At 67.4% G+C, this 55,248-nt stretch carries 52 protein-coding genes (2 of these 52 only partly in view); 23 read left to right on the forward strand and 29 right to left on the reverse strand.

Annotated elements, in window-relative coordinates; all coding sequences use genetic code 11:
* Both cysQ and nudE read right to left on the reverse strand, forming a co-directional pair.
* Positions 1-635 carry the 5' portion of a 3'(2'),5'-bisphosphate nucleotidase CysQ gene (cysQ, locus tag VQ067_RS28305; RefSeq protein WP_031686198.1) on the reverse strand. The gene continues 187 nt to the left of window position 1, outside the view, so 635 of the gene's 822 nt are visible here — the first part of the coding sequence; it begins with the start codon at positions 633-635; the stop codon falls past the left edge of the window.
* Positions 632-1,198 carry an ADP compounds hydrolase NudE gene (gene nudE / locus VQ067_RS28310; protein WP_031686199.1) on the reverse strand — a complete coding sequence of 189 codons (567 nt, stop codon included), beginning with the start codon at positions 1,196-1,198 and terminating at the stop codon, positions 632-634. Before nudE ends, cysQ begins: the two co-directional genes overlap by 4 nt.
* A gap of 125 nt (positions 1,199-1,323) precedes the next feature.
* Here nudE and yrfG point away from each other — a divergent pair, with 125 nt between their 5' ends.
* Positions 1,324-1,989, forward strand: a complete 666-nt coding sequence (yrfG, locus tag VQ067_RS28315) for a GMP/IMP nucleotidase (protein WP_003135990.1) — start codon at positions 1,324-1,326, stop codon at positions 1,987-1,989.
* Positions 1,990-2,040: 51 nt separating this feature from the next.
* Here the strand turns inward: yrfG and lysM are convergent, their stop codons facing one another.
* Positions 2,041-2,478 carry a peptidoglycan-binding protein LysM gene (gene lysM, locus VQ067_RS28320; protein WP_003096210.1) on the reverse strand — a complete coding sequence of 146 codons (438 nt, stop codon included), beginning with the start codon at positions 2,476-2,478 and terminating at the stop codon, positions 2,041-2,043.
* A 173-nt stretch (positions 2,479-2,651) separates the two neighbouring features.
* Here lysM and VQ067_RS28325 point away from each other — a divergent pair, with 173 nt between their 5' ends.
* The 5 genes from VQ067_RS28325 to VQ067_RS28345 all read left to right on the forward strand — a co-directional run bounded on the left by VQ067_RS28325 (position 2,652) and on the right by VQ067_RS28345 (position 8,129).
* Positions 2,652-3,572 (forward strand): LysR family transcriptional regulator, encoded by a 921-nt coding sequence (locus VQ067_RS28325; RefSeq protein ID WP_003096212.1) that lies wholly within the window; start codon positions 2,652-2,654, stop codon positions 3,570-3,572.
* 58 nt (positions 3,573-3,630) lie between these two features.
* Entirely contained in the window at positions 3,631-4,470 is an 840-nt protein-coding gene (fdhD, locus tag VQ067_RS28330) for a formate dehydrogenase accessory sulfurtransferase FdhD (RefSeq protein ID WP_033991286.1), read from the forward strand.
* Positions 4,471-4,477: 7 nt separating this feature from the next.
* Positions 4,478-6,799, forward strand: coding sequence for an FdhF/YdeP family oxidoreductase (locus tag VQ067_RS28335; protein WP_033937898.1), 2,322 nt, complete (start codon positions 4,478-4,480; stop codon positions 6,797-6,799).
* Between the two features lie 309 nt (positions 6,800-7,108).
* Positions 7,109-7,624, forward strand: a complete 516-nt coding sequence (locus VQ067_RS28340; RefSeq protein ID WP_340080950.1) for a hypothetical protein — start codon at positions 7,109-7,111, stop codon at positions 7,622-7,624.
* Positions 7,625-7,721: 97 nt separating this feature from the next.
* Positions 7,722-8,129 (forward strand): glycine zipper domain-containing protein, encoded by a 408-nt coding sequence (locus VQ067_RS28345; protein WP_003096219.1) that lies wholly within the window; start codon positions 7,722-7,724, stop codon positions 8,127-8,129.
* Between the two features lie 68 nt (positions 8,130-8,197).
* On the opposite strand, the gene VQ067_RS28350 is transcribed toward VQ067_RS28345, so the two are convergent.
* On the reverse strand, positions 8,198-8,413 hold the full coding sequence (locus tag VQ067_RS28350; protein WP_003096222.1) for a carbon storage regulator: 216 nt from the start codon (positions 8,411-8,413) through the stop codon (positions 8,198-8,200).
* 224 nt (positions 8,414-8,637) lie between these two features.
* Here VQ067_RS28350 and VQ067_RS28355 point away from each other — a divergent pair, with 224 nt between their 5' ends.
* Positions 8,638-9,195, forward strand: coding sequence for a chorismate mutase (locus tag VQ067_RS28355; protein ID WP_033991297.1), 558 nt, complete (start codon positions 8,638-8,640; stop codon positions 9,193-9,195).
* Here VQ067_RS28355 and VQ067_RS28360 read toward each other — a convergent pair.
* From VQ067_RS28360 to VQ067_RS28375, 4 genes are read right to left on the reverse strand one after another with little or no spacing between them, the layout of a single operon-like run.
* Positions 9,177-9,620, reverse strand: a complete 444-nt coding sequence (locus tag VQ067_RS28360; RefSeq protein WP_033991285.1) for an acyl-CoA thioesterase — start codon at positions 9,618-9,620, stop codon at positions 9,177-9,179. The genes VQ067_RS28355 and VQ067_RS28360 overlap by 19 nt on opposite strands.
* A 22-nt stretch (positions 9,621-9,642) precedes the next feature.
* Positions 9,643-10,806: an iron-containing alcohol dehydrogenase gene (locus VQ067_RS28365; RefSeq protein ID WP_033991284.1), complete on the reverse strand. Its 1,164-nt coding sequence runs from the start codon at positions 10,804-10,806 to the stop codon at positions 9,643-9,645.
* A gap of 26 nt (positions 10,807-10,832) precedes the next feature.
* The gene (locus VQ067_RS28370; protein WP_033991283.1) at positions 10,833-12,623 is read right to left on the reverse strand and encodes an acyl-CoA dehydrogenase C-terminal domain-containing protein; all 1,791 of its coding nucleotides are present in this window, start codon (positions 12,621-12,623) and stop codon (positions 10,833-10,835) included.
* Between the two features lies 1 nt (position 12,624).
* Positions 12,625-13,860, reverse strand: coding sequence for a 3-hydroxyacyl-CoA dehydrogenase (locus VQ067_RS28375; protein WP_033991282.1), 1,236 nt, complete (start codon positions 13,858-13,860; stop codon positions 12,625-12,627).
* 142 nt (positions 13,861-14,002) lie between these two features.
* On the opposite strand from VQ067_RS28375, the gene VQ067_RS28380 reads away from it, so the two are divergent.
* Positions 14,003-14,911 (forward strand): LysR family transcriptional regulator, encoded by a 909-nt coding sequence (locus VQ067_RS28380; RefSeq protein WP_003096239.1) that lies wholly within the window; start codon positions 14,003-14,005, stop codon positions 14,909-14,911.
* 14 nt (positions 14,912-14,925) lie between these two features.
* Here the strand turns inward: VQ067_RS28380 and VQ067_RS28385 are convergent, their stop codons facing one another.
* Positions 14,926-15,528, reverse strand: coding sequence for a nitroreductase family protein (locus VQ067_RS28385; protein WP_033991281.1), 603 nt, complete (start codon positions 15,526-15,528; stop codon positions 14,926-14,928).
* A gap of 253 nt (positions 15,529-15,781) precedes the next feature.
* Here VQ067_RS28385 and VQ067_RS28390 point away from each other — a divergent pair, with 253 nt between their 5' ends.
* A complete protein-coding gene (locus tag VQ067_RS28390) occupies positions 15,782-16,138 on the forward strand; it encodes a hypothetical protein (RefSeq protein ID WP_003109981.1) in 357 nt (118 codons plus the stop codon).
* Positions 16,139-16,195: 57 nt separating this feature from the next.
* Here the strand turns inward: VQ067_RS28390 and VQ067_RS28395 are convergent, their stop codons facing one another.
* Together VQ067_RS28395 and hslO are read right to left on the reverse strand one after the other, a co-directional pair.
* Positions 16,196-17,737, reverse strand: a complete 1,542-nt coding sequence (locus VQ067_RS28395) for a phosphoenolpyruvate carboxykinase (protein ID WP_003109982.1) — start codon at positions 17,735-17,737, stop codon at positions 16,196-16,198.
* 115 nt (positions 17,738-17,852) lie between these two features.
* On the reverse strand, positions 17,853-18,746 hold the full coding sequence (hslO, locus tag VQ067_RS28400; RefSeq protein ID WP_003109983.1) for an Hsp33 family molecular chaperone HslO: 894 nt from the start codon (positions 18,744-18,746) through the stop codon (positions 17,853-17,855).
* 112 nt (positions 18,747-18,858) lie between these two features.
* Between hslO and VQ067_RS28405 the strand changes: the two genes are divergently transcribed.
* On the forward strand, positions 18,859-19,662 hold the full coding sequence (locus VQ067_RS28405) for a phosphatase PAP2 family protein (RefSeq protein WP_003109984.1): 804 nt from the start codon (positions 18,859-18,861) through the stop codon (positions 19,660-19,662).
* A 37-nt stretch (positions 19,663-19,699) separates the two neighbouring features.
* Here the strand turns inward: VQ067_RS28405 and VQ067_RS28410 are convergent, their stop codons facing one another.
* Entirely contained in the window at positions 19,700-20,095 is a 396-nt protein-coding gene (locus VQ067_RS28410) for an RNA-binding S4 domain-containing protein (RefSeq protein WP_003136003.1), read from the reverse strand.
* Between the two features lie 143 nt (positions 20,096-20,238).
* On the opposite strand from VQ067_RS28410, the gene rimB reads away from it, so the two are divergent.
* The 3 genes from rimB to VQ067_RS28425 all read left to right on the forward strand — a co-directional run bounded on the left by rimB (position 20,239) and on the right by VQ067_RS28425 (position 22,890).
* On the forward strand, positions 20,239-20,739 hold the full coding sequence (gene rimB, locus VQ067_RS28415; RefSeq protein ID WP_033991280.1) for a retropepsin-like aspartic endopeptidase RimB: 501 nt from the start codon (positions 20,239-20,241) through the stop codon (positions 20,737-20,739).
* A gap of 131 nt (positions 20,740-20,870) precedes the next feature.
* Positions 20,871-21,776 (forward strand): 30S ribosomal protein S6--L-glutamate ligase, encoded by a 906-nt coding sequence (rimK, locus tag VQ067_RS28420; protein WP_003096254.1) that lies wholly within the window; start codon positions 20,871-20,873, stop codon positions 21,774-21,776.
* A 190-nt stretch (positions 21,777-21,966) separates the two neighbouring features.
* Complete coding sequence (locus tag VQ067_RS28425; protein WP_003109987.1) at positions 21,967-22,890, forward strand: LD-carboxypeptidase; 924 nt, start codon at positions 21,967-21,969, stop codon at positions 22,888-22,890.
* 76 nt (positions 22,891-22,966) lie between these two features.
* Here the strand turns inward: VQ067_RS28425 and amgS are convergent, their stop codons facing one another.
* Positions 22,967-24,286, reverse strand: coding sequence for a two-component system sensor histidine kinase AmgS (amgS, locus tag VQ067_RS28430; RefSeq protein WP_003109988.1), 1,320 nt, complete (start codon positions 24,284-24,286; stop codon positions 22,967-22,969).
* A 94-nt stretch (positions 24,287-24,380) separates the two neighbouring features.
* Positions 24,381-25,124: a two-component system response regulator AmgR gene (gene amgR, locus VQ067_RS28435; RefSeq protein ID WP_003096259.1), complete on the reverse strand. Its 744-nt coding sequence runs from the start codon at positions 25,122-25,124 to the stop codon at positions 24,381-24,383.
* A 188-nt stretch (positions 25,125-25,312) separates the two neighbouring features.
* On the opposite strand from amgR, the gene VQ067_RS28440 reads away from it, so the two are divergent.
* From VQ067_RS28440 to gshA, 3 genes are all read left to right on the forward strand, one after another.
* Entirely contained in the window at positions 25,313-27,652 is a 2,340-nt protein-coding gene (locus VQ067_RS28440; protein ID WP_033954786.1) for a Tex family protein, read from the forward strand.
* A 38-nt stretch (positions 27,653-27,690) separates the two neighbouring features.
* A complete protein-coding gene (locus tag VQ067_RS28445; RefSeq protein ID WP_042115369.1) occupies positions 27,691-28,053 on the forward strand; it encodes a PaaI family thioesterase in 363 nt (120 codons plus the stop codon).
* A gap of 206 nt (positions 28,054-28,259) precedes the next feature.
* Complete coding sequence (gshA, locus tag VQ067_RS28450; protein WP_023107372.1) at positions 28,260-29,843, forward strand: glutamate--cysteine ligase; 1,584 nt, start codon at positions 28,260-28,262, stop codon at positions 29,841-29,843.
* Positions 29,844-29,885: 42 nt separating this feature from the next.
* On the opposite strand, the gene argA is transcribed toward gshA, so the two are convergent.
* Positions 29,886-31,184, reverse strand: a complete 1,299-nt coding sequence (argA, locus tag VQ067_RS28455) for an amino-acid N-acetyltransferase (protein WP_003096265.1) — start codon at positions 31,182-31,184, stop codon at positions 29,886-29,888.
* A gap of 336 nt (positions 31,185-31,520) precedes the next feature.
* Here argA and VQ067_RS28460 point away from each other — a divergent pair, with 336 nt between their 5' ends.
* Positions 31,521-32,222 (forward strand): MarC family NAAT transporter, encoded by a 702-nt coding sequence (locus VQ067_RS28460; protein ID WP_003096266.1) that lies wholly within the window; start codon positions 31,521-31,523, stop codon positions 32,220-32,222.
* Here the strand turns inward: VQ067_RS28460 and argE are convergent.
* The 3 genes from argE to VQ067_RS28475 form a co-directional block, all read right to left on the reverse strand.
* The gene (gene argE / locus VQ067_RS28465; protein ID WP_021263152.1) at positions 32,195-33,349 is read right to left on the reverse strand and encodes an acetylornithine deacetylase; all 1,155 of its coding nucleotides are present in this window, start codon (positions 33,347-33,349) and stop codon (positions 32,195-32,197) included. The genes VQ067_RS28460 and argE overlap by 28 nt on opposite strands.
* A 99-nt stretch (positions 33,350-33,448) precedes the next feature.
* Positions 33,449-34,717: an inorganic phosphate transporter gene (locus VQ067_RS28470; protein ID WP_003100079.1), complete on the reverse strand. Its 1,269-nt coding sequence runs from the start codon at positions 34,715-34,717 to the stop codon at positions 33,449-33,451.
* A 46-nt stretch (positions 34,718-34,763) separates the two neighbouring features.
* Positions 34,764-35,441: a TIGR00153 family protein gene (locus tag VQ067_RS28475; RefSeq protein ID WP_003096272.1), complete on the reverse strand. Its 678-nt coding sequence runs from the start codon at positions 35,439-35,441 to the stop codon at positions 34,764-34,766.
* Between the two features lie 113 nt (positions 35,442-35,554).
* Between VQ067_RS28475 and VQ067_RS28480 the strand changes: the two genes are divergently transcribed.
* The 4 genes from VQ067_RS28480 (at position 35,555) to VQ067_RS28495 (ending at position 39,876) form a co-directional block, all read left to right on the forward strand.
* Positions 35,555-36,919, forward strand: coding sequence for a CYTH domain-containing protein (locus VQ067_RS28480; RefSeq protein ID WP_033954788.1), 1,365 nt, complete (start codon positions 35,555-35,557; stop codon positions 36,917-36,919).
* A 37-nt stretch (positions 36,920-36,956) separates the two neighbouring features.
* Positions 36,957-38,741 (forward strand): GspE/PulE family protein, encoded by a 1,785-nt coding sequence (locus tag VQ067_RS28485; protein ID WP_003096276.1) that lies wholly within the window; start codon positions 36,957-36,959, stop codon positions 38,739-38,741.
* 221 nt (positions 38,742-38,962) lie between these two features.
* The gene (locus VQ067_RS28490) at positions 38,963-39,415 is read left to right on the forward strand and encodes an NfeD family protein (protein ID WP_003109994.1); all 453 of its coding nucleotides are present in this window, start codon (positions 38,963-38,965) and stop codon (positions 39,413-39,415) included.
* A 131-nt stretch (positions 39,416-39,546) separates the two neighbouring features.
* Positions 39,547-39,876, forward strand: coding sequence for a DUF2388 domain-containing protein (locus VQ067_RS28495; protein ID WP_019485021.1), 330 nt, complete (start codon positions 39,547-39,549; stop codon positions 39,874-39,876).
* Positions 39,877-39,910: 34 nt separating this feature from the next.
* Here VQ067_RS28495 and gcvP read toward each other — a convergent pair whose 3' ends face one another.
* From gcvP to VQ067_RS28525, 6 genes are all read right to left on the reverse strand, one after another.
* Positions 39,911-42,787, reverse strand: coding sequence for an aminomethyl-transferring glycine dehydrogenase (gcvP, locus tag VQ067_RS28500; RefSeq protein WP_033991295.1), 2,877 nt, complete (start codon positions 42,785-42,787; stop codon positions 39,911-39,913).
* A 173-nt stretch (positions 42,788-42,960) separates the two neighbouring features.
* Positions 42,961-43,350 (reverse strand): glycine cleavage system protein GcvH, encoded by a 390-nt coding sequence (gene gcvH / locus VQ067_RS28505; RefSeq protein WP_003107397.1) that lies wholly within the window; start codon positions 43,348-43,350, stop codon positions 42,961-42,963.
* A gap of 46 nt (positions 43,351-43,396) precedes the next feature.
* The gene (gene gcvT / locus VQ067_RS28510; protein WP_009314477.1) at positions 43,397-44,479 is read right to left on the reverse strand and encodes a glycine cleavage system aminomethyltransferase GcvT; all 1,083 of its coding nucleotides are present in this window, start codon (positions 44,477-44,479) and stop codon (positions 43,397-43,399) included.
* Positions 44,480-44,629: 150 nt separating this feature from the next.
* The gene (locus VQ067_RS28515) at positions 44,630-46,249 is read right to left on the reverse strand and encodes an ABC transporter permease (RefSeq protein WP_022580394.1); all 1,620 of its coding nucleotides are present in this window, start codon (positions 46,247-46,249) and stop codon (positions 44,630-44,632) included.
* Positions 46,250-46,316: 67 nt separating this feature from the next.
* The gene (locus tag VQ067_RS28520) at positions 46,317-47,315 is read right to left on the reverse strand and encodes an extracellular solute-binding protein (protein WP_042852605.1); all 999 of its coding nucleotides are present in this window, start codon (positions 47,313-47,315) and stop codon (positions 46,317-46,319) included.
* Between the two features lie 67 nt (positions 47,316-47,382).
* The gene (locus VQ067_RS28525) at positions 47,383-48,297 is read right to left on the reverse strand and encodes a LysR family transcriptional regulator (RefSeq protein WP_015503819.1); all 915 of its coding nucleotides are present in this window, start codon (positions 48,295-48,297) and stop codon (positions 47,383-47,385) included.
* Positions 48,298-48,393: 96 nt separating this feature from the next.
* Here VQ067_RS28525 and VQ067_RS28530 point away from each other — a divergent pair, with 96 nt between their 5' ends.
* Both VQ067_RS28530 and VQ067_RS28535 read left to right on the forward strand, forming a co-directional pair.
* Positions 48,394-49,587, forward strand: coding sequence for an MFS transporter (locus tag VQ067_RS28530; protein WP_003141948.1), 1,194 nt, complete (start codon positions 48,394-48,396; stop codon positions 49,585-49,587).
* Between the two features lie 38 nt (positions 49,588-49,625).
* A complete protein-coding gene (locus tag VQ067_RS28535) occupies positions 49,626-50,447 on the forward strand; it encodes a hypothetical protein (protein ID WP_003118038.1) in 822 nt (273 codons plus the stop codon).
* A gap of 36 nt (positions 50,448-50,483) precedes the next feature.
* Here the strand turns inward: VQ067_RS28535 and VQ067_RS28540 are convergent, their stop codons facing one another.
* The 5 genes in view from VQ067_RS28540 to VQ067_RS28560 are tightly spaced (at most 28 nt apart) and all read right to left on the reverse strand, a layout consistent with a single transcriptional unit that may run on beyond the window.
* Positions 50,484-51,701, reverse strand: a complete 1,218-nt coding sequence (locus tag VQ067_RS28540; protein WP_031757042.1) for a 2-octaprenyl-3-methyl-6-methoxy-1,4-benzoquinol hydroxylase — start codon at positions 51,699-51,701, stop codon at positions 50,484-50,486.
* 28 nt (positions 51,702-51,729) lie between these two features.
* On the reverse strand, positions 51,730-52,218 hold the full coding sequence (locus VQ067_RS28545; RefSeq protein WP_033991279.1) for a DUF4442 domain-containing protein: 489 nt from the start codon (positions 52,216-52,218) through the stop codon (positions 51,730-51,732).
* 4 nt (positions 52,219-52,222) lie between these two features.
* Positions 52,223-53,407 (reverse strand): 2-octaprenyl-6-methoxyphenyl hydroxylase, encoded by a 1,185-nt coding sequence (gene ubiH / locus VQ067_RS28550; RefSeq protein ID WP_003096305.1) that lies wholly within the window; start codon positions 53,405-53,407, stop codon positions 52,223-52,225.
* Between the two features lie 7 nt (positions 53,408-53,414).
* Positions 53,415-54,749, reverse strand: coding sequence for a Xaa-Pro aminopeptidase (pepP, locus tag VQ067_RS28555; RefSeq protein ID WP_003096308.1), 1,335 nt, complete (start codon positions 54,747-54,749; stop codon positions 53,415-53,417).
* A 9-nt stretch (positions 54,750-54,758) separates the two neighbouring features.
* A protein-coding gene (locus VQ067_RS28560; protein ID WP_003099193.1) for a YecA/YgfB family protein crosses the window boundary here: on the reverse strand, positions 54,759-55,248 show its 3' portion. The gene runs 65 nt beyond the window's last position; the window shows 490 of its 555 coding nt (coding positions 66-555); its start codon lies off the right edge, out of view — the gene reads right to left on this strand; it ends in the stop codon at positions 54,759-54,761.

Below are 55,248 nucleotides of genomic sequence, written 5' to 3' on the forward strand. Positions count from 1 at the left end.
GTTGGCGTCAGGCGCGGATAGCAGTCGGCAGCGCCCTCGGCCAGCAGGCAGAACTTCAGCGAACTGCCGATGCTGGCTCGCCGCAGGTCGCCGAAGCGCTCGCTCAAGCCATCCAGCAGGCGCTCCTGGGCCGGGCTGCCGTGGCGCTTGCTGGCCACCACGGTGAAGGCCTCCTCGGGCTCCAGGCGCACACTGATCGGTTGCGCGCCGCCATCGGCCTCCTCGCGCCAGGCACCAAGACCGGCGCCACCGTAGTAGCAGCGGCCGCTCACCGGCACGCCGACCAGGCCGAACAGCACCCGGCCATCCTCGACCAGGGCCACGTTGACGGTGAACTCCTCGCTACCGGAGATGAACTCCTTGGTGCCGTCCAGCGGGTCCACCAGCCACCAGCGCCGCCAGTGGCCGCGCTCGCTCAGCGGTATCTCGCAATCCTCTTCGGAAAGCACCGGAATGTCCGGCGCCAGCGCCCGCAATCCCGCCTCCAATATATGGTGCGCGGCCAGGTCGGCGGCAGTCACCGGCGATTCGTCGGCCTTCGAGCGCACCGCCACGTTGGCGCGCCAGTGCGGCAGGATCGCCTCGCCGGCGCGCCGCACCAACGCCACCAATTCGCCCCAAGGCACCGGCCTCATGCCTGGTACTCGCCGCGCTGGCTGAGCAGGTCGCGCACCAGGTACAGCGCGGCCAGGGCGCGGCCTTCGCTGAACTGGGCGTGCTGGGCCAGGCTCGAGAGTTCGCGCAGGCTGATGCGATCGACGCCCATCGGCTCCGGCTCGTCGCCCGGCAGGCGCTCCTCGTAGAGATCGCGCGCCAGCACCACCTGGATGCGCTGGCTCATGTAGCCCGGCGACAGCGACAGTTCGGTGATGTGCTCCAGTTGCCGGGCCCCGTAGCCCGCTTCCTCCTTGAGTTCGCGGTTGGCCGCCGCGAGGATGTCCTCGCCCGGCTCGACCAGGCCCTTGGGCAGCGACAACTGGTATTCGTCGACCCCGGCGCAATATTCCTCCACCAGCACCGCGTGCTCGGCATCGAGCATGGCCACCACCATCACCGCACCGTAGCCCTGGCCCTTGCCGACCAGACGCTCGTAGGTGCGCTCGACGCCATTGCTGAAGCGCAGTTGCAACTCCTCGACAGCGAACAGTCGGCTCTTCGCGACGATCTCGCTGGCGAGTACGGTGGGTTTCTGACGCATGTGGATAACTCCTTGGCGAAGCCGGCGGGTTATCATACCCCGGCTTTTCCGATTATCCCTGTCGGAGATTGATGGGAAGCGACAGATTTCCGCATCGATCGCGACGAACCGCGACAAGAGCCGCCATGCCCACCCTGCCCTGGTCCGCCATCGACACCGTGCTGCTCGACATGGACGGCACCCTGCTCGACCTGCACTTCGACAACCACTTCTGGCTGGAACACCTGCCCCAGCGCTATGCCGAACGCAACGGCCTGAGTCGCGCCGAAGCCGATGCCGTGCTCGAGCCGCTGTTCCGCGAACACGCTGGCCAGCTCAACTGGTACTGCCTGGATTTCTGGAGCCGGGAGCTGGACCTGTCGATCCGCGAACTCAAGCACGAGGTGGCGCACCTGATCTCGCTGCGTCCGCACGCCGATACCTTCCTCGCCGCCCTGCGCCAGGCCGGCAAGCGCGTGGCGCTGATCACCAACGCGCACCGCGACTCGCTGTCGCTGAAGCTGGAACGGATCGAACTGGCGCCCTATTTCGACCGACTGATCAGCTCCCACGACTACGGCTACCCGAAGGAGGACGCGCGCTTCTGGAGCGCCCTGCAAGCCGATTTCGGCTTCGACCCGCAGCGCAGCCTGTTCATCGACGACAGCCTGCCGATCCTGCGCAGCGCCCGCGCCTATGGTGTCGCCCACCTGTTGGCGGTACGCCACCCGGACAGCCGTGGCCAGGTCCGGGACACCGAGGAGTTCGCTGCCCAGGAGGACTACCGGCGGCTGCTCGAAGGACTGCCGTAGCCGCGGAAACGAAAACCCCGCCACGCGGGCGGGGTTGGCGAAACGCCGGGATCACTCGGGAATGCGCAGGACCTGGCCGGGGTAGATCTTGTCCGGATGGCTGAGCATCGGCTTGTTGGCCTCGAAGATCTTCATGTAGGCGTTGGCATTGCCGTATTCGGCCTTGGCGATGGCGCTCAGGGTGTCGCCTTTCTTCACGGTGACGAAGCGCGCCTCCGGAGCGGCCTGGGCCACGGTGATCTTGTCTTCCACCGAGGAGACGCCGGCGACGTTGCCCAGCGCCAGCAGGATCTTCTCTTTCTCCTCCTGGCTGGCCACCTCGCCCGAGGCGATGACCTTGTCGCCTTCCACCGAAACCTGGATGTTCGGGTTGCCCAGGCCGACCTTGGCGACGTGCTCCTTCAGCGACTCGGCCGCCTGTGCCTCATGCCCCGTCAGCGTATCCCACAGCTTTTCACCGGCTTCCTTCACGAACGCGAAAATACCCATCTTTGGTTCTCCCTTTACGGTTACGGTTGCAAGCGGCCGGCGCAATCCCGATCCGCGACTAGCCAAGTCTAGACTGCAAAAACCGGCGAAATATCCCTAGCCTCCTTCGCCACCCCATAACACTGCGCCCATTCGCGTTAAGATTCGGCGACACCCCCGCCACGGAAGCGCCGATGGACATCAAGCAACTGAAATTCCTCTGCGCCCTCGACGAAACCCGCCACTTCGGCCAGGCCGCCGCACGCTGCCACGTCACCCAGCCGACCCTGTCCATGCGCCTGCGCAGCCTGGAGGAAGAACTCGGCCTGGAACTGGTGCGACGCAGCCAGCGCTTCGAAGGCTTCACCGAGGCCGGCGAGCGCGTACTGGCCTGGGCACGTAGCCTGCTGGCGGCCCAGGAAGGGCTGTACGCGGAAGCCGCCGCCTGCCGCGGGCAACTGGTCGGGACCCTGCGCCTGGGTGTGGTGCCGCTGGCCAGCTTCGACCCGATGCGCCTGGTCCAGCACATGGCCGGGCGCCACCCGGAGTTGCGTTTCCAGCTCTATTCCCTGAGTTCGGAACAGGTACTCGAAGGCCTGGCGCGCAACCAGTTCGATCTCGGCGTCTCTTATCTGGACCGTCTGGACCGCAGCCATTTCGAGGGCATCGAACTGGCGGAGACCCGCATGGGCCTGCTCCATCACCCCAGCCATTTCCCGCTCGACGCCGCGCTGCTGAACTGGGATGCGCTGGCTGGCCTGCCGCTGGGCCTGCTCTCGGCGGGCATGCACTTCCGCCAATCCATCGACCACAACTTCCGCAGCCGCGGGCTGAGCCCCATCGCGCGCCTGGAAACCGACTCGGTGCAGCAACTGCTGCAGGCGGTGCAGCGTGGCTTGTGCTGCGCGATCATGCCGTTGGGCAGCGAAGTCGACGACGAGTTGCGCCTGGTCCCCATCGAGGACGCCCATACCCTGGCAGCGCTCGGCCTGATCATTCGCAGCGGACAGCCGCGCTCGGCGCTGGCCGAAGCCTGCTTCGAGGAGGCCCGGACCTGGCTGGCGCCCGCCGGCTTGATAGACCCTGTCGATCAGGGTATCGGCACAACCGATTAGACGCCGCTCCGCGACAGGCCTAGGCTGGCTCCACACCTAGAACGATAGGGCCCAGCCCATGCCTTGCCAGCCTGCATGCCCGGTATCCGCCGATACCTGGGCGCCTTCCGCCGTTCCCGACGTTTACCGCTACGCCGACCTGCACCTGCCGCAGCAGATCGGCCAGGCCTCCCTTGCCGCCGAGTGTGCCCTGGCGATCAGTTACAACGGACTGAACCAGGCGGTGATGATGGCCTCGCCCGAGGACATCGAGGATTTCGTCCGCGGCTTCAGCCTCAGCAGTGGCTTCGTACAGGCCATCGACGAAATCTATGAAATCCGCGTCAGCGGCCAGGGCGAATCCCTCCACGCCGAGGTCGAGATCAGCAGCCGCGCATTCTGGAACCTCAAGCGCCAGCGCCGGCAACTGGCCGGCACGTCAGGCTGCGGCCTGTGCGGCGTCGAAGCCCTGGAGCAGGCGCTGCCGCAACTGCCGGAGCGGTCGTCGCAGGCGCTGCCTCCCGCCGTCCATCTCGGCGCCCTGCGCCAGCGTATCGAGCAGGCCCAGCGACTGGCGCGCCATAGCGGCGCCCTGCATGCCGCGCTGTATTTCGACGAGCATGGCGAGCTGCGCCTGTGTCGCGAGGACATCGGCCGCCACAACGCCCTCGACAAGCTGATCGGCGCCCTGCATGGACAGGGACTGGATGCTGCGCAGGGCTTCGCCGTGGTCACCAGCCGCTGCAGCCTGGAGCTTATCCACAAGGCCGTACGCGCCGGGATCGGCACCCTGGTCAGCCTCTCCGCGCCAACCGCCCTGACCGTGCAATGGGCGCGCCGCCACCAACTGAACCTGATCCACCAGCCCCATCACAGTGCCCCGCGGGTCTACAGCCCGGCGCCGGCCGCAACCGAGTGAGTCCGTCATGAGCCTGCAACCTCTCCAACCCCGCTACAAGCCCTACGCCGGTGCCGCCGCCGGCTGGGGCGCGCTGCGCAGCGTGGCGCACTTCTGGCTGGACAGCAAACAGCCGTTCAAGAACCTCCGCGCCCTGCTCAAGACCAACCAGAACGGCGGTTTCGACTGCCCCGGCTGCGCCTGGGGCGACTCGCCGGAAGACGGCCGGGTGAAGTTCTGCGAGAACGGTGCCAAGGCAGTCAACTGGGAAGCCACCAAGCGCCGCGTCGACACGGCGTTCTTCGCCCGTTACAGCGTCAGCGCCCTGCGCGAACAGAGCGACTACTGGCTGGAATACCAGGGCCGCCTCACCGGACCGATGCGCTACGACCCGCTCAGCGACCACTACCAGCCGATCACCTGGGACGCCGCCTTCGCCCTGGTCGCCGAGCACCTGCGACGCCTGGATAGCCCCGACCAGGCGGAGTTCTATACCTCTGGGCGGGCCAGCAACGAGGCGGCCTACCTCTACCAGTTGTTCGTCCGCGCGTTCGGCACCAACAACTTCCCCGACTGCTCGAACATGTGCCACGAGGCCAGCGGCGTGGCACTGGGCCGCAGCGTCGGGGTCGGCAAGGGCAGCGTGACCTTCGACGACTTCGAACACGCCGACGCGATCTTCATCCTTGGGCAGAACCCCGGCACCAACCACCCGCGCATGCTCGAGCCGCTGCGCGAAGCAGTGAAGCGCGGCGCCCAGGTGGTCTGCTTCAACCCTCTCAAGGAGCGCGGCCTGGAGCGCTTCCAGCATCCGCAGAATGCGCTGGAAATGCTGACCAACGGCTCCTCGCCGCTGAACACCGCGTTCTTCCGTCCGGCACTGGGCGGCGACATGGCGGCGATCCGCGGGATCGCCAAGTTCCTCCTCGCCTGGGAGCGCGACGCCCAGGCCGAGGGCGGCGAGCCGGTATTCGACCACGCCTTCATCGCCGAGCACACCGACGGCCTCGAGGCCTACCTGGCCGAACTGGATGCCACCCCCTGGGAACACCTGGAGCGCCAGTCCGGGCTGAGCCTGGCGGAAATCGAGCAGGCTGCGCGGATGTACCGGCGGGCGAACAGGGTCATCGTCTGCTGGGCGATGGGCATCACCCAGCACCATCATTCGGTGGCGATCATCCAGGAAATCGTCAACCTGCAACTCCTGCGCGGCAACCTGGGCCGCCCGGGCGCCGGTCTCTGCCCGGTCCGCGGCCACAGCAACGTGCAGGGCGACCGCACCATGGGCATCAACGAGCGGCCGCCGGCGGCGCTGCTCGACGCACTGGAACGGCGCTTCGGCTTCGAAGTGCCACGCCACAACGGGCACAACGCCGTCGAGGCGATCGCCGCGATGCTCGCCGGCAAGTCGAAGGTCTTCATCGGCCTGGGCGGCAATTTCGCCCAGGCCACCCCGGACAGTCTGCGCACCCACGCCGCCCTGGCGTCATGCGACCTGACCGTGCACATCAGCACCAAGCTCAACCGCAGCCACCTGACCACCGGCCGCGACGCACTGATCCTGCCCTGCCTGGGGCGCACCGACATCGACCGCCAGGCCGAAGGCCCGCAGGCGGTCACGGTGGAAGACTCGTTCAGCATGATCCACGCGTCCTACGGGCAACTGGAGCCGCTCTCGCAGCAGATGCGTTCGGAGCCGGCGATCATCGCCGGCATCGCCAAGGCAACCCTGGGCAACCATCCGGTGGACTGGGACGCGCTGATCGCCAACTACGAGCGCATCCGCGAGCTGATCGCCGACACCATCCCCGGTTTCGCCGACTTCAACCGCCGCGTCCGGCATCCCGGCGGCTTCTACCTCGGCAACGCCGCCGGCGAACGGCGCTGGAACACCGCCAGCGGCAAGGCCAACTTCGTCGCCAACCCGCTGCCCCGCGACCTGTTGCCGGCACAGGTACGCGACAGCGGCCTCGAACCCGACCTGATCCTGCAGACCCTGCGCTCCCATGACCAGTACAACACCACCATCTACGGCCTGGACGATCGCTATCGCGGAGTGAAGGGCCAGCGCGAAGTGGTATTCGCCAACGAGGCGGATATCCGCCGCCTGGGCTACCAGCCGGGCGACAAGGTCGACCTGGTCTCGCTGTGGAGCGATGGCATCGAACGCCGGGTACGCCGCTTCACCCTGCTCGCCTTCGACATCCCGGCCGGCCAGGCAGCCGCCTACTACCCGGAAACCAATCCCCTGGTGCCGCTGGAGAGCGTCGGCGTCGGCAGCCATACGCCGACTTCGAAGTTCATCGCGGTACGCCTGGAAAAGGCCACGGGCGACGGGCGCATTATCTGAAGCCCACGAAAAACGCCGCCTCCTGCAACAGGAGGCGGCGTCTTAAGGAAAAAGTCGATGAAAGGCCTTGAAGGCAGGCCGCTCGTCGGCGTTAGAATGGCCAGCATCCCGCCAGCAAAAATACCGATTTCGACCCTGAAATCGCGTTTCGCATTCGGTTTAAGACCGCCTCCGCCGAAGAAAGTTCCCCATAAAAAACAAGCACTTGGAATATTTCGAGTTTGTTCTACCAATCGTCGGCTGTCGCTTGTCAGCGGTTTGGGCCAACCCCAGCATCGCAGCCGTCATCCCCACAGAGAGAAACTCTCTATGAAGTATTCCTCGATATTCCTGTTGTCCCTGAGTCTGGTCGGTGGTACCGCCTTCGCAGGCGACAACACCCGCGCGGCCATCGGCGGCGCCTTGGGCGGGGTGTTGGGTTCGGTCGTCGGCGATGCGGTCGGCGGCAGCACTGGCGCCGCGATCGGTAGCGGCATCGGTGGCGCTGCGGGCGGTGCAGTCGGCGCCGGACGCGGTAACAAGACCGAAGCGGCGATCGGCGGCGGCCTCGGTGCCGCAGGCGGTAACGTCATCGGCCGGCAGATCGGTGGCAGCACCGGTGGCCTGATCGGCGCGGCCCTCGGCGGCGCCGGCGGCGGCGCGCTGGGCAACCATTATGGCGACGGCAACCGCCGCTACGACGACGATGACGACTACCGCGACCGTCGCTACTACCGCCGCGCCGGCTATCGCGATGGCTATTACCGGCATGACAACGGCCATCACTATGGCCGGTACAAGAAGTGGAAGCGCCATAAGCATCATCGTCGCTACTACGACGACTGATTCCTCCGCTCCCCACGATGCAAAGGCCGGGCCTGATGGTCCGGCCTTTGTGCGAACGACCGTATTTCCCTCCTGATTCAACGATGAGGCACGCACGATGCGTAAATCTCTCCTGGTAATCGCGTTCGGCCTGCTGGGCGCACAAGCCGCGTTCGCCGGCGACTCCACCAAGACCGCCGTGGGCGGCGGCGTGGGCGGCGCCCTGGGCAACGTCGTGGGCAACGCCATCGGCGGTAGCACCGGTGCGGCCATAGGTGCCGGCCTAGGTGGCGCGGCCGGCGGCGCGATGACCGCCAAGGACGGGCGCAAGACCGAAGCAGCCCTGGGTGGCGGGCTAGGCGCGGCCGGCGGTTCGGTGATCGGCAACAAGCTGGGCGGCAGCACCGGCGCGACCATAGGTGCAGGCCTCGGCGGCGCAGCGGGTGGCGCGGTCGGTAACAACCTGGGCAAGGACAACGACAGCGGTCACCGCGGCAAGAAACACCGCAAGCACAAGCATCGTTGATCGGCATGCTTGCCGAAGCCGATGTGGAAAAGCCCCGCGACCGCGGGGCTTTTACTTTCTACCGTTCGTCAGCCTTTCGGTGCCGTCTTCAACTCGTCGCGAACGATCAGGACGCCACGCGGCGCCTCGATCCCGACCCGGGCCTGGTTGCCGATGATATCGGTGACCAGGATCCGGATGCCGCCTTCGCGCAATTGCCGAATCAGTTCCTCCGCCGGGTAGTCGGCCTTGAGGGACAGGGTGATGCCTTCGCCTTCTCGGCGGGAGAGTATCAGGAAACCCATGTTCCGCGTCCTTGCCAGTCATAGCAGGGGCAAACCGGCCCCTTTGGTGAATGAAATGGTGTGGAGGGATGGTCACAGAACATTGCTCCAGCGTCGAGACTGCAAACGTTCAATCAGAAATGTCCCATCCAGCGCTTCCTGTTCGCCTCACGCCATGTCATGGATTGTCGCACCGGGCTCGCTTTGCTAGCGTGCCGGACATCAATTCCATCCGAGATTTCCAGATGCGCCCGTCGTTCGCCAGTTGGGGCCTGCTTGCCCTCCTGCTCCTGCAAGGCCCGTTGCTCCAGGCCCAGCCGCTGTCACCGGCTCTCCAGCAACTGTTGAGCCTGAGCAGCCAGCGTTTGCAACTAGCCGATCAGGTAGCCCAGAGCAAGGCCCAGTCGGGCAAGGCGGTACAGGACAGCCCGCGGGAAGAACAACAGTTGCAGATGCTCGCCGGACAAGCCGGGAGCCACGGGGTCGGCGCCGAGCAGGTGCGCCTGCTGTTCGCCGCGCAGATCGAGGCGAACAAGCTGGTCCAGTACCGCCTGCTCAGCCGGCCGCTACCGGACGCTGGCCAGGCGGTCGACCTGGAGCGCATCCGCAGCCGCCTCAATCAGCTCAACCTGGAGCTGCTGCGCGGCTACGCCCCGGCGCTCGCCGAACTGCGCGTCGACGACTGCCGGCCGAGGCTAAACCAGGCGCTGCAACGGCAGGTACGCGACGATCGCCTGAACGAACTGCACGCCATCGCCCTGTCACGGGCGGTGGGCGATCTCTGTCACTGGGCCGCGCTCTGAAGCGCGGCCAGCGCATCGCGTAGTCCCTGCGGAATGGCCACCGGGCGGCTGCTTCGGCGCTCCACGAAGACATGCACGAAACGCCCGGCCGCGCAGGCCTCCCGCTGCCCTTCGAGGAACAAGGCCAGTTCGTACTGCACCGAGCTGTTGCCCAGGCGCGCCACCCGCAAGCCCATCTCGATCCGCTGGGGGAAGGCCACCGGCGCGAAATAGTCGCAGCTGGAACTGACCACCAGGCCGATCACTTCGCCGCCCTGGATATCCAGGCCGCCGCGCTCGACCAGGTAGGTATTCACCGCCGTGTCGAAGAACGCATAGTAGGTCACGTTGTTCACGTGTCCGTAGATGTCGTTGTCGTGCCAGCGCGTGGTGATCGGCTGGAAATGAAGGTACTGCTCGCGCAGCGGTCGCGGGGCGGTCGCCATGCCCGGTCCTCGTAGAAGGGATTCAGTATGCCGCGCGATAGATCGCCAGGGCGTCCGCCTCGCCGACCTCACGTGGGTTGTTGACCAGCAGACGCTGCTGGAGCATCGCGTCGGCGGCCAGGCGCGGCAGCATCGCCTCGTCCACCCCGGCGTCGCGCAAGCGGCTCGGCAGGCCGTTGCGCGGACTGAGCTGGGCCAGTTCGTCGATCAGCTGCGCGGTAAGCGCGTCGCGATCGCCCGGACGCAAGCGGTCGCCCAGCAGCAGCGGCGCCAGCTCGGCATAGAGTCCAGCGGCAGCGGGAGCGTTGAAACGGATCACCTCCGGTAACACCAGCGCGTTGCTCAGGCCGTGGGGAATGTGGAAATGCCCTCCCAGCGGATAGGCCAGGGCATGTACCGCCGCCACCGGCGCATTGGCGAAGGCCTGCCCGGCCAGGCAGGCGCCCAGCAGCATGGCCTGGCGCGCCTCGCGGTCGCCGCCGTCGCCTACCGCGCGTTCCAGGTTGGCCGCCAGCAGGCGCAACGCCTCCCGCGCCAGCAGATCGGACAGCGGATTCTTCTTCAGCTTGCTGGTATAGCTCTCGATCGCATGCACCATCGCGTCGATACCGGTCGCCGCGGTGACCGCCGGCGGCAGCCCGAGGGTCAGGTCGGCATCGAGCAACGCCAGATCGGGCAGCAGGTAGGGCGAGACCACACCCATCTTGGTGGTCTCGCCAGTGGTGACGATGGCGATCGGCGTCACCTCGGAGCCGGTCCCGGCGGTGGTCGGCACCTGGATCAGCGGCAGGCGCGGCCCGCGTGCGTTGCCGACCCCGAAGACCTCGCCGAGCCCCTGCCCTGCCTCTGCATGGGCGAGCAGCGCGACCAGCTTGGCCACGTCCATGGAACTGCCACCGCCGAAACCGACCACCAGCTCGGCAGCCATGCCCCGCGCCCGCCCGAGCGCGGCCTCGACCACCGATTCAGGCGGATCGGCGAGCACCTGGTCGTACACCTCGACGGCCAGGCCCAGGCGCGGGAAGCCGGGCAGGATCGCATCCAGCAAGCCGAGCCGGGTGATCCCCGGGTCGGTCACGATCAACACGCGGCGCGCCCTTCGCTCGCGGCAGAGTTCAGCCAGGCGGATGGCGGAGCCGACCTCGCAGAGGATCTGCGCGGTAGTGGCGAAACTGAAAGCTTGCATATCGGTCTCCTTGGGCGAGACGCCCGTCAGAACGAGAAATGCTCTTCGGGCAGGGCCATCAGGCAGTCGGCGCCACCGAGCAAGGCTTCGCGGTGCATGCTCGCCCGCGGCAGGATGCGCCGCAGGTAGAAATCGGCGCTGCGCAGCTTGGCCCGATAGAAATCGCCCTCGCCGGAGCCGCCGTCCAGCGCTTCCTGGGCTCGTGCCGCGGCTTGCAACCAGAGGGCCGCGAGCAATACGTAGGCGCTGTACTGGAGGAAGTCCACGGAAGTGGCGCCGATCTCCTGGGGATCGCGGGCGCAGGCCTCGAGTACCTGGCCGGTGAGCTGCCGCCACTCTTCCAGGCGTTGCAGCACCGGCTCGACCAGCGGCGCCAGCGCAGCACGCCCTTGCAGCGCCTCGCTGGCCACCGCCAGTTCGCCTTGCAGCGCCAGCAGTTCGCCGCCCTGGTCGCCGAGCAGCTTGCGGCGGACCAGATCGAGCGCCTGGATGCCATTGGTGCCTTCGTAGATCTGGGTGATGCGACTGTCGCGCATCAATTGCTCCATGCCCCATTCGCGGATGAAGCCGTGACCGCCATAGACCTGTACGCCGAGGCTGGCGACTTCCTGGCCGACATCAGTAAGGAAGGCCTTGACGATGGGGATCAGCAGCGCTGCACGGCGCGTCGCCGCGCGCCGGCCGTCGGCATCCGGATGGCCGTGTTCCAGGTCGAGCTGGCGTGCACAGCAGGCCGCCAGCATGCGGCAGCCTTCGACCAGGGTCTTCTGGGTCAGCAGCATGCGCCGTACGTCGGGGTGCACGATGATCGGGTCGGCGGCCTTGTCCGGTGCCTGCGGGCCGACCAGGGCGCGCGACTGCAGGCGCTCGCGGGCGTAGCCGAGGGCGCCCTGGAAGGCCCGTTCGGCGATACCCAGGCCCTGCAGGCCGACCTGGAAGCGCGCGTCGTTCATCATCGTGAACATGCAGGCCAGGCCCTGGTTCGCCTGGCCCAGCAGCCAGCCCCTGGCGCCGTCGAAGTTCATCACGCAGGTGGAAGCGCCCTTGATCCCCATCTTGTGCTCGATGGCGCCGCACCCCAGGCTATTGCGCTCGCCCAGGGAGCCATCGGGATTGGCGACGAACTTCGGCACCAGGAACAGACTGATGCCCTTCACCCCGGCCGGCGCGTCCGCCAGGCGCGCCAGCACCAGGTGGACGATGTTCTCGGTGAGGTCCTGCTCGCCACCGCTGATGAAGATCTTGCTGCCGCTGATCGCGTAGCTGCCGTCGGCCTGCGCCTCGGCGCGGGTGCGCAGGAGAGCGAGGTCGGTGCCGGCCTGGGGTTCGGTCAGGCACATGGTGCCGGCCCATTCACCGCTCACCAGCTTGGCCAGGTAGTCGCGCCGCAACGCCTCGTCGCCATGCTTGTAAAGCGCCAGCACGGCGCCCTCGGTCAGCCCCGAATAGACGCGGAAGGACAGGCTGGCGGCCATCAGCATCTCGTGGAAGCACGCGGAGACCATCTGCGGGAAGCCCTGGCCGCCGTACTCGGTGGGTCCGGTCATGCTCGCCCAGCCGTTCTCGCTGTACTGCCGGTAGGCTTCGCGAAAGCCGGTGGGGGTGGTCACCACGCCGTCCTTCAGCTTCGCGCCTTCCTCGTCGCTGTTGCGATTGAGCGGCGCCACCACCTGGCCGGTGTAGCGCGCGCCTTCCTCGAGCACGCCGTCGATCAGTTCGCGATCGATGCCGTTGCCCAGCAGTTCGCAATGCGCGCCGACATCGAACAGTTCATGGAGAACGAAGCGCATGTCGCGCAAGGGGGCCTGGTAATCCATCTCAGCGCGCCTCCTGCAGGTCGGCGAAGGCTCCGCCCTCGGCGGCCAGGCGCTCGACCAGGGACGCCGGCTTCCAGCGCGCGCCGTGGCGCTGTTCGAGGAAACGCAGGCGTTGCAGCAGCTCGGCCACGCCGAGGCGATCGGCCCAGGCCATGGGACCGCCCTCCGCGGCGGGGAAGCCGTAGCCGTTCAGGTAGACAGTGTCGATGTCGGCGCTACGGGCGGCGATACCCTCGTCGAGGATCTTCGCGCCCTCGTTGACCAGCGCCAGCAGGCAACGCTCGAGGATTTCCTCGTCGGCGAAATCGCGCCGCGGGTAGCCCAGCGTCTCGGCGACCCGGAGCACCAGGGCATCCACCTCGGTATCGTGCTCCGCCTGGCGGCTGCCCGGCGCGTAGCGGTAGTAACCGGCACCGCTCTTCTGGCCGAAGCGGCCCAGCTCGCAAAGGCGGTTGTCTACCTGCACGGCCGGCTGGTCCTGGCCGACCCCGGCCAACTCGCGGGCGCGCCACTCCAGGTCGATACCGACCACGTCGTACATGCGGAACGGCCCCATGGCGAAACCGAACGCCTGGAGAGCCCGGTCCACCTGGTACGGCAGGGCGCCTTCCAGCAGCATCAGGCGGGCCTCGGTGGCGTAGGGTTCGAGCATGCGGTTGCCGATGAAGCCGTGGCAGTTGCCGGCCACCACGCTGACCTTGCCCATCCGCTCGCCCAGCGCCAGGGCCGCCTCCAGCACCGCCGGCGCGGTCTGCGCGCCGCGCACGATCTCCAGCAGCCGCATGATGTGCGCCGGGCTGAAGAAGTGCAGGCCGAGCACCTGACCCGGACGCGCGGTGACCGCGGCGATGGCGTCGATGTCCAGGTAGGAAGTATTGCTGGCCAGCACCGCGGAGGGCTTCAGCGCCGCGTCCAGCTCGCGGAAGATCGATTGCTTGAGTTCCAGGTTCTCGTAGACCGCCTCGATCACCAGGTCCGCCTCGCGTATCGCGGCGAGGTGCTGGACCGGCGTGATGCGGGCGCGGCGCGCGGCCGCTTCCTCTTCGCCGATACGCCCCTGACGCACGTTGTGCGCGTAGGTGTCGGCCACGGCGCCGAGCGCCTGGTTGAGCATCTGCGGGTTGCTGTCCAGCCACTGCACGTCGAGACCGGCGTTGGCCAGGCACATGACGATACCGCGACCCATGGTGCCGGCGCCGATCACCGCGGCCTGGCGGAAGGAAAAGTTCTGGCTCATGGTCTTGTCCTCGTTGTAGCGAGCGCAGGAGGAACGGTGGACGAAACCTGGGGCAGTCCGACCGCACAAAAAGCGACCACTACCTTAGGGGAAGGTCGTACTATTTTTGAAATTTAGTCTTGTGATAGATGGAATTCAGGCAGTGAATATCCAAACCTTCGACCTCAACCTGCTACGCGTCCTCGACGCCCTGCTGCGCGAACGCAACGTCTCGCGCGCGGCGGAGCGCCTGGCGCTGAGCCAGCCGGCAGTGAGCAATGCACTGAACCGCCTGCGCGAGCTGCTCGACGACCCGCTGCTGGTCCGCGCCGGTCGTGCGATGCAGCCGACGCCCCGGGCGCTGGCGCTGGAAGCGCCGATCCGCGCGGCGCTGCGGCAGATCGAACAAAGCCTGGGCGACGGCGAGGGCTTCGATCCCGGGCGCAGCCGGCAGCGCTTCACCGTAGCGGTGACCGACTACGTCGAACTGATCTGCATGCCCGCCCTGATGCGCCGCCTGAGCGAGCGTGCGCCGGGAATCTCCATCGCCATCCAGCACCTGACCCCGACCTTGCCGGCCGAGGCGCTGGACAAAGGCGAACTGGACCTGGTGCTAGGCCGCTTCGAAAACGTCCCGGCGCGCTTCCAGCGCCGCCATTGGGCCAGCGAGACCCTGCAACTGGTCGCCCGACGTCAGCACCCGCTGCTGGCGCAGGCTCCCGACCTGGCCACCTTTCTGGAGCTACAGCACCTGTGGGTGCACGGCGGGCAGACCAAGGGGATGGTCGACCAGTGGCTGGGCAGCCAGGGGCTCAAGCGGCAAGTGGCCTACACCACACCGAACTACCTGCAGGCAGCGCACATCGCCGCGTACAGCGACCTGGTCGGCGTCCTGCCGCGACAACTGGCGCACTACTTCGAACGATTGCTGCCCCTGCAATCGTTCGACCTGCCGTTCGACCTCGGCCCGTTCCACCTGGAACTGGTGTTCCTGGCCCAGCGCGAACGCGACATCGCCCTGCAATGGCTGGTCGAACAGATCCGCCAGGTCGGGGCCGCCGGACCGGACTAGGGGAATCCGGGCAGTCAGAAGCGGTCGCGGATGACCAGTTCTTCCCGCGGCAGCTTGCCGCTGCGCGGCCAGGGTTCAATGGCCTTTTTCCCGACCGCCACCATCAGGCCGATCACATGGTTGTCCGGCAGGTTGATCAGCCGGGCCACGGCATCGAAGTCGAAACCATCCATCGGACACGAATCCAGGCCCTGGCCGCGGGCGACCAGCATCAGGGTCTGCGCCAGCAGGCCGCAGCTGCGCATGGCTTCGTCGCGCTGTACCTGGGGCTTGCCGCGGTAGTAGGTGTCGATGGCGCCTGCCATGAACGCCTGTACTGCCTCGGGAGCACCGTCCCAGACCCGCTGCGCGTTGCGCTCCCAACTGTCGAGCTGGGCGCACACCACCACCAGCATCGCCGCGTCGGTGACCTGCGCCTGGTCCCAGGCCACTTCACGCAACTGCGTGCGCAATTGCGGATCGCTGACCTCGACCAGCCGCACGTGTTGCAGGTTGAAGGCGGAAGGCGCATGCAGCGCCAGGTCCAGGAGATGGTCCTTCTCTTCGCGAGTCAGGCTGAAGGATGAGTCGTAGCCCTTGATGGCACGGCGACTACGAACGGCGTCTTCGATATGCATGGGGGAGATCCACTGCGAGGGAACAAAGGGGCGCCCACTCTAGGGCATTGGCGAGAAGATAAACCAGACTTCAATAAATCCGACGCAGCCCCACAGCAGCTACTTACAGAATTAAGACTAGGACTATTCCTAGGAAGGAATTTTCCTAAGGAATTGTCCTATATTCCACTCCAATGCCAGCGCCTGGGAGAGGGCCCCTCCCGGGACGCACGAACGCAGAAAAATAAGGATGAACTCACGTAGGAGTAAGCTCATGAACAGGATGGGCCAACTGGCTTTGTTCGGTCTTCTTGTAGGAACTTCCAGCAACCTGTTCGCCGCCCCCGGCAGCATCAGCGGCGTCATCCGCTTCACCGGCGCCATTGTCGAGCCACCATGCTCGATGAGCGCTCCCCGCCAAGACGAAAGCAAGGGCAGTTTCCACCTCAGTGGCTGTCCCATGCAGGCGCGCACCGCGGATGTCAGCATCCGTTCGATGAAGACCGGCGAGGTGCGCCACTTGCAACCCAGCGATACGGTCATCGGTGAACGGGATTTCTCGGCGCGCTATGAGCTGGCCGGAAGCGGTCGCCGCTCCGGCAACTACCTGATCACCGTCACCTACCCCTGACGTTCGCCCATGAAAAAACCGCCCGAAGGCGGTTTTTTTCATGGTGCCGAAACGTGCTTACAGCTGCGGGCCGGCGGCCTTGATCGCATCGGAAACCTCGAATTTCTTGAAGTTTTCGATGAACTGCTTGGCCAGGCCCTTCGCCGCCTCGTCGTAGGCAGCCTTGTCGGCCCAGGTGTTGCGCGGGTTGAGCAGATTGGTCTCGACGCCCGGAACGGCCTTCGGCACGTCCAGGTTGATGATGTCCAGGTGCTCGGTTTCCGCGCCGATCAGCGCGCCGCTCTGGATCGCCGCGATCACGCCACGGGTGGTCGGGATGTTGAAGCGCTTGCCGACGCCGTAGCCACCGCCGGTCCAGCCGGTGTTGACCAGGTAGACCTTGGAGCCGAAGGCCTTGATACGCTTGATCAGCAGCTCGGCGTAGACACCGGCCGGACGCGGGAAGAAAGGAGCACCGAAGCAGGTGGAGAAGGTCGACTTGATACCGCCGCCGGAACCCATCTCGGTGGAGCCGACCAGCGCGGTGTAGCCGGACAGGAAGTGGTAGGCCGCCTGCTCATTGTTCAGGATCGATACCGGCGGCAGTACGCCGGTCAGGTCGCAGGTCAGGAAGATCACCGCGTTGGGCTCGCCGCCGAGGTTCTTCTCCGAACGCTTCTCGACGTGCTCCAGCGGGTAGGCGGCGCGGCTGTTCTGGGTCAGGCTGTCATCGGCGTAGTTGGGCACGCGCTCTTCGTCGAGAACCACGTTCTCCAGCACGGCGCCGAACTTGATGGCTTTCCAGATGACCGGCTCGTTCTTCTCGGACAGGTCGATGCACTTGGCATAGCAACCGCCTTCGACGTTGAACACCACGCCCTCGCCCCAGCCGTGCTCGTCGTCACCGATCAGGTAACGGCTTTCATCAGCGGACAGGGTGGTCTTGCCGGTGCCGGACAGGCCGAAGAACAGGGTCACATCGCCCGCTTCGCCGATGTTGGCAGCGCAGTGCATCGGCAGCACGTCGCGCTCGGGCAGCAGGAAGTTCTGCACGGAGAACATGGCTTTCTTCATCTCGCCGGCATAGCGCATGCCTGCGATCAGCACTTTCTTCTGGGCGAAATTGAGGATCACGCAACCGTCGGAGTTGGTGCCGTCGCGCTCGGGCACGCATTCGAAGTTGGCGACATTGAGGACCTGCCACTCGTCCTTGCCGGCCGGGTTGTACTGCTCCGGCTCGATGAATAGGCAACGGCCGAACAGATTCTGCCAGGCGGTAGCGGTGGTCATCTTCACCGGCAGGTAGTAAGCCTCGGCGGAACCTACATGAACATGGGAAACGAAATGGTCCTGGGCGTTGTTGAACGCTTCCACGCGGGCCCACAGCGCATCGAACTTGTCGGCCGGGAACGGACGGTTGATGTTGCCCCAGGCGATCGCGTCCTTGGTGCTCGGCTCTTCGACGATGAAACGGTCGACCGGCGAACGGCCGGTGCGATGGCCGGTGCGTACGACCAGCGAGCCGTTGGCGGCCAGTTCGCCCTCACCGCGGCGAATGGCTTCTTCTACCAGTTGGGCGGCGCTGATATCGGTGTACACGGCGTTGTTGGCTTGCGTCATGTGGTTCCCCGTCGGCCAGAGGCCGAGTCCTCCAAACTTCGTAGCGCTTCAAAAAACTCACTACAGGAAAAAAGTGGCGGGATTATGCCAGAAAAGCCCGCTGGATGAAAAATCGTCAGTGGCGGGTCTCGGAAGGCCCCTGGCTGCCAGCGCCAGCGAACAACTGGGCGACGTCGGAGGCGTCGAACAGGTAGCGCTGGTTGCAGAACTGGCAGTCGATGGTGATCGAGCCTTCCTCCTCCTCGAGCAGCCGCTCGCAGTCGGCCTGCCCGAGACTGACCAGGGCGTTGGCCGAACGTTCCCGCGAGCAACTGCAATGGAAGACCAGCGGTTGCGGCTCGAACAGGCGCACGGTTTCCTCGTGGTAGAGGCGGTGCAGGACGGTCTCGTTGTCCAGCGCCAGCAGCTCTTCGGCGGTCAGCGTGTCGGCCAGGGTGGTCAGGTGCTGCCAACTGGCCTCGCGGGCCTCGGGGTCCTTCAGGCGGTCGGCGGGAAGCTGCTGCAGCAGCAGGCCGCGGGCGCGGCGGCCGTTGGCGTTGAGCCAGAAACGGGTCGGCAGCTGTTCCGAGCTGGCGAAGTAGTTGGACAGGCATTCCGCCAGGTTCACCCCCTCCAGGGCGACGATCCCCTGGTAGCGCTGGCCCTTGACCGGGTCCACGGTGAGGGTCAGCACGCCTTCGGGCATCAGTTCCTGCATGCCGGCGTCGGCGCCGATGGACTCCGCCGAATAGCGGGCCAGGCCACGCACCTGGCGGTCGCTGGAACACTCCACCATCAACAGCGGAACCGCGCCGCTGGAGCGCGCCTGCAATACCAGCAGGCCGTCGAACTTGAGCGTGCCGCAGAGCAGCGAGGCCGCCGCGAGCATCTCCCCGAGCAGTTGCGCGACCGGTTCCGGATAGGGATGTTTGGCCAGCACTTCGCTGTAGCTACGCTCGAGATCGACCATCTCGCCGCGCACGTCGGTATCGTCGAAAAGGAAACGCTGGCTCTGATCTGAATGGGACATGCGGGACACAACGCTACGAATGAGGGAATGACAAGTGAGTGACAAAGGCCTATAAAAGCGCGCTTCGTGACAGTCGTACGCCGACCCGGCGCCGATAGGGGGAAACGATTTTATGGATAATGCCTCTCCGTTCCAAGCGGCCTGGCAATGGCGCAAGTTCGCCACCTGTCATCTTCTGGCGCTCCTGCTGCTGATCCTGTGGCTCTGGGGCCCCACCCGCGAGCTGATGAACGGCTTCGACTTCTGGCTCTTCGACAAGCTCAACGGCTCCCTCGCCCTCAACGAAACCTGGCTGAAACTCTGGGGCCTGCTCAGTACCCGACCGTTCGACGCGGTGGTCGGGGTGATCCTGCTCTGCCTGCTGATTCGCGGCGACTGGCTGCTGCCAGCGAACCAGGTACGGCGGCTGACCTTCGGCTTCATCGTGACCCTGCTGATCCTGGTGGTGATCCGCGTGCTCTACGCCAAGATCGCCCACCACCTGCACTGGCAGCACGCCAGCCTGTCGATGCTGATGGACAAGGCCATCCACCTCAGCGACCACTTCCCGGACTGGGAACGCGTGTGGGAAATCAAGGACCGCTCCAAGCGCAGCTTCCCCGGCGACCACGCCTCGGTGCTGCTGGTCTGGGCGCTGTTCATGTCGCTGTTCGCCCGCCGCGCCGGGCAGTTCCTGCTGATCTGGACCCTGGCCGTGCTGTTCATGCTGCCGCGCCTGGTAGCCGGCGCGCACTGGGGCCAGGACGACTACATCGGCGGCCTGCAGATGGCCCTGCTGGCCCTCGCCTGGGGCTGCTACACACCGCTGGCGGCGAAGGCCAGCGGCTGGCTGGTGCAGGTGACCGAACCGCTGTTCCGCCTGCTGGCGAAATTGCCGCTGATCGGCCGCCTCGGCGTGGTCCGCGACTCGGCCTGAGGCCATCCCGGTCTCCCCTGCGGGAGATCGGCGCTTCTCAGTCCTGGCCGCCGCGCAACTGGTGGATCTGCCGCCGCTGCTTCTTGCTCGGCCGCCCCTCGGTCTGTACGCCCAGCGCCCCGGCCTTGCGCATGGCCGCCGCGCGCTCGCGGCTTTCCACGCTGTCCGCGGTTTCCTCGTAGAGAGCCTGGGCCTCCGGCGCGCCACGCCGGACTACGGAAAGCGCGCGAATCGTCACGGTTCGCTCGTCGAAGCCCGTACGAATGGTCAATTCCTCCCCTACCCTGGGTTCCTTGCTCGGCTTGCACCGCTCGCCCCGGCAATGCACCTTGCCGCCCTCTATCGCGGCCTTGGCCAGCGCCCGGGTCTTGAAGAAGCGCGCCGCCCAGAGCCACTTGTCCAGGCGCACCTTGTCGTCGTCTTTCTCGCTCACTGGCATTTCCCGTATCCGTTCCGCCGTTGTCTCGCGACTGTCATCGACAGCCGCTAGGTTCGTCTTCGGCATCCTCGGGCAGCCGTCTGGCGGCCGCCCATAGCCCTGCTAGAATGCCGGCAAAACGCCTGGAATGCCTACCCGTGAAGACATTCGACCAGCTTTCCGTCATCGGTCTGCGCGAGTGGATCGCCTTTCCCGAACTGGGCATGGTCGGGCTGCGCGCGAAGATCGACACCGGCGCCAGCACCTCCAGCCTGCATGCCTCGGACATCGTTCCCTTCGAGCGCGACGGCGAGAAGTGGGTGCGCTTCACCGCCCACCTCGGCACGCTGGTACAGCGCCGGCACCGTTGCGAAGCGCCGATGGTCGCGCGCAAGACCATTCGCAGCTCCAACGGCCAGGCCCAGACCCGCTACGTGATCCGCACCACCCTGGCGCTGGGCGATCGCATGTGGCCGGTGGAATTCACCCTGGCCTGCCGCAAGTCCATGCGCTATCGCGTGCTGCTCGGCTCCAAGGCGCTGATCGCCGGGCAACTGGTGGTCAACCCGGCCCTGGCCTACGTCCAGGATCGTCCCGAGTCGCCGGCCGCCCTGCCCGCGGCGACGGGCATCAACCTGCTCGACGGGAGTCCGGCTTGAGCCATTCGCCGGCAGCACCTGTCCAACCTCCATCCATTCCCGAAACGGCCGGTCCAATGCCTGCCGCGACGACAACCCACAGCCTCGCCGCCGCTGCCCGCCAGCCGGTCCAACCCATCCACAGGTGCTGAATGAAAATCGCCGTGCTGTCGCGCAATCCCCGGCTCTACTCGACCCGTCGCCTGGTGGAGGCCGGGCGGGAGCGCGGCCATGAAATGGTGGTCATCGATACGCTGCGTGCCTACATGAACATCGCCAGCCACAAGCCGCAGATCCACTACCGGGGACAACCGCTGGAGGGCTTCGACGCGGTGATCCCGCGCATCGGCGCCTCGGTGACCTTCTACGGCTGCGCGGTATTGCGCCAGTTCGAGATGATGGGCGTGTTCCCGCTCAACGAGTCGGTCGCCATCGCTCGCTCGCGGGATAAGCTGCGCTCGCTGCAACTGCTCTCGCGCAAGGGCATCGGCCTGCCGGTGACCGGCTTCGCCCACTCCCCGGACGATGTCCCGGACCTGATCGAGATGGTCGGTGGCGCACCGCTGGTGATCAAGCTGCTGGAGGGCACCCAGGGCATCGGCGTGGTCCTCTGCGAAACCGAGAAGGCCGCCGAATCGGTGCTCGAGGCTTTCATGGGGCTCAAGCACAACATCATGGTCCAGGAGTACATAAAGGAAGCCGGCGGCGCCGACATCCGCTGCTTCGTGGTCGGCGACAAGGTGATCGCCTCGATGAAGCGCCAGGCAGCGCCCGGCGAGTTCCGCTCCAACCTGCACCGCGGCGGCAGCGCCAGCCTGATCAAGATAACCCCGGAAGAACGCATGACCGCCATCCGCGCCGCCCGCGTGATGGGCCTGAACGTCGCCGGGGTGGACATCCTGCGCTCCAACCATGGTCCGCTGGTAATGGAGGTGAACTCCTCGCCGGGCCTGGAAGGTATCGAATCCACCACCGGCAAGGACATCGCCGGAATCATCATCCAGTACCTGGAAAAGAACGGCGGCCCCCACCTGGCCAGGACGAAGGGAAAGGGGTGAGCCGGACCAGACAACGCATGCGTTGTCCCAGCGCATCGGACGCACCGCATTACGCTGGCGATCCCGGCCTCGACAGAAGGTCCATGCCACGCTTGAATGAAGCACCGCCGCAACCGATGCCGGAAACCCCGCCGAACCCCGGGCTCTTCCGGCACTCGAATCCTTTCCTGACGCTTCATGGAATCGCCGCATGACCCCTCGTCCCTCCTCCGACCAGACCTGGCAGCCCATCGACGGCCGGGTGGCGCTGATCGCGCCAGCCTCGGCCATCGCCACCGACGTGCTGGAGGCGACCCTGCGGCAACTGGAAGTGCACGGCGTGGACTACCATCTCGGCCGCCACGTCGAAGCCCGCTACCGCTACCTCGCCGGGACCGTCGAGCAGCGCCTGGAAGACCTGCACAACGCCTTCGACATGCCGGACATCACCGCGGTCTGGTGCCTGCGCGGCGGCTACGGCTGCGGCCAGTTGCTGCCGGGCCTGGACTGGGGGCGCCTGCAGGCGGCCTCGCCGCGGCCACTGATCGGTTTCTCCGACATCTCGGTGTTGCTCAGCGCTTTCCACCGCCACGGCCTGCCTGCGATCCACGGCCCGGTGGCCACCGGACTCGGTCTGTCGCCGCTGAGCGCCCCCCGCGAGCAGCAGGAGCGGCTAGCCTCTCTGGCCTCGGTCAGCCGCTTGCTGGCCGGAATCGACCATGAACTCCCGGTGCAGCACCTCGGCGGACACAAGCAACGCGTCGAAGGCGCGCTGATCGGCGGCAACCTCACCGCCCTGGCCTGCATGGCCGGCACCCTCGGCGGCCTGCACGCCCCGGCGGGGTCGATCCTGGTCCTGGAGGACGTCGGCGAACCCTACTACCGCCTGGAGCGCAGCCTCTGGCAATTGCTCGAAAGCATCGACGCGCGCCAGCTCGGCGCGATCTGCCTGGGCTCGTTCACCGATTGCCCGCGCAAGGAAGTCGCCCACAGCCTGGAGCGGATCTTCGGCGAATACGCCGCCGCCATCGAGGTGCCGCTCTACCACCACCTGCCCAGCGGGCATGGTGCGCAGAACCGAGCCTGGCCTTACGGGAAGACCGCGGTGCTCGAGGGAAACCGGTTGCGCTGGTAGGGACGGGGCGCGCCCCTCTCCGTAAGCGCGAGAGGGGTTGGGAAGTGCCGCTGGAACGGCACAAACCCGTCGAGTATCAGGCCGCGCCGCGCGGTAGCAGCAACCCCAGCGGCAGGCAGACCCGCGCTTCCAGGCCGCCGCCATCGCGGTTGCGCAGTTCGACGCTGCCGCCGTGCTGGGCGGCGATGCGCTTGACGATCGCCAGGCCGAGGCCGGTGCCCTTGCCGCCACGCGCCTTGTCGCCGCGGATGAAGGGATTGAAGATGCTGTCCACTTCCGCGGGATCGATGCCCTGGCCGCGATCGAGCACACTCAGCACCACGTAGGGCGCCGCGCTTTCGCCGGCCACGTAGCTGGCCACCTCCACCGAGCCGCCACCGTGGTTCAGGGCATTGTCGATCAGGTTGCCCAGCAGACGCTTCATCGACACCCGCCGCAACGGCATCGCCGGTACCGGCTGCAAGGCCATGCGCACCTGCTCGCGAGTCTGGTTGAACGGTGCCACCACCTCGCGCACCAGGTCGGTCAGGTCGCCCTCCTCCACCGGCTCGTCGCGGCCGTCGCGGATGAAGGCGAGGAACTGGTCGAGGATCGCATCCATGTCCTCGATGTCGCGGACCATGTCCTCGACCATCTCCCGTTCGCTCTCCGGCAGCAACTCCAGCGACAGGCGCAGGCGTGTCAGCGGGGTGCGCAGGTCGTGGGAGACACCGGCCAACATCAATTCGCGTTCGCGCCCGCCCTGCTCGATGTCCTCGGCCATCTGGTTGAAGGCGCGATACACCTCGGCCATTTCACTCGGCGTCTCCGGCCCCAGCGGCAGACGCACGCTGCGCCCCTGGCCGAACTGGCGGGCGGCGACCACCAGGCGCTTGAGCGGCTGGCTGAGCTGGCGGACGAAGATCCAGGCGGCAGCGGTGGAGAGCAGGCCGATGCCGAGGAACCAGCCGAGCACGCTCCAGATCCGTTGGCCACGCAAGGGATGCGGATACAGCGGCACCGCCAGCCAGCCTTCGCCGAGGCTCGGTGCGCGCACCCAGAGCTGCGACGGCTGGTGGATACGCAGGCGGGTCTCGGTGTCCGGCCCCAGCTCCATCTGCATCTGCCGCTGGAAGATTTCCGTGTACGGCCAGTGCTGCTCGCCGGGCTGGTCGGCGCTGCTCGGCACCCAGCGCAGGCCGGAAGCCTTGGCGATGGCCGCGCGCGACTCCTCGTCGGCAGCCCAGAACGCGCGGATGGTCAGCGCCGCGCCGTGGCTGTACTGGCGGTCGACGATCACGTCCTCGTTCATCAGCAGGTAGACCAGGGTCAGCGCCTTGGAGAACAGCACGACGATCAGCACCAGCCAGAGGGTGCGGGCGAAGAAGCTTTGCGGGAACCAGAGCGGCGTTTTCATCGATCGGACCGGTTGCGCGCCGGCGGACGGGGCCGACGCCTGTTGCGGGTAAGACGACGCGGCCGGTGCATCGCTGCACCGGCCGCGCGGAGACTCAGGCCTTGCGCGCGTTGCCGTCCGGCACGAACACGTAGCCGACGCCCCAGACCGTCTGGATATAGCGCGGCTTGGACGGGTCCGGCTCGATCAGCCGGCGCAGGCGCGAGATCTGCACGTCGATGGAACGCTCCAGGGCATCCCACTCGCGGCCACGGGCGAGGTTCATCAGCTTGTCCCGGGTCAGCGGTTCGCGGGCGTGCTGCACCAGGGCCTTGAGCACGGCGAACTCGCCGGTGGTCAGCATGTGTACCTCGTCGCCCTTCTTCAGTTCGCGGGTGGCGAGGAACAGCTGGTAGTCGCCGAAGGTCACCACCTCGTCGGCACCGGCAGGCGCGCCGGGCACCAGCGGCGCCTGGCGGCGCAGCACGGCCTTGATCCGCGCCAGCAGTTCGCGCGGGTTGAACGGCTTGGCCAAGTAGTCGTCGGCGCCCAGTTCCAGGCCCTGGATGCGGCTGCCCTCGTCGCCCTTGGCGGTGAGCATGATGATCGGCACCTGGTTGTTCTGTTCGCGCAGGCGGCGGCAGGCAGTGAGGCCGTCCTCGCCGGGAAGCATCAGGTCGAGCACAACCAGCTGGAACAGTTCGCGGGATAGAAGGCGATCCATCTGCTCGGTGTTCTCCACCGCGCGGACGCGGTAGCCCTGCTCGTCGAGGAAACGTTCGAGCAGGCGGCGCAGGCGGGCGTCGTCGTCGACGACGAGGATCTTTTCACCTTCAGCCAGGGCGGCAGGGTTCGACATAGAAACTCCCAGAATGAGTCAGGCGGGCATTATCGCCCAGGTAGCGGCTGGGCCGGACTGTCCATTGTTAGCAGATTTTTCCCCGACCAGCCGCCCTCCAAGGCGAAACTTGGCAGGTATAATGCGGCGCTTTTGCGGCGGGGCGTTGTCTACACGGCCCGTTTTCGTTCGTTTTACCAGGTGGATCAATGGACAGCATCAACACCCGTATCGCCGAAGAGCTCTCCGCACTGCCCTCCGGCCGCGTTCAACCGCAGCAAGTCGCCGCTGCCGTCGCCCTGCTCGACGAAGGCTCCACCGTTCCCTTCATCGCCCGTTACCGCAAAGAGGTCACCGGCAGCCTCGACGATACCCAGTTGCGCATGCTGGAAGAGCGCCTGCGCTACCTGCGCGAACTGGAAGAACGCCGCGGCGCGATCCTCGCCAGCATCGAGGAACAGGGCAAGCTGACCCCCGAACTGGCCCGCGACATCAAGCTCGCCGACACCAAGACCCGTCTCGAAGACCTCTACCTGCCTTATAAGCAGAAGCGCCGCACCAAGGGCCAGATCGCCCTGGAAGCCGGCCTCGGCGCGCTGGCCGACGCACTGTTCGACGACCCGACCCTGGTCCCGGAAAGCGAGGCCGCGCGTTTCGTCGACGCCGAGAAAGGCTTCGCCGACGTCAAGGCGGTGCTGGAAGGCGCCAAGTACATCCTCATGGAGCGCTTCGCCGAAGACGCCACGCTGCTCGACAAGCTGCGCGTGTTCATGAAGAGCGAAGCGACCCTGACCGCCCGCGTGGTCCCCGGCAAGGAACAGGAAGGCGCCAAGTTCAGCGACTACTTCGAACACGACGAGCCGCTGAAAAGCGCCCCGTCGCACCGCGCCCTGGCGATCTTCCGCGGACGCAACGAAGGCGTCCTCAGCGCCTCGCTGAAGGTCGGCGAGGAAGCGCCGGGCACCCTGCACCCATGCGAAGTCATGATCGCCGAGCGCTTCGGCCTGTCCAACCAGGGCCGCGCCGCCGACAAGTGGCTGGCCGAGGTGGTGCGCTGGACCTGGAAGGTCAAGCTCTATACCCACCTGGAAACCGACCTGTTCGGCGAGCTCCGCGACGGCGCCGAGGACGAGGCGATCAGCGTGTTCGCGCGCAACCTGCACGACCTGCTGCTGGCCGCCCCGGCCGGCCCGCGCGCCACCCTCGGCCTCGACCCGGGCCTGCGCACCGGGGTCAAGGTCGCGGTGGTCGACGCCACCGGCAAGCTGCTGGACACCGCCACCGTCTACCCGCATGCGCCGAAGAACCAGTGGGACCAGACCCTCGCCGTGCTCGCCGCGCTGTGCGCCAAGCACCAGGTCGAGCTGATCGCCATCGGCAACGGCACCGCCAGCCGCGAAACCGACAAGCTGGCCGGCGAACTGATCAAGAAATATCCGGGCATGAAGCTGACCAAGATCATGGTCAGCGAGGCCGGCGCATCGGTGTATTCCGCCTCCGAACTGGCGGCGAAGGAGTTCCCCGAGCTGGACGTGTCCCTGCGCGGCGCCGTGTCCATCGCCCGCCGTCTGCAGGACCCGCTGGCGGAGCTGGTGAAGATCGAGCCCAAGTCGATCGGCGTCGGCCAGTACCAGCACGACGTGTCCCAGCTGAAGCTGGCGCGTAGCCTGGACGCGGTGGTCGAGGATTGCGTGAACGCCGTCGGCGTCGACGTCAACACCGCCTCCGCCGCCCTGCTGGCACGCATCTCCGGCCTCAACTCGACGCTGGCGCAGAACATCGTCGCGCACCGCGACGCCAACGGCGCGTTCCGCACCCGCGACGAGCTGAAGAAGGTCAGCCGCCTGGGCGAGAAGACCTTCGAGCAAGCCGCCGGCTTCCTCCGCGTGATGAACGGCGACAACCCGCTGGACGCCTCGGCGGTGCACCCGGAAACCTATCCGCTGGTGCAGCGCATCGCCGCCGACACCGAGCGCGACATCCGTTCGCTGATCGGCGACTCGGCGTTCCTCAAGCGCCTCGACCCGAAGAAGTTCACCGACGAGACCTTCGGCCTGCCGACCGTCACCGACATCCTCAAGGAACTCGACAAGCCCGGCCGCGACCCGCGTCCGGAGTTCAAGACCGCAGAGTTCCAGGAAGGCGTCGAGAGCCTCAAGGACCTCAAGCCGGGCATGGTCCTGGAGGGTGTGGTGACCAACGTCACCAACTTCGGCGCGTTCGTCGACATCGGCGTCCACCAAGACGGCCTGGTGCACATCTCGGCGCTGTCCGAGAAGTTCGTCAAGGACCCGTACGAAGTGGTCAAGGCCGGCGACATCGTCAAGGTCAAGGTCATGGAAGTGGACATCCCGCGCAACCGTGTCGGCCTGTCCATGCGCATGAGCGACACCCCCGGCGAGAAGGTCGAAGGCCAGCGCGGCGGGCGTCCCGCCGGCAGCGGCCAGCCGCGCCAGGAGCGTGGCGCCCCGCGCGGACAGAGCGCGCCGCCGGCGAACAACGCCATGGCCGCGCTGTTCGCCAACGCCAAGCAACTGAAGAAGAAGTGACGGAGCCGTCCATGAGCGAGATGCCCGCCCGCGAGCAGATGATCAGCGCCTACAGCGAACTGGTCGGCCTGGACCCGGTCAGCCTCGGCGACGGAGTCGCCGAGGTACGCCTGCCGATGGCCGCGCACCTGCGCAACCGCGGCGGGGTCATGCACGGCGGCGCGCTGTTCTCGCTGATGGACGTGACCATGGGGCTGGCCTGCTCCAGTTCCCATGGTTTCGACCGCCAGAGCGTCACCCTGGAATGCAAGATCAACTACATCCGCGCCGTCGCCGACGGCGAGGTGCGCTGCGTCGCCCGCGTCCTCCATGCCGGGCGCCGCAGCCTGGTGGTGGAAGCCGAGGTGCGGCAAGGCGACAAACTGGTCGCGAAAGGACAAGGTACCTTCGCCCAGTTGTAAACCGGCGCGGCCGCCATGCGGCAGAATGGCGCGCAACGGCGATCCCGATCCGTGCCGGGCGCCCGCCTCGACGGCTCCCGCCGAAGTCGCGGCGACCGGCCCCAGGACGAAGCGAAAACGCATTTACGTCCTCCCTCTTGTAGACCGCTCGGTCCACCCTCATATTGGGGCGACCGATCTGGGACGCGATCACAAGGAATCCCGACTTGAGCGATCTTCTCTCCCGCCGCCTGGCTCTGCTCGGCGCCGCAGCCAACCTGCCCCTGCTGACCGAGTGCCTGCATGGCATCGAGCGCGAATGCCTGCGAGTCGATAGCGACGGCAAGCTGGCGCTCACCCCCCACCCCCGGGCCCTGGGTTCGACCCTGACCCATCCACAGATCACTACCGACTACTCCGAGGCCTTGCTGGAGTTCATCACGCCCACGGAAACCGACGTCGCCGACACTCTGGCCGATCTCGAGCGCATCCACCGCTTCGCCAGTTCGAAGCTGGACGGCGAATACCTGTGGAGCCCATCGATGCCCTGCGAGCTGCCGGACGAGGAGAGCATCCCGATCGCCCGCTACGGCAGCTCGATGATCGGCCGCCTGAAGTACGTCTACCGCAAGGGCCTGGCGCTGCGCTACGGCAAGACCATGCAGTGCATCGCCGGCATCCACTACAACTTCTCCCTGCCGGAGAGGCTCTGGCCGCTGCTGCGCCAGGCCGAAGGCAGCGAGCTATCGGAACGCGACTACCAGTCCGCCGCCTACATCGCCCTGATTCGCAATTTCCGCCGCTACAGCTGGCTGCTGATGTACCTGTTCGGCGCCTCGCCGGCCCTCGACGCCGGCTTCCTGCGTGGCCGCCCGAGCCAGTTGGAGCGCCTCGACGAACACACGCTCTACCTGCCCTACGCCACCAGCCTGCGGATGAGCGACCTGGGCTACCAGAACAACGCCCAGGCCGGCCTGACGCCCTGCTACAACGACCTGCAGAGCTACATCGACAGCCTGCGCCAGGCGGTCAGCACGCCCTACCCGCCCTACGAGAAGGTCGGCACCAAGCAGGATGGCGAATGGGTGCAGCTGAACACCAACATCCTGCAGATCGAAAACGAGTATTACTCGAGCATCCGGCCAAAGCGCGTCACCTACACCGGCGAGCGTCCGGTGCAGGCCCTGGCCGCTCGCGGCGTGCAGTACGTGGAAGTGCGCTGCCTGGACATCAACCCGTTCCTGCCGCTGGGCATCGACCTGGACGAGGCGCGCTTCCTCGACGCCTTCCTGCTGTTCTGCGCGTTCAGCGACAGCCCGCTGCTGAACGGCGAGTGCAGCGACGCCACCGACAACTTCCTCGCCGTGGTCAAGGAAGGCAGGCGGCCGGGCCTGCAATTGCAACGTCGCGGCCAGCCGGTGGAATTGAAGGTCTGGGCGAACGAGCTGCTCGAACGAATCGCCGACACCGCGGCGCTGCTCGACCGCGCACGCGGCGGCGAAGCCCACGCGGCGGCGCTGGCAGCGCAGCGGGCTAAGGTGGCCGATGCGGAACTGACGCCTTCGGCGCAGGTGCTGAAGGTCATGCGCGAGCGCGGCGAGAGCTTCGAAGCGTTCTCCCTGCGCCAGAGCCGCGAACACGCGGAGTATTTCCGCCAGCATCCGCTGGCCGCCGAAGAGCAGGCACGCTTCGAGAAGATGGCCAGCGACTCCCTGGCCGAACAGACGGAGCTGGAACGCGACCAGGATGGCGACTTCGATACCTTCGTCGCCGCCTACCAGGCGAGCATCCTCGGCCTGATCAGCAACTGAGCGAAGCCGGCGCGCCCCTGCGCCCAGGGACGCGCCGGCGGATCACAGGCTCTTCTCGAATACCTGCGAATTGCGCTGGAAGTTGTACAGCGAGGCCCGCGCCGCCGGTAGCCGCTCTACGCTGCTGGGCTGGAAGCCGCGCTCGCGGAACCAGTGCGCGGTCCGCGTGGTGAGCACGAACAGGGTCTTCAGGCCGAGTCCGCGCGCGCGCTCCTCGATCCGCTCCAGCAGTTCGTCGCCACGCCCGCCGTGGCGGTACTCCGGGTTGACCGCCAGACAGGCCAGCTCGCCCGCCTCGGAATCGGCGATCGGGTAGAGCGCGGCGCAGGCGATGATCAGCCCTTCGCGCTCGACGATGCTGAACTGTTCAATCTCGCGTTCCAGCACCTCGCGGGAACGGCGTACCAGGATGCCCTGCTCTTCCAGCGGGCGGATCAGCTCGATCAGCCCGCCAACGTCCTCAATGCCCGCCTCGCGCAACTGTTCGAACTGCTCCTGGGCGACCAGGGTGCCGTTGCCGGTGCGGGTGAACAGCTCGCTGAGCAGCGCGCCGTCCTCGGTGTAGCTGACGATATGGCTGCGCTTGACCCCGGCCCGGCAGGCCTGCGCCGCGGCGTCCAGCAGCTCGGCCTGGTAGCTGTTGCCCAGCCGTTGCAGGTGCGCGGGCACTTGCTGCGGGCGCAGTTCGCGGACCAGCTTGCCGGATGCGTCCAGCAGGCCCTGTTCGGCGCCGTAGAGAATCAGCTTTTCCGCTTCCAGGTCGATGGCGGCGCGCATGGCCACGTCTTCGCAGGCCAGGTTGAAGATTTCCCCGGTCGGCGAGTAGCCCAGCGGCGAGAGCAGGACGATGCTGCGCTCGTCGAGAAGGCGGCCAATGCCCTTGCGGTCGATGCGACGGACCTCGCCGGTATGGTGGTAGTCGACACCCTCGACCACGCCGATCGGCCGCGCGGTGACCAGGTTGCCGCCAGCGACCCGCAGGCGCGCGCCCTGCATCGGCGAGGCGGCCATGTCCATCGACAGCCGCGCCTCGATGGCGATGCGCAGACTACCCACGGCGTCGATGACGCATTCCAGGGTCGGCGCATCGGTCACTCGCAGGTCGCGGTGATAGCGCGGAGCCAGGCCGCGCGCGGCCAGGCGCGCCTCGATCTGCGGGCGCGAACCGTGCACCAGCACCAGGCGCGCGCCGAGGCTGTGGAGAAGGACCAGGTCGTGGACGATATTGCCGAAATTGGGATGCTCCACCCCTTCGCCGGGGAGCATGACCACGAAGGTGCGGTCCCGGTGCGAGTTGATGTAGGGCGAAGCGTGACGTAACCAGTTGACGTAGTCGGGCATGGTGGGGAAAGCCTGTCGTTTCGTGAGCGAGAGCAAAGCGTGAGCGGCCGGGACGGCCCGAAGGGCGCCGTTATCGTCGTCGCAGCAACATCGACAGGCTTCTCCTCACTTTCTGGTTAACGAGACGGATGGATCACGCGCGAGTTTAAACCCTCGGCGGCCCCGCAGCGGCGGGATTCGACCATGGTACGGGGCTTGGGGCCGGACCGAACCGTTTTACCACTATTTCTGAAAAAAACTATCCGAAAACCCCGGTTAACTCGCGCAGCGCTTTTTCGCTAGGCTGCCTCGTTCGCCGTGCCGTCCGGCGCGCACCCACGCGAACGAGGAAAATCCATGAGCGAATACTTCCATCACGTCCTGGTCGGCCTGCTCGCCGTGCTCCCGGTAGCCAACCCGCTGACCAGCGTCTCGCTGCTGCTCGGCCTCGGCGGCAGCCTGCCGCCGGCGGAGCGCAACCGGCAGATATTCAAGGCCAGCCTCTACGTGGCGCTGATCATGCTGGTCAGCTTCTACGGCGGCAGCCTGGTGATGCAGGTGTTCGGCATCTCCATTCCCGGCCTGCGCATCGCCGGCGGGCTGATCGTCGCCTATATCGGCTTCACCATGCTGTTCCCCGCCACCACGCCGGACGAGACCGAAGTCCAGCACGACCTGCTGTCGGACGAGGAAAAGATCACCCCGCACTTCCGCGACCTGTCCTTCGTTCCGCTGGCCCTGCCGGGTACCGCGGGGCCGGGGACCATCGCCCTGGTGGTCAGCTCGGCGTCGACGCTGCAATCCACCTACGGAAGCATTCCGCTGTTCATCCACCTCGCGGCGATCACCGTCACCCTGCTCACCGCGCTGATCTTCTGGATCGCCCTGCAAAGCTCCGGGCGCATCATGAAGTTCCTCGGCGAATCCGGGATCGACGCCATCTCGCGAGTGGTCGGCTTCCTGCTGGTGGCGATGGGCGTGCAGTTCGTCATCAACGGCGGCTTCGAGCTGGTCGCCGGCCACGCCGCGCTTCAGTCGGCGGCGGGCGTCAGGCAGTAATGCTGGATCAGCCGGCGCAGCACGCCGACCATCGGTTCGATACGCGCCAGTTCGAGGTGCTCGTCGGGCTGGTGGGCACAGGCGATGTCGCCGGCGCCGAGGACCAGGGTCTCGCTGCCCAGGCGCTGGAAATATGGCGCCTCGGTACCGAACGCCACGGCCTCGGCGCGATGCCCGGTCAGGCGTTCGGCGACGCGTACCAGTTCGCTGTCCTGCGCCTGTTCGAACGGCGGCACGGCAGGGAACAGCGGCTGGTAGTCGATGCTCACCTTGTGCCGTTCGGCCAGCGGCCGCAGGCGCTGGCGGATCGCCTCGCGCAACTGCTCGGGCTGCATGCCGGGTAGCGGGCGCAGGTCGAATTCCAGCGAACACTGGCCACAGATGCGGTTGGGATTGTCGCCGCCGTGGATGCAACCGAAGTTCAGGGTCGGCTGGGGCACGCTGAACTGCGGGTTGTTCCAGACCTGCTGCCATTCCCCGCGCAGCGCCATCAGCTCGCCGATGGTCGCGTGCATCGCCTCCAGGGCGCTGCGCCCGAGGTTCGGATCGGACGAATGGCCGCTCTGCCCGAGAATCTCGATGCGCTCCATCATCACCCCCTTGTGCAGGCGGATCGGCCGCAGGTTGGTCGGCTCGCCGATCACCGTGGCGCGCCCCAGCGGCCGCCCGCTTTCGGCGAGGGCACGGGCGCCGGCCATCGAGCTTTCCTCGTCGCAGGTGGCGAGGATCATCAGCGGCTGGCGGAACGGCTGGTCGAGCAGCGGCAGCAGGGCCTCGATGGCCAGCGGGAAGAAGCCCTTCATGTCGCAACTGCCGAGGCCGTACCAGCGGCCGTCGCGCTCGTCCAGGCGCAGCGGATCGCTGCTCCACAGCGCTTCGTCGTAGGGCACGGTATCGGTGTGGCCGGCCAGCACCAGCCCGCCGGGACCGCTGCCGTAGCTGGCCAGCAGGTTGAACTTGCCCGGCGAGACTTCCCGGATCTCGCAGCGGAAGCCTAGATCGCCCAGCCAGGAGGCCAGCAGGTCGACCACCGGGCGGTTGGTCTGGTCCAGCTCGGGCTGGGTGCAACTGACGGAAGACGCGGCGATCAGCGCGCCGAACTGGTCTTTCAGAGACGGCAACGGCATGGGACTCTCCACACGGATCGAGCCCCATCATGGCCTATCGCGGCGGTGGATAAAACCGTCCGTTCCGGTTCCGCCTGCGCCAGCCGACGAAGACCGCGCTCAGGCGCCGAACAGCGCGCGCAGGACCAGGAAGAACAGGATCGCCAGCACCGCGCCGGCCGGCAGGGTCACTACCCAGGACAGGAAGATCGAGCCGATCACCCGCAGGTTGAGCGCGCCGATACCGCGCGCCATGCCGATGCCGAGCACCGCGCCGACCAGGGTATGGGTAGTGGACACCGGCAGGCCGATGGCCGAGGCGCCAACCACCGTGGAGGCGGTCGCCAGCTCGGCGGCGAAGCCGCGGCTGGGGGTCAGCTCGGTGATCTCCCGGCCGATGGTCGCGATCACCCGGTAGCCATAGGTAGCCAGGCCGATGACGATGCCCACCGCGCCCAGCAGCAGTACCCAGGACGGCACCGGCGAACGGCTCACCAGATCCAGGTCGCCGCCGGCCTGGACCACCGCGACGACCGCCGCCACCGGGCCGATGGCGTTGGCCACGTCGTTGGCACCATGGGCGAAAGCCATGGAGCAGGCGGTGAAGATCATCAGCACCGCGAAGACCCGCTCGACGCTGGCGAAGCCGCCACGCGGATCGGCTCCGCCAGTGGGTCGGATACGCAACAGCAGGACGATACCCAGGCCCATCACCAGGCCGCCGGCGAGCAACGCCAGACCCAGCGTCTGGAGGCCGGAAAGCTCCAGGCCGACATGCTTCAGGCCCTTGCCGACGGTCATCAGCGCGACCATGAAGCCCGCCAGGAACATGTACAGCGGCACGTAGCGGCGCGCGCTGCGGAACGGGTCCTCGGCATGCAGTACCAGCCACTGCACGCTCCTGAACAGGGCGAAGGCGAGCAGCCCGGACAGCACCGGCGTCACCACCCAACTGGCGACGATCGGGCCGATCGCGCCCCAGTGCACCGCGTGCACCGAGACACCGACCGAGGCGAAGCCGATGATCGCGCCGACGATGGAGTGGGTGGTCGACACCGGCCAGCCCTTGATCGTCGCCAGCAACAGCCAGACCCCGGCGGCCAGCAAGGCCGAGAGCATGCCGAAGACCAGCAGGTCGGGGGTCATGTACTGCGGATCGACGATGCCGCTCCTGATCGTTTCAGTGACCTCGCCGCCGGCGAAGTAAGCACCGCAGAACTCGAAGACCATCGCCACCAGGATCGCCTGGCGGATGGTCAGCGCCCGTGAGCCCACCGAGGTGCCCATAGCGTTGGCGACGTCGTTGGCGCCGACGCCCCAGGCCATGAAGAAACCGAACAGGCAGGCGAGTACGAGGAAGGCGAAGCCGTGGTCGGCGATCAGGGACATGGGCGGGGATCCGTATGCGGGCAGAAGGCGGAAAGAAACCTGGCGCTCAACGCGCCAGCAATTGCTCCAGGCGGTTGCCGACCCGCTGGGCGCGGTCGGCGACATCGCCGATCCATTCGATGATCTGGTAGAGGAACATCACGTCCACCGGCGGCAGCTCGCTTTCCAGGCGGAACAGCTCGCGGCGCACCTCGACCTGGATGCGGTCGGTGTCGTTCTCGATCGCCTCGAGTTCCTCCACCATGCTTTCCACCAGACTGGTCTCGCGCCCGCCGAAGCCGGTCTCGAGCAGTTCGTTGAGTTCGTTGACTACCCGCAACGCCTGGGCGCTGGCGTCCACCGAGCGCTGCACGTAGGCGAGCATCTGGCCCTGCAGCGGCAGCGGGATGCGCATGCGCCGGCCCAGCATCAGCCCGGCGATGTCCTTGGCGCGATTGGCGACTTTGTCCTGTACACTGAGCAGCTCCAACAGATCGGAGCGCGGCACCGGAAGGAACAGGCTCTTGGGCAGGTGCATCCGGACGTTCTTCTTCAGCCGATCGGCTTCCTGCTCCAGTCGCACCATGTCCTGCTGAACCTGTTCGACCTGCGCCCAGTCCTCGGCGATCACCGCGCGGAAGAACGGCAACAGGCCGGCCGCGCATTCGTGGGCCTTGGCGATGTGCTGCTGCATCGGCCCGATCGGCGAACGGCCGAACAGGCTGATGAACGGATTGGTCGGCATGGAACGCCTCCCTAGTGGAAATGCCGAAAAGTATAGGCCACCCACCCCGCGCGCCTTTGATCTGGAACACCTTCACCCGCGGACGCCTGGCGTCCCGAGCCGGACATCGCCCCATGCAGAAAGAAACCGAAATCAAACTCCGCGTCAGCCGCGCCACCCTGGAAGCCTTGCAGGAGCACCCGTTGCTGAAGAAACGCAACAAATCGGGCTGGGAGCGCCGCGAACTGTACAACCAGTACTACGACACCCCCGACCGCGAGCTGGCCCGGGCCAAGGTCGCCCTGCGCATGCGCCGCGACGGCGAGCAGTACATCCAGACGCTGAAGAGCCGCGGGCAGAGCGTGGCCGGGCTGTCCGAACGCAACGAGTGGGACTGGTACCTGGAAAAGAACAAGCTCGACCTGAAGAAACTCGACGACAAGTGCTGGCCGGCGGCCCTCAAGGACCTCGACAAGAAGCAGCTCAAGCCGATCTTCAGCACCGACTTCGTCCGCCAGCGCGCCGAGATCGCCTGGGGCCGCGGCAAGGCCAGGGTAGTCGTGGAGGCGGCGCTCGACCTGGGCAAGGTGGTCGCCGGCGACAACCAAGAGGAAATCTGCGAACTGGAGCTGGAACTGCGCCAGGGCGATGCCGCCGCGCTGCTCGAGCTGGCCGCGGAACTGGCCGCCGACCTGCCGCTGATGCCCTGCGACATCAGCAAGGCCGAGCGCGGCTACCGCCTGTTCGACCCGAACAGCTACGAGGTCGATCCCCCGGCCCAGAAACTGCTGGCGGAAACCCCGCTGGACGGTGCCTTCGCCGCCATCGCCTGGTACCTGCTCGGCAGCAGCCAGCGACTGGCCGAACAGTATCGCTTCAACGGCCACTGGCGCCTGCTGGAGGACTGGCTGCAACACTTGCAGGACCTGCGTACCCTGCTCGGCAGCCTCGGCCAGGCGGTGCCACGCGCCAGCAGTCGCGAGCTGCGCGAAGCGCTGGACGCTCTCCTCGCCGACTGGGCGCCGCGCATCGAGCGCGGCCGTGACGACGAGACGCTACGCCAGCAGGCGCCACAACTGTTCCGCGGCGAACTCGACGAGACCCGCTGGGGCCTGTTCTCCCTGAATGCCTCGCGCTGGCTGCTGGCCAAGGCCTGGACCGAGTCGCGCAACGAGCGCGGCAACCGCCAGGGCGCCGCCGCGCTGGGCAAATGGCTGCTGCGCAGCCTTGCCGAAGAAGCCCAGGCCACGCCGCTGGCGCGCGCCCACCAGCATCCCGAGCTGCTCCTCGACCAAGCGCCGCGCCTGCAGCGCATGCTTACCTGGTTGCGCCTGGCGCGCGGCGTGCTCGACCTGCCGGAAGCCGACCGCCTCTACGGCGAACTGGCCAAGTTGCTGGAGCTGCTGCGGCAACCTGTCGATGCCGAGCGCCTGGCTGCCCGCGCCACGCAGGCCCATACTGTGCTGACGCTCAAACCCTGGAAGGCGCTGATGAAATAAGCTTCGCCGCTACCGCCATCATCCGAAGGGAGTCTGCATGTCCGTGTTCGCCACCGCCGCCCAGGACCGCCTGCTGGACCTCGGCGACCTGCTCCGCGAGCTGGTCGCCCAGGGCCGGGTCGGGCAGGAGCAGGCCGAACAGTGCCTGGCGATCCGCCGCAGCGCGGTGCGCAACCAGCAGCATCCGCTGGAGTTCCTCGCCGCGCAGCAGGTCGAGGATCTCAAGCGCCCCGGACGCAAGCTCGACCTGGAGACCCTCACCCAGTGGCTGGCCGAGTATGCCGGCCAGCCCTACCTGCGCATCGACCCGCTGAAGATCGACGTCGCCGCGGTGACTCCGCTGATGTCCTACGCCTTCGCCCAGCGCCATGGCATCCTCGCCGTCGCGCTGAGTCCGGAGGAAGTCACCATCGCCAGCGCCCAGCCCTTCGTACAGGGCTGGGAAAGCAACCTGGTGCATGTGCTCAAGCGACCGATCAAGCGGGTGGTGGCGAACCCGGCGGACATCCAGCGCTACACCGTCGAGTTCTTCCGCCTGGCCCGCTCGGTCAGCGGCGCCACCTCGCCGGACCAGAAGATCAGCGGCGTCGGCAACTTCGAGCAGTTGCTCAACCTCGGCGCCGCCGACCAGGAGCCGGACGCCAACGACGCGCACATCGTCACCATCGTCGACTGGCTGTTCCAGTACGCCTTCCAGCAGCGCGCCAGCGACATCCACATCGAGCCGCGCCGCGAGCAGGGCACCGTGCGCTTCCGTATCGACGGCGTGCTGCACAACGTCTACCAGTTCCCGCCGCAGGTGACCATGGCGGTGGTCAGCCGCCTGAAGTCGCTGGGACGGATGAACGTGGCGGAGAAACGCAAGCCGCAGGACGGCCGGGTCAAGACCAAGACCCCGGACGGCGCCGAGGTGGAGCTGCGCCTGTCGACCCTGCCCACCGCCTTCGGCGAGAAGATGGTGATGCGCATCTTCGACCCCGAGGTGCTGCTCAAGAGCTTCGACCAGCTCGGCTTCTCCGCCGACGACCTGCGCCGCTGGCAGAGCATGACCAGCCAACCCAACGGCATCATCCTGGTCACCGGCCCCACCGGCTCGGGCAAGACCACCACGCTCTACACCACGCTCAAGCAACTGGCCACCGACGAGGTGAACGTCTGCACCATCGAGGACCCGATCGAGATGATCGAGCCCTCGTTCAACCAGATGCAGGTCCAGCACAACATCGACCTGACCTTCGCCAGCGGCGTACGCGCCCTGCTGCGGCAGGACCCGGACATCATCATGGTCGGCGAGATCCGCGACCTGGAGACCGCCGAGATGGCGATCCAGGCGGCGCTCACCGGGCACCTGGTGCTCTCCACCCTGCACACCAACGACTCGCCCACGGCGATCACCCGCCTGCTCGAACTGGGCGTGCCCTACTACCTGATCCGCGCCACGGTGCTGGGGGTCATGGCCCAGCGCCTGGTGCGCACGCTCTGCCCGCACTGCAAGGCGCCGATGCAACTGGCGGACAGCGACTGGCACGAACTGACCCGCCCCTGGAGCGCCCCGCCGCCCAGCGGCGCGCACCAGGCCGTGGGTTGCCTGGAGTGCCGCGACACCGGCTATCGCGGGCGCGCCGGCGTCTATGAAATCATGCTGCTCAGCGATAGCCTGAAAGAACTGATCACCGCCGACACCGACCTGGTCGCCCTGCGCCGCCAGGCGTACAAAGAAGGCACCCGCAGCCTGCGCCTGTCCGGCGCGCAGAAGGTCGCCGCGGGTATCAGTACGCTGGAGGAAGTACTGCGGGTGACCCCGCAGAGCGAACAGAAGTAGCGGCACATCCCGTCGGCGGAGTTCCGACGGTTGCACGGCACAACGCCGGACGGGCCTGCCAGGCCCACAGACAAGGATGTAGACGATGACGAGCGCTCCCCCCGCCGTCCCCGCGCCGACGCTCCCCAGCCCCGGCGCACCGCACCTGCGGCGAGCCGCGAGCGGCGTCCCTGGCCCGATGTGGCTCGGCCGGCCGCCGAGCCGGCGCTGAGGGCCGGCCGATGGAAATCCTGCTGCTACGCCTGGACTTCTGGGACTGGCTGGCCTTCGGTACCGTCCTCCTGCTCCTGGAAATCTTCGGTGCCGGCGGCTATCTGCTGCGGGTCGGCCTCACCGCCGCTTGTGTCGGTGCGCTCGGCGCGCTCCTGCCGGGACTGGCCTGGCCCTGGCAGGTAGGGCTGTTCGTCCTGCTCTCCGGGCTGGTCGCCGCCTTGCATCGACGCCGTCGCCGCAAGGCCGGTAGCGTCGAGGAAACGCCAGGGTTGCAGCGACGCGGCGACGACCTGTTCGGCCGCACCTTTCCCTTGCACCGGGCGATCGTCGGCGGGCTCGGCGAGCTGCGCGTCGAGGACGCGTTATGGCTGGTCAGCGGTCCCGACCTGCCGCGCGGCGCCCTGGTCCGGGTCACCGGCCAGGACGGCGCCCTGCTGCACGTCGAGCCTGCCGCGCCCTGAATCGCTGTAGCTCCCGGCCGGCGGGGGCTGTACGGCAGCGGAAAAAGCGACCGGACGGTCATCCCCGCTGGAACTCCGGGACGGCAAACGCGATCTGATGTAACACGCAGCCCCCTATCAGGAGTTCCCCCATGCGTTCCGTCAAACTCGCCGCCGCCACCCTGGTCATCGCCGCCCTGCCGCTGGGCTCGGCCACGGCCGATACCTTCTGGCGCAACATCATTTCCTCGGGTGCCACCACGGCCTCCACCTACCTGACCTTCCGCCACGACCACAAGCTGATCGTCGCCGCGCAGGACGACGCCGGCAGCTACATCGCCAGCGACGGCGCGATCCGCGGGCCATACCTGGAAGCCGCCCTGCAGAAGCTGCGCAACGACAACCCGGACCTGCAGGCCAGCGACATGGAACTGGCCAGCGCGATCCTCGCCGGCGGCGAGCAGTCCGCCGTCCAGCAGTAGGCCCCGGCGACCTCGCCTCCGCCCGGAGGCGAGGTCACTCGCGGTAGTCGTCCAGCGGCACGCAGGCGCAGAACAGGTTGCGGTCGCCGTAGACGTTGTCCACCCGGTTAACCGCCGGCCAGTACTTGAACGCCCGCGCATGTTCGCTCGGGGTCACCGCCTCGGCGATCTCGTAGGGTCTCTGCCAGATCCCGGTAACGTCGGCCAGGGTATGCGGCGCCCGTTTCAGCGGGTTGTCCTCCGCCGGCCAGTCGCCGCTTTCCACCTTGCCGATCTCGGCCCTGATGCTCAGCATCGCCTCGACGAAGCGATCCAGCTCCGCCTTCGACTCGCTCTCGGTCGGCTCCACCATCAGCGTGCCCGGTACCGGGAAGGACATGGTCGGGGCGTGGAAGCCGTAGTCCATCAGGCGCTTGGCCACGTCTTCCTCGGTGATCCCGGTCTGCGCCTTGAGCGGTCGCAGGTCGAGGATGCATTCGTGGGCGACGCGCTCGTTGCGCCCGCGGTAGAGCACCGGGAACGCCCCGTCCAGGCGGTTCGCCAGGTAGTTGGCGGAGAGGATCGCCACCTCGCTGGCGTCGGCCAACTGCGGGCCCATCATGGCGATGTACATCCAACTGATCGGCAGGATGCTGGCGCTGCCCCAGGGCGCCGCGCTGACCGCGTCGTTCAGCGGGTTCGGCCCTTCGACGCGGATCACCGGGTGGTTGGCGACGAACGGCGCCAGGTGCCGCTTGACCCCGATCGGCCCCATGCCCGGTCCGCCACCACCATGGGGGATGCAGAAGGTCTTGTGCAGGTTCATGTGCGAGACGTCCGCGCCGATGTCCGCCGGTCGCGCCAGGCCGACCTGGGCGTTGAGGTTGGCGCCGTCCATGTAGACCTGGCCGCCGTGGCGGTGGACCACTTCGCAGATCTCGCCTATCCCCTCCTCGTAGACGCCGTGGGTCGAGGGATAGGTGATCATCAGGCAGGACAGCCGGTCGCCCGCCTCGGCCGCCTTGAGGCGCAGGTCGTCGAGGTCGACGTTGCCGCGGGGATCGCACTCGACGATCACCACCCGCATGCTGGCCATGATCGCCGAGGCCGGGTTGGTGCCATGCGCCGATGCGGGAATCAGGCAGATGTCGCGCTGGCTATCGCCGCGGCTCCGGTGGTAGCGGCGGATCGCCAGCAACCCGGCATATTCGCCCTGTGCTCCCGAGTTCGGCTGCATGCAGATGGCGTCGAAGCCGGTGATCGCCCGCAGCCAGGCTTCCAGTTCGTCGATCATCCGGCGATAGCCCTCGGCCTGCTCGCGCGGCACGAACGGATGCAGTTCGGCGAATTCCGGCCAGGTGATGGGGATCATCTCGCTGCTGGCGTTGAGCTTCATGGTGCAGGAGCCGAGCGGGATCATCGCCTGGTTCAGCGCCAGGTCCTTGCCTTCCAGCTGGCGCAGGTAGCGAAGCATCTCGGTCTCGCTGTGGTGGGCGTTGAACACCGGATGCTGCAGGTAGGCCGAAGTGCGTTGCAGGACCGCCGGAATGCCGTCGGCCACCGCCCCGCCATCCAGGTGCGCGACATCCAGCCCGTGGCCGGCGCCGAGGAAGATCTCGAACAGGGTCGCCAGGGTCGCCGCGTCACAGGTTTCGTCGAGGCTCAGGGCCAGCCGCCGGTCGTCGACCACGCGCAGGTTGACCCGCGCCGCCCGCGCCCGTTCGAGGATCGCCGCCTGACGCTCGCCGACCTCGTAGGTCAGGGTGTCGAAGAAGTGCCGGTTGAGCCGCCGCAGTCCCTTGCTTTCCAGGCCCGCCGCCAGCAGCGCGGTCAGGCGCTGGACGCGTTGGGCGATGCGTTTCAGCTCCTGCGGCCCATGGTAGACGGCATACAGCGAAGCAATGTTGGCCAGCAGCACCTGGGCGGTGCAGATGTTCGAGTTGGCTTTTTCCCGACGGATGTGCTGCTCGCGGGTTTGCAGGGCCATGCGCAACGCCGGGTTGCCGCGGGCGTCGCGGGAAACGCCGATGATCCGCCCCGGCATTGCCCGCTTGTACCCTTCGCGGGTGGCGAAGAACGCCGCGTGCGGCCCGCCGTAGCCCATCGGTACGCCAAAGCGCTGGGCGCTGCCGAGCACCACGTCGGCACCGAGTTCCCCCGGCGGGGTCAGCACCAACAGGGCGAGCAGGTCGCTGGCGACGCAAGCCAGCGCCTGTTGGCCGTGCAACGCCTCGATAAGCGGGCGCAGGTCGCGGATCTCGCCGCGACTGTCCGGGTATTGCAGCAAGGCGCCGAACACCGCGTGGGCGGCAAGATTGTCCGGCTCGTCGACGACCAGCTCGAAACCGAACGCCTCGGCGCGGGTACGCAACACCGAAACGGTCTGCGGATGGCAATGCGCATCGACGAAGAACCGGTTGCTCCTGGCCTTCGCCACCCGCCTGGCCAGGGCCATGGCCTCGGCGGCGGCGGTGGCTTCGTCGAGCAGCGAGGCGCTGGCCAGGTCGAGTCCGGTGAGGTCGATGGTCAGTTGCTGGAAATTCAGCAGCGCTTCCAGGCGGCCCTGGGCGATTTCCGGCTGGTAGGGCGTATAGGCGGTGTACCAGCCGGGATTCTCCAGCACGTTGCGGAGGATCACCGGCGGCGTCACGGTGCCGTAGTAGCCCATGCCGATCAGGCTGGTCCAGCGCTGGTTGAGCCCGGCGTAGCCGCGCAGGCGCGCCAGGGCGGCCTGTTCGTCGAGCGCGGCGGGCAGTTCCAGCGGCCGGTTGAGGCGGATCGCCGGCGGCACCGTCTGCACGATCAGTTCGGCGCGAGTGGAAACTCCGAGGAAATCCAGCATGGCCTGCTGTTCCGCCGGATCGGGGCCGAGGTGGCGGCGCAGGAAGGCATCGGCGGGCTGGAGCTGGGCGAGGGACGGCGTCTGCGACATGGCTTCGGTCTCGTTGGGGGCGGCATCGCCCTGCCAGCGATCGTCGCCGAACGGATATCGAATGAGAAAGCAACGACGGCGAAAACGCATTTCGCCGCTGCAAAAAGAACAAAGCCTCGAATGATCGAGGCCTTGTCCAAGGATAGCGGGTTTTGTCGCGACTACGCGGCGGCTCAGCCTTCCGCGTCGACGGCGGCCTGGTAGCCAGCGGCGTCGAGCAGCTTGTCCAGCTCGGCCGGATTGCTCGGCTTGAGCTTGAAGAACCAGGACGCGTACGGGTCGTTGTTGACGTCTTCCGGGGTGTCGGCCAGGGCTTCGTTGATAGCGATGACTTCGCCGCCGATCGGCGAATAGATGTCGGAGGCGGCCTTCACCGACTCGACCACGCCCGCTTCCTGGCCGGCGGCGAGGGTCTTGCCCAGCTCCGGCAGCTCGATGAAGACCACATCGCCAAGGGCTTCCTGGGCATGGTCGGAAATGCCCACGGTGACGCTGCCGTCGGCTTCCAGGCGAGCCCATTCGTGGCTCTGGGCGTAACGCAGTTCGGCGGGAATATTGCTCATCTTGTTTTCCTCGAAGTCGGGGGCGACGGCGGTCGCCATTGCCAGGTTAGATCAGGGGCTTGCCGTGACGCACGAAACTGGGCTGGACCACCCGTACCGGGTACCACTTGCCGCGGATTTCCACCTCGGCGCGATCGCCGGTGGCGGCCGGCACGCGGGCCAGCGCGATGGACTTGTTCAGGGTAGGCGAAAAGCTGCCGCTGGTGATCTCCCCCTCACCAATGCCAGCTACCCGCACCACCTGGTGGGCGCGCAGCACGCCGCGCTCCTCCAGAACCAGGCCGACCAGCTTCGGCTGGTCGCCGGCGGCCTTCTGCGCTTCCAGCGCGCGGCGGCCGACGAAGTCCCGCGCAACCGGCTCCCAGGCTACGGTCCAGCCCATGTTGGCGGCAAGCGGGGAAACGCTTTCGTCCATGTCCTGGCCGTAGAGATTGAGCCCGGCCTCCAGGCGCAGCGTATCGCGCGCACCCAGGCCCGCCGGGGAGATCCCGGCGCCAACCAGCTCGTTGAGGAAACCCGGCGCCTCGGCGGCCGGCAGCATGATTTCCAGGCCGTCCTCGCCGGTGTAGCCGGTGCGGGCGATGAACCAGTCGCCCTCGGCACGGCCCTGGAACGGCTTGAGTTCGCGTATCAGCGCGGCGCGTGCCGGGGATACCAGTTCGGAGCTGTGCACGCGGGCGTTGGGGCCCTGGATGGCGAGCATCGCCAGGTCGCCGCGTTCCTGCAGGTCGACCTTGAAGCCGGCGGCCTGCGCCTGCATCCAGGCGATGTCCTTGTCGCGGGTGGAGGCGTTGACCACCACCCGGTAGCCGTTCTCGGTCAGGTAGACGATCAGGTCGTCGACCACCCCGCCCTCTTCGTTGAGCATCGCGCTGTAGAGCGCCTTGCCGGTCTCGCCGAGGCGCGCCACGTCGTTCGCCAGGAGATGCTGCAGATAGGCCGTGGCCTGCTCGCCGGAGACGTCGACCACGGTCATGTGGGACACGTCGAAGACGCCGCAGTCACGCCGAACCTGATGGTGCTCCTCGACCTGCGAACCGTAGTGCAGCGGCATGTCCCAACCGCCGAAATCGACCATCTTGGCGCCGAGCGCGACGTGCAGCTCGTAAAGCGGGGTGCGCAATCCCATGGGTATTCTCCTTCCGGGCGTAGCGGGTGCCGTCGGCAGGGACCGCCGGCACGAAATCGCGCGCATTGTAGCCGCAAGCCCCGGAGCAGGACACCATGGAAGCGTGCCGCGATCCGTGCATAGACCCTACGACCTGCATGGATACTGGGCTCAACGATCGGAATGATGGGCAGAACGACGAATCAACCCGACCACCGGTAGCAGGCCGACCAGCACCAGGGTCAGGGCCGGCAGCGAGGCGCGCGCCCATTCGCCCTCGCTGGTCATCTCGAAGATCCGTACGGCCAGGGTGTCCCAACCGAAAGGACGCATCAGCAGGGTCGCCGGCATCTCCTTGAGCACGTCGACGAAGACCAGCAGCGCGGCGCTCAGCGAGGCCGGCAGCAACAGCGGCAGGTAGACCCGCAGGAACAGCAGCGGGCCGCCCACGCCGAGGCTGCGCGAGGCTTCCGGCAGCGACGGGCGGATCCGCGCCAGCCCGCTTTCCAGCGGCCCGTAGGCCACCGCCATGAAACGGATCAGGTAGGCCAGCAGCAGGGCGAACAGACTGCCCAGCAGCAGCGGCTTGCCGGCACCGCCGAGGGCGCTGGAAAGCGGGATCACCCAGTGATTGTCCAGCCAGCTGAAGGCCAGCATGATCGAGACCGCCAGGACCGAGCCCGGCAGCGCATAACCGAGGTTGCCCAGGCCCACCGCGCCGCGGATAGCGCGGGTCGGCGCCAGGCGCACGGCGAAGGCCAGCAGCAGGGCCACGGCGACCGTCGCCAGCGCGGCGATGCCGCCCAGCGTCAGGGTATGGCCGATCAGGTCCCAGTAGCGCTCGTCGAGGTCGAAACGGCCCTGGCGCCAGAACCAGACAGCCAGTTGCGCCACGGGAATCACGAAGGCGCAGAGGAACACCAGCCCGCACCAGGCGCTCGCCGCCAGCGCCCTGGCGCCGCGCAGGCGGTACAGCGGCGCGCCGCGCGGACGCTCGCTGGCGGCCTTGGCTCGGCCTCGCGTGTGGCGCTCGCCGAGCAGCACCAGGCATACCCCGAGCAACAACAGGCTGGCCAGCTGGGCGGCGCTGGAGAGGCTGTAGAAGCCGTACCAGGTCTTGTAGATAGCGGTGGTGAAGGTATCGAAGTTGAACACCGATACCGCGCCGAAGTCGGCCAGGGTTTCCATCACCGCCAGCGCCAGGCCGGCGCCGATCGCCGGCCGCGCCATCGGCAGGGCGACCCGCAGGAACGCCTGCCAGGGCGACAGGCCGAGAACCCGCGCGGCTTCCATCAGGCCCTTGCCCTGGGCGATGAAGGCGCTGCGCGCGAGCAGGTAGACATAGGGATAGAACACCAACACCAGTACCAGGATCACCCCGCCGGTGGAGCGTACGCGCGGCAACCGCAGGCCGCTGCCGAACCACTCGCGCAGCAGGCTCTGCACCGGTCCGGCGAAATCCAGCAGGCCGACGAAGACGAACGCCAGGACGTAGGCCGGGATCGCGAACGGCAACATCAGCGCCCAGTCCAGCCAGCGCCGCCCGGGGAATTCGCAGAGGCTGGTGAGCCAGGCCAGGCTGACCCCGAGCAGAGTCACGCCGATGCCGACGCCGAGCACCAGGGTCAGGGTGTTGCCGAGCAGGCGCGGCAACTGGGTATCCCACAGGTGGCTCCAGATTTCCCGGTCGATCTCCAGCCAGCTCAGCAGCAGCACGCTGAGCGGCAGCAGCACCAGCGCGGCAACGGTGAAGGTGATGGGGTACCAGCGGCGGGGAGCGGGATGGGCCACGAAATCCTCGGTGCGGAACGAACGACGCCCCGCTCGGACGAGCCGGGGCGCCGAGTATAACCGGCGGTCAGTTCCAGCCGGCGCGGTCCATCAGGCGAATCGCCTCGGCCTGGCGCTTGCCGGCGACTTCCACCGGGATGCTGTCGGCCTTGAAGCTGCCCCAGCTGGCGACTTCGGCTGACGGCGCGACCTGCGGGTTGGCCGGGAATTCCTGGTTGATCCCGGCGAACAGCGCCTGGGCGTCGGGCCCGGTCATCCATTCCACCAGCGCCTTGGCTGCCTCGGGATGCGGCGAGTGGCGAGTCAGGCCGATGCCCGACAGGTTGACGTGGACGCCGCGGTCGGCCTGGTTCGGCCAGAACAGCTTGACCCGCAGGTTCGGGTTCTGCTTGTGCAGGCGTCCGTAGTAGTAGGTATTGACGATGCCGACGTCGCACTGGCCGGCGTCCACCGCCTGGATCACCGCGTTGTCGTCGGCGAATACGTCGGTGGCCAGGTTGTTCACCCAGCCCTGGAGGATTTCCTCGGTCTTCTGCGCCCCGTGGGTCTCGATCAGGGTCCCGGTCAGCGACTGGTTGTAGACCTTCTTCGCCGTGCGCAGGCACAGGCGGCCTTCCCATTGCTTGTCGGCCAGGGCTTCGTAGGTGCTCAGCTCTTCCGGCTTGACCCGCTCGGTGGAGTAGACGATGGTCCGCGCGCGCAGCGACAGCCCGGTCCAGCTATCGGTGCTGGAACGATACTGCGAGGGAATGTTCCGTTCGATGGTGGCCGACTTGAACGGTTGCAGCAGGCCCATCTGCTCGGCCTGCCAGAGGTTGCCGGCGTCCACGGTGAGCAGCAGGTCGGCCGGGGTGTTCGCGCCTTCGGCCTTGATCCGCGCCATCAGCGGCGCTTCCTTGTCGGTGATGAACTTGACCTTCACGCCGGTCTTGCTGGTGTAGGCATCGAACACCGGCTTGATCAGCTCGTCGATGCGCGAGGAATACACCACCACTTCGTCGGCGGCCTGGGCCAGGCCGGTGATGCCCAGGGCCAGGGCGGCGAGTAGAGCTTTGCTTGCCTGCATGAAGAACAGCCTCGTCAGCGGAACGTAGGCACGAATGATAAGAAATCTCGCTTGCGAACCCGCGCGACTAAATGTGTCGGGGTGTTTCGCCTGCGTCCAGGCCGCCGAGGATGGCGAGAAACGCCTCCACCGCGGCGCTGCGGCCATGGCGGCGGGTGAAGACGAGGAAATCGGCCAGCGCCTCGGGCTCGGCCAGCGGGCGATAGACGACTCCGGCCCGGGCCAGCGCGGTGCTGCAACGCGGCACCAGGGCAACGCCCTGGCCGGCCGCGACCAGGGCGATGATCGAGGTGATCTGGCGTCCGGCCGGTCCCCTCGTCAGCGCCAGCCCGGCCTTCCGGTAGAGGCGCTCGATCAGTTCGTTGAGGCCGGAGCCGTAGTCCAGCGGAAACAGGATCAGCGGCCGATCACGCAGATCGTACAGGCCGATCCGCTCTTGCCGCGCCAGCGGATCGCCGTTGGGCACGGCCACCACCAGCGGCTCGCCGCCCAGGGCCAGCACCTCGATGCCGACCTGGCCTTCCGGCGGCGGCAGGCGCCCCAGCCCCACATCGATGCCGCCTTCGGCGATCTGCGCCCATTGCGCCGCCGAAGCGCCTTCGAGCAGCTCCAGTTGCACCTCCGGATGGCGCTCGCGGAACAGTCGGATCGCCTCGGTGAACAGGTCCGACAGGGCGATGGAGCTGGCGTAGCCGAGGGTCAGGTGGCCGGCCAGCCCCTGCGCCAACTTGCGGGCGAAGCCGGCGGTGCGCTCCAGTTGGTCCAGCAGGCCGCGTGCGTAAGGCAGGAACAGGCTGCCCTCGGCGGTGAGGGTCACCGCCCGGCTGGAGCGGTCAAACAGGCGAAAGCCCAGCTCTTCCTCCAGCGCGGATATCTGCCGGGTCAAGGGCGGCTGCGCCATGTGCAGGCGCTGGGCGGCGCGGCCGAAATGCAGGGTTTCGGCAACGGCTGCGAAGCAGCGCAGGCGGCGTAGGTCGAGCATGCGGTTCCTCGGTATCGATCGGTCCTGAATCGGTATTGGCCAGCCCGTCGGGAGCGCCCCTATAACAGGGGGTTTCTCGTCCAGGCAGAGCGTTCCATGAATTCGTCCCAGGGTTTCCCCCGCCTCGCGCTGTTTCTCTGCGGTTGCGCTGCGTTCCTCAATCTCTATACCACCCAGGGCATCTTCGACGAACTGGCGGCGAGCTTCCACATCAGCGCCCATCAATCGAACTGGAGCATCACCGCCACCACCCTGGCGGTGGCCCTCGCCGCGCCCTTCGTCGGCCGGCTCAGCGGCGGTCGCGAGCGCAGCCGGGTGATCGCCTTCGCCGCCAGCCTGCTCTGCGTGCCCATGCTGCTGGCCGCCCATGCCGGCAGCTTCGCCGCCTTCCTGCTCTGGCGCTTCGCCGAGGGGATGCTGATTCCCCTGCTGTTCGCCAGCAGCGTGGCCTACATCGGCGAGCGCTGGAGCGGCGGCGCGGTCATCGAGCTGACCAGCCTCTATGTCGCCGGGACCATCCTCGGCGGCTTCGCCGGACGCTTCCTCACCGGCCTGCTGACCGAGGAATGGGATTGGCGCGTCGCCTTCCGGATCCTCGCCGGGCTGACCCTGCTCATCGCCGTCGCCATCCGCGCGCTGCTCCCTGCCAATTCTGGCAGGCACTCGCCCGCACCCGGGAAACGCCCCTTAGTATCCCGTGAACTGTTCCGCGCTCCGCTGCTGTCGTCCTACGCGGTGGGGTTCTGTGTCCTCTTTTCCCAGGTCGCCATGTTCACCTATATCGGCATCCATCTCAGCCGTCCGCCGTACAGCCTGGACACCGCTCAGCTCGGCTCGATCTACGCGGTGTTCCTCCTCGCCCTGCTGGTGATTCCCGCCAGCGGCCGCCTGGCCCGCGCCCGCCCGCACCGCCAGTTGCTGCTGGGCGCATCGCTGCTGGGCGTCTGCGGCTCGCTGCTGACCCTGGCGCCGGGCCTGCCGACGATTCTCGTCGGCCTGGCTCTCAGCGCCACCGGCGTGTTCCTCGCACAGTCCACGGTCAACGCTTTCACCGCCAGCAACGCCGGGACCGACAAGGCCGGCGCCGTCGGCCTCTACCTGACCTGCTACTACGCCGGCGGCAGCCTCGGCGCGGTGCTGCCGGCGCCATTCTGGGACCGCTGGGGCTGGCCAGGCTGCCTGGGCCTGATCCTCCTGGCCCAGTTGCTGCCGTTGCTGCTGACCCGCTACGGCTGGTCCGCACCACAGGCCGAACGCGCGGCCCTGCGCGCGTCGCAAGGAAGACCGTAACCATCGCAAGAACAACAAGAACCGTCAGGAGGTTAGCCATGAACCATGTCATCACCCCCCACAGCAAGCTGCTCGGCGTCATCGAGCCAGTCCTCAACGACATGCCCGCCGGAACCCTGCGCCATGCGCTGTTCCGGGCCTTCTGGGACGAGACGGCGTCGTTGCTGGACATCGAGGACGCCTTCGCCCGGGTCACCGCCCGGCGCCAGGCGGTCGAGCCGCTGCGCAAGTTCTTCGCCAGCTGGTCGAAGACCAACAACTCGGCGGCCAGCGTTTCCGGGCTGGCCAATCGCCTGACCCTGCTGGCCCGTTCGGAACAGGGTTCGGCAGCGGCAGACCAGCTCTATCGAGCCTGCGGCAGCCTGCAACGGATCACCGACGAAGACCTCGGCGCCCTCGGCAACACCGTGCATGCCGATCTTTTCTACACCATGGCCACCACCCTTTGCGGCGACGACCGCTGGCTGCTGCGCGAGAACTGCCTGCCTTCGGCGCAGGCGTTCAAGGACTGGACCGACCGCCAGCGCCTGCGCGAGCGCGACCTGATGCAGGGACTGCTGACCACGCTGGTACACGAGGTCTATACCCACGGCGAGGTGGAGTACATCCACCCGCTGTACAAGGAATGGTTCAGCCGCGACATGGGCGTACCCGCCGAACGCGCCCGCGCCACCGTGGCCTGGGTAACGGTGCACACCGGCGGCACCGAGAGCAATCACTTCGCCCACGCCACGGCGGCGGTGAACGCCTTCGTCGAGGCGATGGAAATCGAGGTGAACGAAGAAGCCGCGCGCAACCTGTTCGGGCTCTACCTGCGCAACAAGGCGCAGGTCATGCGTGACTGCGCGGCGCTGTTCTGAGGACTGGCGGCCCTCCCGTCAGGGGGGCCGCCCCGCTCAGACTCGTGCCAGCGCCGGCAGGTCGCCGCTGAGGCCAAGCGCCTGGCGGACGAACAGCGCCTTGGCCTCGTGATGGCCGTCGACCAGGCGCAGGCCGGCGTTGCGCAGCCAGCGCAGCGGCAACCGGTCGGCCTGGAACAGGCGTTCGAAGCCTTCCATTGCCGTCATCATGCCCAGGTTGTGCGGCATCCGCCGCCGCTCGAAGCGACTCAGCACGCGTTCGTCGGCAAGCCGTTCGCCGCGCTCCAGGGCGTGCAACAGGACCTCGGACAGCACCGCCGCATCGAGGAAACCCAGGTTCACGCCCTGTCCGGCCAGCGGGTGGATGGTGTGCGCAGCGTCGCCGACCAGCGCCAGGCCCGGCTCGACGTAACGCTTGGCGTGCCGCTGGCGCAGCGGGATGCACAGGCGCCGGTCGGCATGCAGGATGGCGCCCAGGCGCTGTTCGAAAGCTTCGCCGAGGGCGGCGCGGAAGCCATCCTCGTCCAGCGCCATCAGCCGTTCTGCCTGTTCCGGGGTGGTCGACCAGACGATCGAGCACCAGTGTTCGTCGCCGCGGTCCGGCAGGGGCAGGAAGGCCAGCGGGCCGTCGTCGGTGAAGCGCTGCCAGGCGGTTGCGCGGTGCGCGTTCTCGCAGCGCACGCTGGTGACGATGGCGTGGTGCAGGTAATCCCATTCGCGGGTGGCGCAGCCGGCCAGGCGGCGTACCGCCGAGTTGGCGCCGTCGGCGGCGACCACCAGCGGCGCGCGCAGCTGACGGCCGTCGGCCAGGGTCAGCAGCCAGTCGTCACCGGAGTGGCGCATCTGTTCCAGGCGCGCGTTGGCCAGCAGGCCGGTGGTGGAATCGTGCAGGCGTTCCAGCAGGGCGTCCTGCACCACCCGGTTCTCGACGATATGGCCGAGCACCTCGGCGTGCACGCTGGCGGCGCTGAAGCCGATCCGCCCGGTGCCGGAGCCATCCCACACCTGCATCTCGCGATAGGGCTCGGCGCGGCGCGCGACGATGCCGTCCCAGGCGTGCAGGCGCTGGAGAATCCGCCGGCTGGCTTCGGACAGCGCACTGACCCGCGGCTCGTAGGGCGCCTCCGGCTTGAACGGCGCCACGTCGAGCGAGCCGCCGTCCACCAGCAGCACCTCCAGGCCGCTGCCCTCCAGGGCCAGGGCCAGGGCGCTACCGACCATGCCGGCGCCGACGATGACCAGATCCACGTGCATATCCTCGTTCTCCACTCGTGGGCCCTCTTCAGGCCGCGTTCCGCAGGCGCGGCTTGAGCCGCACGTACAGGGTTTTCTGAACCCGCGCCACCAGGGTGCCGGCGTCGTCGCGCACTTCGGCGTGCAGCCGGGGCAGGTACTTCTCGCCGCCGGCGGTCCGCTCACGGACCTCGTCGAGCAGCTTCTGGTCGATGCTGAAATGCGCATGCACCGGGCCCTTGCCCGGGCTGACGAACTCGATGTTGGCCGCCTTGTCCCAGACCACGTAGTCGCGGCCCAGGTTCTCCATCAGCATCAGCATCAGCATGAAGAACGGGTCGGTCATCGCGTAGAGGCTGCCACCGAACTGGGTGCCTACATAGTTGCGATTGAGCCGGTTCAGGCCCATGCGCACCCGAACCTCGCGGAAATCGCCGGCGATGTGCCGCACACGGATGCCCGCCCCCAGGAAGGGCGGGTAGAGGTTCATGGCGAAGCGCAGCAGGCGGGCCTTGCGCGCCCTCGACCAGACCGGCATGGCGCTACAGCGGCCGCGCGCCGAGGCCCATGGCCTGACGGGCGAACCAGCGCTTGGCCGGCGGCAGCAGGTCGAGCCCGAGCAGGCCGAGGTTGCGCCCGGCGCCGAGCAGCGCGCGGTCGTTGGAGAACAGCCGGGTCACCCGGTCGGAGAAGCCGACGGTCATCTGCTGGTCCAGGCGCTGCCCATCGAGGTAGCGCTGCAGCACGGCGAACTCGCCCAGCGGCGCGTCGTCGTGGAGCAGGGCGTCGACCAGCGCCAGGGTGTCGCGCAACGACAGGTTGAAGCCCTGGCCGGCGATGGGGTGCAGACTGTGCGCAGCGTTGCCCAGCACCACCAGGTGCGGACGCACCTGCTCGCGGGCCTCGACCAGGTGCAAGGGGTAGCAGTGCCGTGCGCCGACCTGGCGGAAGGCGCCGAGGCGGTAGCCGAAGGCAGCCTGCAGCTCGCCGAGGAAGGCCGCGTCATCGAGGCCACGCAGACGTTCGGCGTCCTTGCCTGGGCGGGTCCAGATCAGCGCGCAACGGTTCTCCGGCAACGGCAGCAGGGCCATCGGACCGCTGGGGGTGAAGCGCTCGAAGGCCTGCCCGAGGTGCGCCTCGGAGGGCGATACGTTGGCGATCAGCGCAGTCTGCCGGTACGGCGTCTGCTCCACGGCGATGCCAAGTTGTTCGCGCAGCCCGGAACGACCGCCATCGGCGAGGATCGCCAGCTCGCAATCGAGTTGCGTCTCGTCGTCGAGGGTAAGCCGGTAACCGCCCTCCCGGGCTTCCAGGGTCTTCACTTCGGCCGGGCAGTGCCAGCGCACCACCTCGGGGTCGAGCGCCTTCCACAGGCACTGGCCGAGCCAGGCGTTCTCCACCACGTAGCCCAGCGCCGGCACGCCTTCCTCGATGGCGGTCAGGCGGGTGGCGCCGAAGCGGCCGCGGTCGGAAACATGGATATGCAGGATCGGCTCGGCGCGCTCGGCGATCGCCGGCCACAGGCCGAGTCGCTCGTAGATCTGCCGGCTGCCGTAGGACAGCGCCGAAGAGCGGGCGTCGTAGCTGGGCTGGTAGGCATTGCCGGGGGCGAAGGGTTCGATCAGCACGATCGACCAGCCGCGCTCCCGAGCGCCGGCCTGCAGGGCCAGCGCCAGCGAGGCGCCGACCAGGCCCCCGCCGATGATCGCCAGGTTGACCTTGCTCATCGTCACCTCAGGCGGCCTCGCTCTTGGCCGCGGCCATCAGCGCCTCGATCTCGGCGACGGTCTTCGGCACGCCGTTGGTCAGCACTTCGCAGCCATTGCGGGTGACCACCACGTCGTCCTCGATGCGTACGCCGATACCGCGCCACTTCTTCGCCACCGAGGTATTGTCCGGGGCGATGTAGATGCCCGGCTCGACGGTCATCGCCATGCCCGGTTCGAGCACCCGCCATTCGCCGCCGACGCGGTACTCGCCGACGTCGTGCACGTCCATCCCCAGCCAGTGGCCGGCGCGGTGCATGTAGAAAGCCTTGTAGGCCTCGTGGGCGATCAGCTCGTCGACGTCGCCCTCCAGCAGGCCCAGGCGCACCAGCCCGGCGGTGATGACCCGTACGGTGGCCTCATGGGCCTCGTTCCAGTGGCGACCGGGGGCGATGTAGTCGAACGCCGCCATGTTGGCTTCCAGCACCAGTTCGTAGATCGCCTTCTGCTCGGGGCTGAAGCGGCCATTGGCGGGGAAGGTACGGGTGATGTCACTGGCGTAGCAGTCGATCTCGCAGCCGGCATCGATCAGGATCAGGTCGCCGTCCTTGATCGCCGCATCGTTCTCGCGGTAGTGCAGGATGCAGGCGTTGCGTCCGGCGGCGACGATCGAGCCGTAGGCCGGCATCTTCGCCCCGCCCTTGCGGAACTCGTATTCCAGTTCGGCTTCCAGGTGGTACTCGAACAGCCCCGGCCGGCACACCTCCATCGCCCGGATGTGCGCCCGGGCGGAGACCTCGGCGGCGTAGCGCATGACCTTCACTTCGTTGGCGCTCTTGTACAACCGCTGGTCGTGCAGCAGGTGGTCGAGGGCAACGAACTCGTTCGGCGGCTGCGCGCCCTGGCGGGCCTTGGAGCGGATCACGTTGATCCAGTCCATCAGCCGGCGGTCGAAGTCGGGATTGGCGCCAAGGGCGTAGTAGACCCGGTCGCGGCCTTCGATCAGGCCGGGCAGAATGTCGTCGATATCGCCGATGGGAAAGGCGTCGTCGGCGCCGTACTGGCCGATCGCACCGTCCTGGCCGGCGCGCAGGCCGTCCCACAGTTCACGCTCCGGATCCCGCTCGCGGCAGAACAGCACGTATTCGCCGTGGGCACGGCCGGGAATCAGCGCCATCACCGCCTCCGGCTCGGGAAAGCCGGTGAGGTACTGGAAGTCGCTGTCCTGGCGGTAGACGTGCTCGACGTCGCGATTGCGGATATACATCGGCGCCGCCGGCAGGATGGCGATGCTGTTGGGTTCCATCTGCGCCATCAGCGCCTTGCGCCGACGGGCGTACTCCGACTTGGGGATACGGATCATGCAGAAACCTCAGTGCAGTGAAGGCTTGGGAGCGGGCTCCAGCGGCTTGCCGCACTCGGCGAACAGCAGCAGCGGAGCGACCCGCAGGTATTCCATGACTTCCATATAGTCCGTCTCGCCGTCCTCGCTGTCTTCCAGCTGGCCCTGGACCTGGGCGATGGCGGCCATGTCCTGCAGCACTTCCTCGGCTTCGCCGGTCAGGCTGCCTTCGCGGGCGGTGAGGCCGAAGCCGGCGAGGAAACCCTGGCACCATTGGCCGAGCGCCTCGGTGCGCTGGGCGAGCGGGGTTTCGTCGTCGGGCAGGAGCATGACGACGGCGACCTCGCCGGCGGAAAAGTCCTGCCGGACCATGCCGAGCAGACCGGACAACGCGGCCTTGAGTCGTTCGCCCGGCGCGCCGCCGAGCAGTTCGGCGGCGGCGTGTTGCCAGGCGGCCTCGTCGAAGCCGGCGCCGGCGCAGACCCGACCCAGCAGATGGCCGTGCAGTTCGGCCGGCGAG

Source organism: Pseudomonas sp. KBN12P06040, assembly GCF_037574965.1.
GTDB lineage: Bacteria > Pseudomonadota > Gammaproteobacteria > Pseudomonadales > Pseudomonadaceae > Pseudomonas > Pseudomonas aeruginosa.

Bases quoted from the DNA above. Each gene is read 5' to 3' on its own strand.
- nudE (WP_031686199.1), bottom strand. From the start codon at position 1,198: ATGCGTCAGAAACCCACCGTACTCGCCAGCGAGATCGTCGCGAAGAGC.
- yrfG (WP_003135990.1), top strand. From the start codon at position 1,324: ATGCCCACCCTGCCCTGGTCCGCCATCGACACCGTGCTGCTCGACATG.
- lysM (WP_003096210.1), bottom strand. From the start codon at position 2,478: ATGGGTATTTTCGCGTTCGTGAAGGAAGCCGGTGAAAAGCTGTGGGAT.
- VQ067_RS28325 (WP_003096212.1), top strand. From the start codon at position 2,652: ATGGACATCAAGCAACTGAAATTCCTCTGCGCCCTCGACGAAACCCGC.
- fdhD (WP_033991286.1), top strand. From the start codon at position 3,631: ATGCCTTGCCAGCCTGCATGCCCGGTATCCGCCGATACCTGGGCGCCT.
- VQ067_RS28335 (WP_033937898.1), top strand. From the start codon at position 4,478: ATGAGCCTGCAACCTCTCCAACCCCGCTACAAGCCCTACGCCGGTGCC.
- VQ067_RS28340 (WP_340080950.1), top strand. From the start codon at position 7,109: ATGAAGTATTCCTCGATATTCCTGTTGTCCCTGAGTCTGGTCGGTGGT.
- VQ067_RS28345 (WP_003096219.1), top strand. From the start codon at position 7,722: ATGCGTAAATCTCTCCTGGTAATCGCGTTCGGCCTGCTGGGCGCACAA.
- VQ067_RS28350 (WP_003096222.1), bottom strand. From the start codon at position 8,413: ATGGGTTTCCTGATACTCTCCCGCCGAGAAGGCGAAGGCATCACCCTG.
- VQ067_RS28355 (WP_033991297.1), top strand. From the start codon at position 8,638: ATGCGCCCGTCGTTCGCCAGTTGGGGCCTGCTTGCCCTCCTGCTCCTG.
- VQ067_RS28360 (WP_033991285.1), bottom strand. From the start codon at position 9,620: ATGGCGACCGCCCCGCGACCGCTGCGCGAGCAGTACCTTCATTTCCAG.
- VQ067_RS28365 (WP_033991284.1), bottom strand. From the start codon at position 10,806: ATGCAAGCTTTCAGTTTCGCCACTACCGCGCAGATCCTCTGCGAGGTC.
- VQ067_RS28370 (WP_033991283.1), bottom strand. From the start codon at position 12,623: ATGGATTACCAGGCCCCCTTGCGCGACATGCGCTTCGTTCTCCATGAA.
- VQ067_RS28375 (WP_033991282.1), bottom strand. From the start codon at position 13,860: ATGAGCCAGAACTTTTCCTTCCGCCAGGCCGCGGTGATCGGCGCCGGC.
- VQ067_RS28385 (WP_033991281.1), bottom strand. From the start codon at position 15,528: ATGCATATCGAAGACGCCGTTCGTAGTCGCCGTGCCATCAAGGGCTAC.
- VQ067_RS28390 (WP_003109981.1), top strand. From the start codon at position 15,782: ATGAACAGGATGGGCCAACTGGCTTTGTTCGGTCTTCTTGTAGGAACT.
- VQ067_RS28395 (WP_003109982.1), bottom strand. From the start codon at position 17,737: ATGACGCAAGCCAACAACGCCGTGTACACCGATATCAGCGCCGCCCAA.
- hslO (WP_003109983.1), bottom strand. From the start codon at position 18,746: ATGTCCCATTCAGATCAGAGCCAGCGTTTCCTTTTCGACGATACCGAC.
- VQ067_RS28405 (WP_003109984.1), top strand. From the start codon at position 18,859: ATGGATAATGCCTCTCCGTTCCAAGCGGCCTGGCAATGGCGCAAGTTC.
- rimK (WP_003096254.1), top strand. From the start codon at position 20,871: ATGAAAATCGCCGTGCTGTCGCGCAATCCCCGGCTCTACTCGACCCGT.
- VQ067_RS28425 (WP_003109987.1), top strand. From the start codon at position 21,967: ATGACCCCTCGTCCCTCCTCCGACCAGACCTGGCAGCCCATCGACGGC.
- amgS (WP_003109988.1), bottom strand. From the start codon at position 24,286: ATGAAAACGCCGCTCTGGTTCCCGCAAAGCTTCTTCGCCCGCACCCTC.
- amgR (WP_003096259.1), bottom strand. From the start codon at position 25,124: ATGTCGAACCCTGCCGCCCTGGCTGAAGGTGAAAAGATCCTCGTCGTC.
- VQ067_RS28440 (WP_033954786.1), top strand. From the start codon at position 25,313: ATGGACAGCATCAACACCCGTATCGCCGAAGAGCTCTCCGCACTGCCC.
- VQ067_RS28445 (WP_042115369.1), top strand. From the start codon at position 27,691: ATGATCAGCGCCTACAGCGAACTGGTCGGCCTGGACCCGGTCAGCCTC.
- argA (WP_003096265.1), bottom strand. From the start codon at position 31,184: ATGCCCGACTACGTCAACTGGTTACGTCACGCTTCGCCCTACATCAAC.
- VQ067_RS28460 (WP_003096266.1), top strand. From the start codon at position 31,521: ATGAGCGAATACTTCCATCACGTCCTGGTCGGCCTGCTCGCCGTGCTC.
- argE (WP_021263152.1), bottom strand. From the start codon at position 33,349: ATGCCGTTGCCGTCTCTGAAAGACCAGTTCGGCGCGCTGATCGCCGCG.
- VQ067_RS28470 (WP_003100079.1), bottom strand. From the start codon at position 34,717: ATGTCCCTGATCGCCGACCACGGCTTCGCCTTCCTCGTACTCGCCTGC.
- VQ067_RS28475 (WP_003096272.1), bottom strand. From the start codon at position 35,441: ATGCCGACCAATCCGTTCATCAGCCTGTTCGGCCGTTCGCCGATCGGG.
- VQ067_RS28480 (WP_033954788.1), top strand. From the start codon at position 35,555: ATGCAGAAAGAAACCGAAATCAAACTCCGCGTCAGCCGCGCCACCCTG.
- VQ067_RS28485 (WP_003096276.1), top strand. From the start codon at position 36,957: ATGTCCGTGTTCGCCACCGCCGCCCAGGACCGCCTGCTGGACCTCGGC.
- VQ067_RS28490 (WP_003109994.1), top strand. From the start codon at position 38,963: ATGGAAATCCTGCTGCTACGCCTGGACTTCTGGGACTGGCTGGCCTTC.
- VQ067_RS28495 (WP_019485021.1), top strand. From the start codon at position 39,547: ATGCGTTCCGTCAAACTCGCCGCCGCCACCCTGGTCATCGCCGCCCTG.
- gcvP (WP_033991295.1), bottom strand. From the start codon at position 42,787: ATGTCGCAGACGCCGTCCCTCGCCCAGCTCCAGCCCGCCGATGCCTTC.
- gcvH (WP_003107397.1), bottom strand. From the start codon at position 43,350: ATGAGCAATATTCCCGCCGAACTGCGTTACGCCCAGAGCCACGAATGG.
- gcvT (WP_009314477.1), bottom strand. From the start codon at position 44,479: ATGGGATTGCGCACCCCGCTTTACGAGCTGCACGTCGCGCTCGGCGCC.
- VQ067_RS28520 (WP_042852605.1), bottom strand. From the start codon at position 47,315: ATGCAGGCAAGCAAAGCTCTACTCGCCGCCCTGGCCCTGGGCATCACC.
- VQ067_RS28525 (WP_015503819.1), bottom strand. From the start codon at position 48,297: ATGCTCGACCTACGCCGCCTGCGCTGCTTCGCAGCCGTTGCCGAAACC.
- VQ067_RS28530 (WP_003141948.1), top strand. From the start codon at position 48,394: ATGAATTCGTCCCAGGGTTTCCCCCGCCTCGCGCTGTTTCTCTGCGGT.
- VQ067_RS28535 (WP_003118038.1), top strand. From the start codon at position 49,626: ATGAACCATGTCATCACCCCCCACAGCAAGCTGCTCGGCGTCATCGAG.
- VQ067_RS28540 (WP_031757042.1), bottom strand. From the start codon at position 51,701: ATGCACGTGGATCTGGTCATCGTCGGCGCCGGCATGGTCGGTAGCGCC.
- VQ067_RS28545 (WP_033991279.1), bottom strand. From the start codon at position 52,218: ATGCCGGTCTGGTCGAGGGCGCGCAAGGCCCGCCTGCTGCGCTTCGCC.
- ubiH (WP_003096305.1), bottom strand. From the start codon at position 53,407: ATGAGCAAGGTCAACCTGGCGATCATCGGCGGGGGCCTGGTCGGCGCC.
- pepP (WP_003096308.1), bottom strand. From the start codon at position 54,749: ATGATCCGTATCCCCAAGTCGGAGTACGCCCGTCGGCGCAAGGCGCTG.